The organism is Sphaerochaeta associata (assembly GCF_022869165.1).
GTDB classification, from domain to species: Bacteria; Spirochaetota; Spirochaetia; order Sphaerochaetales; family Sphaerochaetaceae; genus Sphaerochaeta; species Sphaerochaeta associata.
Map to the genome: position 1 here is coordinate 2304862 of NZ_CP094929.1, position 57671 is coordinate 2362532.

At 48.0% G+C, this 57671-nt stretch carries 48 protein-coding genes (1 of these 48 running past the window's edge); 19 read left to right on the top strand and 29 right to left on the bottom strand.

Features of this window, described 5'->3' with window-relative positions; genetic code table 11:
* Together MUG09_RS10695 and MUG09_RS10700 are read right to left on the bottom strand one after the other, a co-directional pair.
* Positions 1-231, bottom strand: the beginning of a protein-coding gene (locus MUG09_RS10695; protein ID WP_244771416.1) for a YkgJ family cysteine cluster protein. Its footprint begins 408 nt before the window's first position; 231 of the gene's 639 nt are visible here — the first part of the coding sequence; the start codon lies at positions 229-231; the stop codon falls past the left edge of the window.
* 55 nt (positions 232-286) lie between these two features.
* Positions 287-1312 carry a magnesium transporter CorA family protein gene (locus tag MUG09_RS10700; RefSeq protein ID WP_244771417.1) on the bottom strand — a complete coding sequence of 342 codons (1026 nt, stop codon included), beginning with the start codon at positions 1310-1312 and terminating at the stop codon, positions 287-289.
* Between the two features lie 293 nt (positions 1313-1605).
* Between MUG09_RS10700 and MUG09_RS10705 the strand changes: the two genes are divergently transcribed.
* A complete protein-coding gene (locus MUG09_RS10705; RefSeq protein WP_244771418.1) occupies positions 1606-2157 on the top strand; it encodes an HDIG domain-containing metalloprotein in 552 nt (183 codons plus the stop codon).
* On the opposite strand, the gene MUG09_RS10710 is transcribed toward MUG09_RS10705, so the two are convergent.
* The 8 genes from MUG09_RS10710 to MUG09_RS10745 all read right to left on the bottom strand — a co-directional run bounded on the left by MUG09_RS10710 (position 2154) and on the right by MUG09_RS10745 (position 13987).
* The gene (locus MUG09_RS10710) at positions 2154-3638 is read right to left on the bottom strand and encodes a hypothetical protein (protein WP_244771419.1); all 1485 of its coding nucleotides are present in this window, start codon (positions 3636-3638) and stop codon (positions 2154-2156) included. The genes MUG09_RS10705 and MUG09_RS10710 overlap by 4 nt on opposite strands.
* 40 nt (positions 3639-3678) lie before the next feature.
* Positions 3679-4725: a dihydroorotase gene (locus MUG09_RS10715; RefSeq protein WP_244771420.1), complete on the bottom strand. Its 1047-nt coding sequence runs from the start codon at positions 4723-4725 to the stop codon at positions 3679-3681.
* Positions 4718-6451: a dihydroorotate dehydrogenase gene (locus MUG09_RS10720; RefSeq protein ID WP_244771421.1), complete on the bottom strand. Its 1734-nt coding sequence runs from the start codon at positions 6449-6451 to the stop codon at positions 4718-4720. Before MUG09_RS10720 ends, MUG09_RS10715 begins: the two co-directional genes overlap by 8 nt.
* Complete coding sequence (pyrF, locus tag MUG09_RS10725) at positions 6448-7314, bottom strand: orotidine-5'-phosphate decarboxylase (protein WP_244771422.1); 867 nt, start codon at positions 7312-7314, stop codon at positions 6448-6450. The genes MUG09_RS10720 and pyrF overlap by 4 nt, the downstream gene beginning before the upstream one ends.
* 9 nt (positions 7315-7323) lie before the next feature.
* Positions 7324-8022 (bottom strand): orotate phosphoribosyltransferase, encoded by a 699-nt coding sequence (locus MUG09_RS10730; protein ID WP_244771423.1) that lies wholly within the window; start codon positions 8020-8022, stop codon positions 7324-7326.
* A 17-nt stretch (positions 8023-8039) separates the two neighbouring features.
* Positions 8040-9644: a bifunctional aspartate carbamoyltransferase catalytic subunit/aspartate carbamoyltransferase regulatory subunit gene (locus tag MUG09_RS10735; RefSeq protein WP_244771424.1), complete on the bottom strand. Its 1605-nt coding sequence runs from the start codon at positions 9642-9644 to the stop codon at positions 8040-8042.
* A gap of 171 nt (positions 9645-9815) precedes the next feature.
* On the bottom strand, positions 9816-12386 hold the full coding sequence (locus MUG09_RS10740; protein WP_244771425.1) for a GumC family protein: 2571 nt from the start codon (positions 12384-12386) through the stop codon (positions 9816-9818).
* Between the two features lie 11 nt (positions 12387-12397).
* The gene (locus MUG09_RS10745; protein ID WP_244771426.1) at positions 12398-13987 is read right to left on the bottom strand and encodes a polysaccharide biosynthesis/export family protein; all 1590 of its coding nucleotides are present in this window, start codon (positions 13985-13987) and stop codon (positions 12398-12400) included.
* Between the two features lie 489 nt (positions 13988-14476).
* Between MUG09_RS10745 and MUG09_RS10750 the strand changes: the two genes are divergently transcribed.
* The 6 genes from MUG09_RS10750 (at position 14477) to ybaK (ending at position 22102) form a co-directional block, all read left to right on the top strand.
* Positions 14477-15571, top strand: coding sequence for a BMP family ABC transporter substrate-binding protein (locus tag MUG09_RS10750; protein WP_244771427.1), 1095 nt, complete (start codon positions 14477-14479; stop codon positions 15569-15571).
* Positions 15572-15665: 94 nt separating this feature from the next.
* Positions 15666-17207, top strand: coding sequence for an ABC transporter ATP-binding protein (locus MUG09_RS10755; protein ID WP_244771428.1), 1542 nt, complete (start codon positions 15666-15668; stop codon positions 17205-17207).
* Positions 17204-18268, top strand: a complete 1065-nt coding sequence (locus tag MUG09_RS10760; RefSeq protein ID WP_244771429.1) for an ABC transporter permease — start codon at positions 17204-17206, stop codon at positions 18266-18268. The genes MUG09_RS10755 and MUG09_RS10760 overlap by 4 nt, the downstream gene beginning before the upstream one ends.
* A complete protein-coding gene (locus MUG09_RS10765; RefSeq protein WP_244771430.1) occupies positions 18265-19236 on the top strand; it encodes an ABC transporter permease in 972 nt (323 codons plus the stop codon). Before MUG09_RS10760 ends, MUG09_RS10765 begins: the two co-directional genes overlap by 4 nt.
* Before the next feature lie 577 nt (positions 19237-19813).
* Complete coding sequence (locus MUG09_RS10770; protein ID WP_244771431.1) at positions 19814-21496, top strand: ice-binding family protein; 1683 nt, start codon at positions 19814-19816, stop codon at positions 21494-21496.
* A gap of 138 nt (positions 21497-21634) precedes the next feature.
* Positions 21635-22102, top strand: a complete 468-nt coding sequence (gene ybaK, locus MUG09_RS10775; protein ID WP_244771432.1) for a Cys-tRNA(Pro) deacylase — start codon at positions 21635-21637, stop codon at positions 22100-22102.
* 1 nt (position 22103) lies between these two features.
* On the opposite strand, the gene MUG09_RS10780 is transcribed toward ybaK, so the two are convergent.
* From MUG09_RS10780 to MUG09_RS10795, 4 genes are all read right to left on the bottom strand, one after another.
* A complete protein-coding gene (locus MUG09_RS10780) occupies positions 22104-22991 on the bottom strand; it encodes an RING finger protein (RefSeq protein ID WP_244771433.1) in 888 nt (295 codons plus the stop codon).
* An 8-nt stretch (positions 22992-22999) separates the two neighbouring features.
* Entirely contained in the window at positions 23000-24223 is a 1224-nt protein-coding gene (locus MUG09_RS10785) for a hypothetical protein (protein WP_244771434.1), read from the bottom strand.
* 80 nt (positions 24224-24303) lie between these two features.
* On the bottom strand, positions 24304-25422 hold the full coding sequence (gene gcvT / locus MUG09_RS10790) for a glycine cleavage system aminomethyltransferase GcvT (RefSeq protein ID WP_244771435.1): 1119 nt from the start codon (positions 25420-25422) through the stop codon (positions 24304-24306).
* Positions 25423-25439: 17 nt separating this feature from the next.
* Positions 25440-25835, bottom strand: coding sequence for a RidA family protein (locus MUG09_RS10795; protein WP_280529364.1), 396 nt, complete (start codon positions 25833-25835; stop codon positions 25440-25442).
* An 86-nt stretch (positions 25836-25921) separates the two neighbouring features.
* Here MUG09_RS10795 and MUG09_RS10800 point away from each other — a divergent pair, with 86 nt between their 5' ends.
* Positions 25922-26452 carry a flavodoxin family protein gene (locus MUG09_RS10800; RefSeq protein WP_244771436.1) on the top strand — a complete coding sequence of 177 codons (531 nt, stop codon included), beginning with the start codon at positions 25922-25924 and terminating at the stop codon, positions 26450-26452.
* Here MUG09_RS10800 and MUG09_RS10805 read toward each other — a convergent pair.
* From MUG09_RS10805 to MUG09_RS10830, 6 genes are all read right to left on the bottom strand, one after another.
* The gene (locus tag MUG09_RS10805; protein WP_244771437.1) at positions 26439-27083 is read right to left on the bottom strand and encodes an HAD hydrolase-like protein; all 645 of its coding nucleotides are present in this window, start codon (positions 27081-27083) and stop codon (positions 26439-26441) included. The two genes, MUG09_RS10800 and MUG09_RS10805, sit on opposite strands and share 14 nt — an antisense overlap.
* The gene (locus MUG09_RS10810) at positions 27080-27877 is read right to left on the bottom strand and encodes an inositol monophosphatase family protein (RefSeq protein ID WP_244771438.1); all 798 of its coding nucleotides are present in this window, start codon (positions 27875-27877) and stop codon (positions 27080-27082) included. Before MUG09_RS10810 ends, MUG09_RS10805 begins: the two co-directional genes overlap by 4 nt.
* On the bottom strand, positions 27874-31506 hold the full coding sequence (locus MUG09_RS10815; RefSeq protein WP_244771439.1) for a hypothetical protein: 3633 nt from the start codon (positions 31504-31506) through the stop codon (positions 27874-27876). The genes MUG09_RS10810 and MUG09_RS10815 overlap by 4 nt, the downstream gene beginning before the upstream one ends.
* A 71-nt stretch (positions 31507-31577) precedes the next feature.
* Entirely contained in the window at positions 31578-32738 is a 1161-nt protein-coding gene (locus MUG09_RS10820; RefSeq protein WP_244771440.1) for an MFS transporter, read from the bottom strand.
* 46 nt (positions 32739-32784) lie between these two features.
* Positions 32785-33951 carry a radical SAM protein gene (locus tag MUG09_RS10825; RefSeq protein WP_244771441.1) on the bottom strand — a complete coding sequence of 389 codons (1167 nt, stop codon included), beginning with the start codon at positions 33949-33951 and terminating at the stop codon, positions 32785-32787.
* 52 nt (positions 33952-34003) lie between these two features.
* Positions 34004-34912 (bottom strand): DMT family transporter, encoded by a 909-nt coding sequence (locus MUG09_RS10830; protein WP_244771442.1) that lies wholly within the window; start codon positions 34910-34912, stop codon positions 34004-34006.
* Positions 34913-34989: 77 nt separating this feature from the next.
* Here MUG09_RS10830 and MUG09_RS10835 point away from each other — a divergent pair, with 77 nt between their 5' ends.
* Positions 34990-35409 carry a secondary thiamine-phosphate synthase enzyme YjbQ gene (locus MUG09_RS10835; RefSeq protein WP_244771443.1) on the top strand — a complete coding sequence of 140 codons (420 nt, stop codon included), beginning with the start codon at positions 34990-34992 and terminating at the stop codon, positions 35407-35409.
* Here the strand turns inward: MUG09_RS10835 and MUG09_RS10840 are convergent, their stop codons facing one another.
* Together MUG09_RS10840 and prs are read right to left on the bottom strand one after the other, a co-directional pair.
* Positions 35410-36618 carry a pyridoxal phosphate-dependent aminotransferase gene (locus MUG09_RS10840; protein WP_244771444.1) on the bottom strand — a complete coding sequence of 403 codons (1209 nt, stop codon included), beginning with the start codon at positions 36616-36618 and terminating at the stop codon, positions 35410-35412. It lies immediately after the preceding gene.
* A 100-nt stretch (positions 36619-36718) separates the two neighbouring features.
* Positions 36719-38011, bottom strand: a complete 1293-nt coding sequence (prs, locus tag MUG09_RS10845; RefSeq protein ID WP_244771445.1) for a ribose-phosphate diphosphokinase — start codon at positions 38009-38011, stop codon at positions 36719-36721.
* 140 nt (positions 38012-38151) lie between these two features.
* Between prs and MUG09_RS10850 the strand changes: the two genes are divergently transcribed.
* Entirely contained in the window at positions 38152-39891 is a 1740-nt protein-coding gene (locus MUG09_RS10850) for a Na/Pi cotransporter family protein (protein ID WP_244771446.1), read from the top strand.
* 55 nt (positions 39892-39946) lie between these two features.
* Here MUG09_RS10850 and argH read toward each other — a convergent pair whose 3' ends face one another.
* On the bottom strand, positions 39947-41320 hold the full coding sequence (argH, locus tag MUG09_RS10855; RefSeq protein WP_244771447.1) for an argininosuccinate lyase: 1374 nt from the start codon (positions 41318-41320) through the stop codon (positions 39947-39949).
* 92 nt (positions 41321-41412) lie between these two features.
* On the opposite strand from argH, the gene MUG09_RS10860 reads away from it, so the two are divergent.
* A complete protein-coding gene (locus MUG09_RS10860; RefSeq protein WP_244771448.1) occupies positions 41413-42366 on the top strand; it encodes a lipoprotein TP_1001-related protein in 954 nt (317 codons plus the stop codon).
* 37 nt (positions 42367-42403) lie between these two features.
* On the opposite strand, the gene trxA is transcribed toward MUG09_RS10860, so the two are convergent.
* The 3 genes from trxA to MUG09_RS10875 form a co-directional block, all read right to left on the bottom strand.
* Complete coding sequence (gene trxA / locus MUG09_RS10865; protein ID WP_244771449.1) at positions 42404-42724, bottom strand: thioredoxin; 321 nt, start codon at positions 42722-42724, stop codon at positions 42404-42406.
* A 62-nt stretch (positions 42725-42786) separates the two neighbouring features.
* Positions 42787-43197 (bottom strand): single-stranded DNA-binding protein, encoded by a 411-nt coding sequence (locus MUG09_RS10870; protein ID WP_244771450.1) that lies wholly within the window; start codon positions 43195-43197, stop codon positions 42787-42789.
* A gap of 144 nt (positions 43198-43341) precedes the next feature.
* Entirely contained in the window at positions 43342-44352 is a 1011-nt protein-coding gene (locus MUG09_RS10875; protein WP_244771451.1) for a recombinase family protein, read from the bottom strand.
* Positions 44353-44619: 267 nt separating this feature from the next.
* Here MUG09_RS10875 and MUG09_RS10880 point away from each other — a divergent pair, with 267 nt between their 5' ends.
* The 7 genes from MUG09_RS10880 to MUG09_RS10910 all read left to right on the top strand — a co-directional run bounded on the left by MUG09_RS10880 (position 44620) and on the right by MUG09_RS10910 (position 49865).
* A complete protein-coding gene (locus MUG09_RS10880) occupies positions 44620-45102 on the top strand; it encodes a nucleoside/nucleotide kinase family protein (RefSeq protein ID WP_244771452.1) in 483 nt (160 codons plus the stop codon).
* Positions 45103-45126: 24 nt separating this feature from the next.
* Complete coding sequence (locus MUG09_RS10885; RefSeq protein ID WP_244771453.1) at positions 45127-45792, top strand: hypothetical protein; 666 nt, start codon at positions 45127-45129, stop codon at positions 45790-45792.
* A gap of 42 nt (positions 45793-45834) precedes the next feature.
* Positions 45835-46494 (top strand): hypothetical protein, encoded by a 660-nt coding sequence (locus MUG09_RS10890; RefSeq protein ID WP_244771454.1) that lies wholly within the window; start codon positions 45835-45837, stop codon positions 46492-46494.
* A gap of 9 nt (positions 46495-46503) precedes the next feature.
* Entirely contained in the window at positions 46504-47196 is a 693-nt protein-coding gene (locus MUG09_RS10895) for an AbiTii domain-containing protein (RefSeq protein WP_244771455.1), read from the top strand.
* 219 nt (positions 47197-47415) lie between these two features.
* Positions 47416-48330 (top strand): DUF7662 domain-containing protein, encoded by a 915-nt coding sequence (locus MUG09_RS10900; RefSeq protein WP_244771456.1) that lies wholly within the window; start codon positions 47416-47418, stop codon positions 48328-48330.
* Positions 48320-48868, top strand: a complete 549-nt coding sequence (locus tag MUG09_RS10905) for a hypothetical protein (protein ID WP_244771457.1) — start codon at positions 48320-48322, stop codon at positions 48866-48868. The genes MUG09_RS10900 and MUG09_RS10905 overlap by 11 nt, the downstream gene beginning before the upstream one ends.
* A 52-nt stretch (positions 48869-48920) precedes the next feature.
* On the top strand, positions 48921-49865 hold the full coding sequence (locus MUG09_RS10910) for an HNH endonuclease signature motif containing protein (protein ID WP_244771458.1): 945 nt from the start codon (positions 48921-48923) through the stop codon (positions 49863-49865).
* Between the two features lie 374 nt (positions 49866-50239).
* Here MUG09_RS10910 and MUG09_RS10915 read toward each other — a convergent pair whose 3' ends face one another.
* Positions 50240-51250 (bottom strand): recombinase family protein, encoded by a 1011-nt coding sequence (locus tag MUG09_RS10915; RefSeq protein ID WP_244771459.1) that lies wholly within the window; start codon positions 51248-51250, stop codon positions 50240-50242.
* Positions 51251-51655: 405 nt separating this feature from the next.
* Between MUG09_RS10915 and MUG09_RS10920 the strand changes: the two genes are divergently transcribed.
* Positions 51656-52927, top strand: a complete 1272-nt coding sequence (locus MUG09_RS10920; RefSeq protein ID WP_244771460.1) for a hypothetical protein — start codon at positions 51656-51658, stop codon at positions 52925-52927.
* 206 nt (positions 52928-53133) lie between these two features.
* Here the strand turns inward: MUG09_RS10920 and MUG09_RS10925 are convergent, their stop codons facing one another.
* Both MUG09_RS10925 and MUG09_RS10930 read right to left on the bottom strand, forming a co-directional pair.
* The gene (locus tag MUG09_RS10925; protein WP_244771461.1) at positions 53134-53820 is read right to left on the bottom strand and encodes a S1 family peptidase; all 687 of its coding nucleotides are present in this window, start codon (positions 53818-53820) and stop codon (positions 53134-53136) included.
* Between the two features lie 797 nt (positions 53821-54617).
* Positions 54618-57629 carry a DEAD/DEAH box helicase gene (locus MUG09_RS10930; protein ID WP_244771462.1) on the bottom strand — a complete coding sequence of 1004 codons (3012 nt, stop codon included), beginning with the start codon at positions 57627-57629 and terminating at the stop codon, positions 54618-54620.
* Between the last annotated feature and the right edge of the window lie 42 nt (positions 57630-57671).

Genomic DNA, 57671 nt, shown 5'->3' on the forward strand with positions numbered 1-57671 from the left:
CTTCTTGATGAAAAGCAGGTATGCAGCAACCAGCCGGGCTTCGCTGGCGGTGATGTCCGGCATGAAGTGCTCACAGCAGGTGCCGCACCCTTGGGCGCAGGCAATAGCATGCTCACGGCAAAAAGAGGCTGTCTTTTGCTCTATTTCTGTATATAAGGAAAACAAGTCGGTCATGGATTGACCGGCATACGTTCCGCCAAATGCGGAACAGAGTTGTGCAATGCTGTCCATCTTTGAAGAACTCTCCCGAGAACTGAGAGATAGTAGCATTACAAAATTAAGCGAATCAATCGGGCAAAGACCGCTTTTTTCGTTTTTTTCTCCTAATTTCCTTGCCTGTCTCCCTCGCACCAAGCAAGGAGCGCTGGACCAATCGTGCATTACGTCGGTCGGAAAGCATCCAGCCGCCTATCAAGGCGCTCACTCCACAAAAGGAGAGGATGCCGATCCAGGCAAATGGATTGGTCATAAAAGGCAAATCAACATTCATTCCGTAGAATCCGGTTACGAACGTCGGGAACATCAAGCTGATGGAGATAATGGTCAGCCGTTTCATGATTACGTTCATGTTATTGCTGATGACCGAAGCAAATGCATCCATCGTTCCTGTGAGGATTGATGAGTAGATGTTCGCCATCTCGATGGCCTGCTTGTTATCGGTGATTACGTCGTCCAGGAAGTCACGCTCCTCTTCGCCGGCAAGCTTGAAGTAGGGGGTTCGCTGCAGGCGTTCGAGCAGGGCCTCGTTGGTGGTAAGGCTGGTTGAGAAGTAGACCAAGGACTTCTGGATCTGCAGCAGCTGAATCAGTTCATAATTCATGATGCTCTTCTGAAGCTGCTCCTCCACCTGGCTCTTCTGGCGGTTGATATACTTGAGCAGGCGGATGTAGACCATCACCGCCCGGCCAAGGATGCTGATCACAAATCCTTCCATTGTCTGTACAGGATACTGGCGGTAACGGTTCTTCGCAAAATCCTCAAGTACGATGCTATCGCTTTGGCAGATGGTGATAACGGTATCGCGGACCAGGACAATTCCCAAAGGAACGGCATACTGGTTGATTCCCTTGCAATCATCGGCCATGGCGGGCAGACGCACGATGAGAGCAACGTAATCGTCCTCTTTCTCAATGCGCGCCTGTTCGTCCTGGTCCATGATATCTGCAAGCAATTCACTGGAAATCGAATACTGCTCCTCAAGCTGGGAGATATCGTCACGGTTGATGTCGCGTGCATCAACCCAAGTGTAGGGAGCCTCCTGGATGGGATCTCCTGGATTCAGGCTCATCAGATTCTTTCTGATTGTGATCATACTTCCTCCGTGGATGGTTGGGGCGTTCTCCCGATTCCACAGGGGATGGACCTGGTAGGTTTAGCAGCAGTACCAGGAGGACGCCATAAGCGGGTTTCTAGGCAGGGGTGTTATACTACCACCGTCGTCTAACGTAGACATTGGCTCCTCCTTGCATGTGATGGCTTGCCTGTCTGGCGAGCACCGCACTCAGTCTACCATAGACCTAGAAGAAGAATAAAGGGGGCTTGGAAGAAAAAACGCCCTTTTCCAAATCATTCAAACCTCCTATACTCGGCGATAGGAGGAAGATAATGGTTAGTAGAGATGAAGCTGAAAAACTGTTGCGTAAGTATAATCCCAACGAGGCGTTGGTTTACCACGCATTCTGTGTTGAACAGACCATGGCTCGTTTCGCAACCGAGTACGGCCACGATGCCGAGTATTGGGCCCTCGTTGGCTTGTTGCACGACATCGACTGGGGGATGTTTCCCGAAGAGCACTGCAAGAAAGCCCCCGAGCTGTTAAAGGAAATCGACGTGGACGATGCATTCATCCATGCTGTCTGCAGTCATGGATGGGGACTGTGCAGTGACATTGAGCCCCGGCTATTCATGGAGAAGGTCCTCTACACCATTGATGAACTGACCGGCCTCGTATACGCAACAGCGCTCATGAGGCCTGAGCGGATGCAGGGCATGAGCGTAAAGTCGGTCAAGAAGAAATGGTCTTCCAAAGGCTTTGCAGCCGGGGTGAATCGTGATGTAATCGCCCAAGGCGCCCAAATGCTCGATATACCGTTGGAACACATCATCACCCTCACCATCGAGGCCATGGAGAAAGCAAGCGACAAAATCGGTCTTTAGGCAAGTGGCATCTGTTCGATTCGAACGATGCCGCTCTTATTAAGCACCACGGTGTAATGGCTGTAGTTGTCCAGATCCTCTTTCTTGGAGTACTCACGGATGATGAGATGCAAATGATAGACCCGTTCGCTGCTGAGTTGGTCGAGTTCATCTGCATTGGGATCCATCCGGAATACTACATCATTGGGATCATCCATCTCCTTGAGAAAGTCATCGAGCCTGATACGGGTAACGAGGGTGAAGTTGTTCTCCCTTGGAAAGCTGTCCCGTTGCAATGTGTGCTTGGTCAGCGGATGCATGGTCAAGTCACGGATGTAGTGAATCACATCCTCTTTGGGGAGCATATCCCTGAAGGGATTGTTTTTGTCTTTGCGGATTTCCTTGACGTAGGCGCTCAGGTCGTCGACATCCTCGAATGTAAGGCGTATGCGGCTCGAGCAGATTTTCTTGTTCGTCTTCGGTGAAAGGAAGGATGAAATTTCATCGGCCATCATTCGCGGAAGCACCGCCTTAAAGAAGAGGCGAAGCCACTCCTTGATTCTATCCTTGAAAACATAGCCGATGATTACGATGAACGCCCACTGAAAACTGTTTCGTATGAAGGTGGTCTCGGCAAAGATCGTCGTCAAGGTGGCAAACGCCATAGCAACACCTGCTGCGGTGCCGGCCAGTATCTCAGAAACACGCTTGGGCCAACGGGAGACTTCAGGAACCAGATAGAGCGAGGACTGCGTCCACTTCTTTAAAATGGCCTTTCGATACTGCACGGTCTCGGAATTCGTGCTTCCGCTGGGATAGTCATGCTCGCTGCGATACTCCATCTCCTCGCGGGAGAAACTCAGAAGGTTTGTCAGCGTCTTCTGCATCTGCTGCTGGAAGGTGCTTGATGCCATATACAAGTCGATGGCGTGCTTCTCACACAACAGGCTGATAGCTTCATCAGCCCAGAGGAAGGCCAACAACAATCGGTTGTCCGGACTGAATTTTGCCTGAATGGCTTCCAATAAGTCACGAATGGTCGAACAGAGCATTGTCGCATTGGTGTGCCAGGCATCCAAGGTCGCCTCAAGATCGTTGACCATTCCCAGTTTCACCATGTCCTTGCAATCCTGCAGGCAGGCTTTATTCTCATGACGTGCGGAATTGACCACAGTCTGCAACTCATGAATCACGTTTCGTTCGGGAACGCTGGTAACATCCTTAACCAAGTCGTCGGTGTACCGCTTGAGAATGGTCAGGGGGCTGAGATTGTTGCGTGCATCAAGAAGCTCTTCCAAAGTGATCTCGGGAGAGGAATATCTGCCGTGGCTCTGAAACTTATGCAAGAGCCGTTCCTCGGAATATGTGTTTTTATTCACATAGAGCTGTGGCGGCGAGAACAGGTAGTAATGTATTTCCCGTTCATACCGTTTAGTCTCAGGAATCGGCAGAATGAGTTTGGTTTCCAGATGCCTGCTCGAGTGTTTACGAAGATCTATCAAGTCGCCCTCCCGACTGCACTAGTATACAGGAGGGTCGGAGCTAACGCAATCGGAACTTGGCAAAGCTATCGTACGGATAGGCCCCCGCAGCAGCAAGGGAAAGAGCAGAAAGCTGATCATAGGAAGGAATGCATATTTCCCGCTCAGGCAGCCCTGCAACCTGTAAAACCCGCTCACCCAGCAGCCGGGCCAGCAGCTTGGCTGAAGCGCCCTGCTCGATCAACTGCTTGACCAGCAGAAGCAGGCCGCTGAACCCCGGGATGCCGCTTGCCCCCAGTTCCTTATCTTGAAGTGTGTGTGGGGCATGATCGGTCTCTACCCAATCAAACCTCCCCGCCAACAAGGCAGCGAAGAGCGAGCTTCGTTCAGTCTCACTTCGAAGCGGCGGGTTCATTTTCGCATATAGGTCATGATCGCAGGCATCCTTGCTGGACAGTAGTGCATGATGCGGAGTGACGGCACAACTGATGCGCCGACCCAAGCGTTTCGCCTCCTCGACAATACCCAAGGCTTCGACACTGCTGAGGTGGCAGATGTGCAGATGGCCTTTGAATCCAACCTCGCCCGAGAGCCTGATCTGGTCTCGCACAGAAGCCGTTTCAGCCTCAACTGGCCTGGCCATGCTATGGCTGGAGAAATCCCGACCATCCTCCAAGGAGGGTCTGAGAAGGGACTCCTTCTCACAGTGCAAGGCAACCATCCCCTCATATCCTGCAGAGGCCAGGGTTTGGTAGACAGATCGTTGCGTCTGCTCCTCGACAAGCCCCATATGACCTGTCGAGTGCCCGGCGAATAATTTCAGTCCGATGACGGAGGGAAAAAGCGATGTTGCCAGCTTGGCAATCGATTCAACCTGCCTTGGATCGGAGGTTACGCCGGCCCAGAGATGATAGCGAACTCCCACATTGCAGCGCCAGGCATCCTCAAGTCGTGTAAGAACAGCTTCCTCGGTAGTGAGCGGAGGACTCGTATTGGGCATGTCGAACAGCTCGTCGATGCCGCATTGAAGGGCAACCTGCATTCCATGCTGCAAGGTTTCCTTCTCTGCCTGACCCCAATCCCTGAGATGTACATGCGGATCAATCATAGGCCAACAACTCACTTGCTTCCCGTTTGAGGAAATCATACCGCATGAAGGTGCCCCAGCGGCAGGTAAGCCGGTCGCCGCAGGCACACTCCCCGCACATCCCGATCCCACACAAGGTCATCCTTTCCATAGAAAGATAGAGGTTCTCCTCCGTGATTCCTCGTCCCAGCAGTTTTCGGCTGGCGATGGCCATGAAGATTTCCGGACCTACAAGGTAGCAGGCCATCCCAGGGTCCAATGCAATGGTATCGAGCAGATCGAGCACCCTGCCCGGCCGTCCTCTATCGGCGATGCAGGTAAACGAGCCGAATGCACCCAGTTCGTCCTCAAGCAGGGCCTTTCCACTCACCTCTTCACTGGTTCCGATGAGGATGGTCATCTGCGTTCCCTGTTCTTTCAGTTGGGAAGCAAGGGATGGCAGCACTGCTACTCCGGTGCCTCCTGCTATCAAAAGGGCTTGCTTGGTCGGTTTGTTCTCCAGCTGCGCCCCATACAAGCCTCTCACAAACAGTTCAGAACCAACTGAAAGGTTGCACAGAGCTTCAGAGAAGGGGCCGCGTTTTTTAATGATGAATGTCAAGGGATCATTGTGAGCCACCGAGAACGGTTTCTCTCCTATCATGGGCAGCCACAGGAAGGCAAACTGACCGGCTTTGCAGTCAAGCTTTCCATCGAGGGTGATGAGCACCGTATCCTTGCCGTACTGCTTGAAGGCAGTCACTACATGTTTCTCGTAGGCCATCTGCCGCTCTGCGCTGAGAAAAGAGGAAGATGACGGGACGACGATCTTTCCAGTGGACAGCAACAGTGCTTGTGCCTCAGCCTTCACCGATGCAAGGTAGGCAGGCCAGGTGCGCTGGTCCACTGTTCCTAAAGCCGAACCGATGCCAACGGCGTCGGCTCCGGCTTCAATGAGAAGGGCTGCTTCCCAACCCTCGCTTACCCCACCCATCCCGATCAGAGGGATATCATCGCCACAGGCCAAGCGAATGGCCTTGACGGCCTCCAGAGCGTTCGGGAAGACCTGCCTGCCGCTGCAACCGCCTTTTCCTCCCAGCTTGTTCTGAAGAATAGGAGTCCCGCTGACAGGATCGATGTGCACGATGGGCCCGACTGTATTGATGGCGACCAATCCGTCGGCTCCGCTTTCGACCACCGCTTTGGCAATCAATCCGATGTCCTGGACGTTGGGAGTGAGTTTGACGAACAATGGAGCCTTGCAGGAGGTTGTTGCCTCCTTGATCGAGCGTACGTACTGGGCGGCAATCGACTGGTCGCATCCGATGGAAGAGCCATACCCGACTGAGGCGTGCGGACAGGAGAAGTTCAACTCAACCATATCAGCAACCTCATCAAAAGCCTTCACCAAGGTGATGAAATCCTCGATGCTGTTCGCAGAAAGCGAGACATTCAACAATGCGTTGAAGTCATGCTCGCTTCTGAGCTTTCTCAGTTCATACAACGCTTGCTCCAACCCAGGGTTGCGCAGCCCGACCGAGTTACCAAAGTTGCCTCGTTCGGTCTCACAGATGACCGGTTCTCGGTTGCCGGGATTAACCTCGACTTGGAAACTCTTGGTCGTTATGATGCCGATGCTCGGCACCTTGGTGTCGAAATACGTTAGCAAAGCGGGTTTTGTGGAGGCTACACCGCTGACGGTAGTCAGCAGGACATCCTTACGGCGATCAAGGTGACGGCGGCTCAGAACCTTCAGAACATCCTTCATAAGGCGGTCTCCATGATAAGTTGACGCAGGTTGGCCTCACAGATTTCCAGCCAATCCTCAGGCACGGGTCCCTGCTTCCAGGGATGTGTCAGTGCACTTGAACTGTTGATTCTTGCCAAGACCAAGGGATAACCGGTTGTTCGAAGAATCTCCATCACCTCAGTGGCAGAACCACCCTGACTTCCAACACCGGGGATCAGCATGGGTACTCGCTGGGCCTGATAGAAGGCTGCAATCGACCTTAACTCATCAAGATTGGTAGCTCCCACAACGGCTCCGACGCATCCACGCCTGTCATTGTAGGCGGCAATTTGGGAAGCAACCTCGAGATACAGCGGTCTTTGGTCAGAAAGCAGCAGGTTCTGCAAGTCCCTTCCCCCCGGATTGCTGGTACGGTTGAGGATGTACACACCCTTGTCCTCAAAGTCAGTGAAAGGCTTGACCGAGTCACTTCCCATGTACGGGGCAACAGTCACAGCATCGCAGGCCCAGGCATCGAACGCTTCCTGTGCATAATTGAGACTGCTTCGGGCGATATCACCGCGCTTGCTGTCCAGGATCACCGGGATGCCGGGGAAAAAGTTTTCCACCAAGTCTAGGACATCGACAAGAGCGAGACTTCCCGAGAAGTCCTCCTCTCGGGGCTTATCCAGACTCTGGTAGTATCCGATGTTGGGCTTGAACGCTGCAGGGATCAGTCCCGAGAGAACCATTCTTCGAAACAATTGCTGGAAAAATGCATTCACATCCGTTCGAAGATCTCCACTGCCCAGCGGCAACGACTCCCTCTGAGGGTCCAGCCCCATGCAGGCGATATTGCCTACCTGTTTCGCGCTTGCTTCAAGTAATGCTCCGTACTGCATGCTGTCTCCTTATTTCACTACCGGCTTGAATCCGTGCTTCTCCCCCCATCCGAAGGGATCCTCTCTCCACTGCGACAGAAGCCTGGCTTCCCCGTCGTTCACATACCCTGTTTTCAAAGCGCTGTCCACCATCACGTCATAGTCAAGGATGGTATGGAATGCGGCTGCAGGGTCCAACGCCTCAAAAGCCTTGACTGCGGCGTCGAAGCCGTAGGTGAAGATGGCCAGAGTATAAGGACAGACTCCCCCCGCCTTGACAATGGCCTCGACGGCTTTGATCGAAGAGCCTCCGGTGGAAATCAAGTCTTCAATCAGAAGAACCTTCGCTCCTTCGTAGCTGCCGCTCTGGCCCAAGCCTTCAATCTGCTGCCCCAACCCGTGATCCTTGCCTGAACTGCGCACATAGCTCAAGGGCTTGCCCAGCCGATCGGCAAGTGTTGTTGCATGGGGGATGCCGGCTGTAGCCGTTCCTGCAATATTGTCTGCGTCGAACGCAAGGCAATCCAGCATTTCAGCGAAGGCATCGCAGACCAGGCTTCTAGCCTTCGCTGACGCGAGCAGCCTTCGGTTGTCGTTGTAAATCGGCATGCGGTATCCGCTCGCCCAGGTGAACGGCTGTTGAACCTGGAGCTTGATGGCGCCCAAGTCCAAAGCCATGCTTGCCAAGAGTGGCCCGTAGTGATTGGTTACTTCAGTAATGATTTTCATGGTGTCTCCAGTCTACCCTATTTGTTCCGGCTCTTCCAGATTTCCTTGAACGTGTGGTTTTTACCGCAGTAGGCGCAGGCAAACCGATTGTCACGGGTCCTATAGAAGCGGGCAGGAACCCCTTCGCTCTGGTCGGGATGAGATATGCAGGCCTCATTTGTACATCCGAGGTCCTCGAAATTGTAGATGCGCGGGGGAAGGTGAAGACGGAATTTATTCACGACTTTTCCGCCCTGTATGAGGTTGAGCGTACTCCCCGGGGCAACCGCGCTCAGGCGCTTCAGATGTTTTCGGCTCAGCTCGTAGGAACCTGGGCGGAAGATGATTCCCTTGTAGGCAGTGCCATCCTTGTGTCCGGTACTCACCCACTCCCCGCCCTTGGCCTCATCCAGACCCAGAACACTGCTGATCAGACGCATATGGTCACGAATTTCACTCGGACTATCCCCTTTGCAGATATGATCAATGACCAGTCCGTCGTGAATCGGTTGTACCCCTTCGCTGATTACCTTCTCCCTGATCGGCAGCGCCGCCAGATTCACTTCCTGGATGTAATCCTCCTCTTCGGGCTCCTGTACAAGCCCGGCGGGTCGGAAGTCGCTCCCGATTCTCCCTGCTATCAGGGACAGCAGGACTATACGGACATACATGCCGTTGATCGACTGGCGCTCCCAACCATTGAATGGGGTCTCATCCAGAAAGGTCGGGATGGTCGGGGTGACTTTGTGTCGGGGAAGCGGGTGGTAGAATTTTGTTCCCGCCTTGATATGTTCCAAGAACTCCTTGCGGAAGGTGATGGAGCGCCTGAGCTCGGCCTGACGTTGGAGGATGCGATCTCCCATTCGTTCCAGCTGGGGTCTGGTGAAGTACCACTTGTCAGCAACTTCGTCCTGCTGAAGATAGGATTCGATGGATTCGAACATTCTCACTTCATACCCGTTCTCCCGCATCCTCTGTATGTAGGTTTCAGGCATGGCCAGCTCGACAGGGGCTATCAGATCCACCTTCACCTGCTTGAAGATCTTCAGGCCGTCGGCCTTGGAGTGCACAGTCCTGCCATGAAAGAGGTCCCCGACCAAAGCCAGGTGCAAAGAGTCGTTGCTCCAATTGTTGTCCTCGAGAAAGGTGAACTCATCCAGCAGCTCCTGCGTCGGGTGCTCGTGCTTGCCGTCTCCTGCATTGATGAAGGCGGGTTTGCGGTAGAGCTTGTTGCGCTTGGCGTAGGAGGCACATGTGTCCTCAAGCCAGCGGCAGACCCCTTCTAGCTTGCTTCGCACGATGAAGATGGTATTTGCATAGCCGCTGAGCGTATAGAACGTATCAGCATAGCTCTCACCCTTGTTGAACGAGGAGGAGTCGCTGTTCAGCTCGCTGACTTTTGCATGATGGAAATTGGCAGCGTTGCGGAAGGATTCCTTTGTCCTGGTGCTGTCCTCCAGGAAAACCTCATAGATACCGAAATCCTTGTCATCGATCCGATACTTCTCAAGTGTGGCTGCATCCTGGTTTTCCATCGCTTTCTTGAGGCTTCTCACTTGCTCAAAGAGATACTGCCTCTCCTCGATGGAGAAGTCCTCTATGACACACAACGACCGTGAGGTAAACACATTTTGTTGTTCCATCTTTGCTCCTTCAAAAAAAAAGCCGGCCCTACGACCGACTTTCTCATGCAATATACTGTGGGATATACCCTGTGCAGGACTGGCACACTGTTCTGTATCGTTTCCTACTCATTGGCTCCCCCCGAATTTTCTTCTCAGAACCTTAGCAGAGAGAAGCGATTCTGTCTAGTATCACTCCTCTTGTTTCTTCCCGACGGCATCAGGATCCTTTTCAATGGCTCCAAGTCCATCCAGTTCCACAACAGGTAAATCAGCCTTCGGCTTCTGCTGTGGCGATGCCGGCTTAGATTCCACCTTGGAGGGGGGAAGATCAGCAAACACACTGGTTCGGGCTTCGGTGAAGGCCGTACTGTGCGTTGTGGCATGCTCCTGGGCCCACGCCTCCAGCGTCCTGTACTCTGCATGCTCGCCAAAGGCTAGGATCGGATCAAACTGTTCACTGGAAATCTTACCACGGTTCCTGAGGTCTTGTTTATACCGCTTGCGGTACCATGAGGTGGAACGTCTGCGGCTATGGCTCTTGCTCTTCTTCCTGCTCCCGCTCTGGCCTTGGGCATACCCGTAACGGTAGGCTGAATAGCCATAGCCTCTGCCATACCCATACCCATAGCTTGAAGTAGTGCCGGGAATGACACCGTTGAATACAAACCCGATCAACGGGGCATTGGCGGTTCTCAGGTTGGAGACCAAATCGTAAAGAGAACCCTTGCTGGTAATACCTGCACGGACTGTAATAATGAGACCATCGACATGCTTACTGATGGAGAGCAACTCACTCGCTGACTCCAGCGGCGGAGCATCGATGATGATGAAATCATACAGATTCTCAAGATAGGACAATCCCTGGATGTACCGTGGATTTGAAAAGATGGCGGCAGGAACCAACGGGGCATTGCCCGGCGGCAGGAGATGCAGCGTGGGTGTATTCTCAAACGGCTGGATCAGACAATCCTCCAGTCTGGTCTTTTTGGTGACGAAGTCGACCAGACCGATCTCCCGATGCTTGAGACGGAAGTACCTCTCCATGCTGGGAAGGCGCAAGTCGCCGTCGATGACCAGGACCTTACTGCCCATCTGGGCGAGGGCGAGGGCCACATTGCCGATGATGGTGCTCTTGCCTTCAGCCATTGCACAAGAAGTAATGGAGAATACTTTCTTATCGGTTTTGTTGTACAGCATGTTCGCGACCAGCTTGAATCGTTCAGACTCGAAGGAGAGCGGATCGTTGTACACTGAAAGTGTAGGGTACTTGTCATTGTCAGAGACCTTCATCATCGGAATCCAACCAAGAATGGGAACATCCTTGCCGACAATTTTCTGGATTTGCTGTTCGCTTTGGATCGAAACATCAAGCGTTTCAATGCCCAAGGTAAGCAGGAGTCCTATCGCAGCACCGAGTAACATTGCTACGGCAATAATGAGAAGCTTGTTGGGACTGACCGGGTTGAGCGGGAGGTTGGCGGCATCGACCACCGTCACATTGCCGGTCACCGCGGCTTCGGTAAGCTTCACCTCCTCAAGCATCTCCCTGAGCTTGAGTCCGATGGCTTCATAAATCTGGACATCCCGCTGCAGCTCACTGAGTCTGCGCTCAAGTACGGGAAGCTGGGAGAGCTCCTCGACAAAAACGGCTCCACGCTTCTGCAGTACCTGGATGCCCACCTCGGTAGTGAGCGCCTGGACTATGGCCTGGGTGTTCGCCTCGTTCGCATACTTTTTGGTCAGGGAGGCCACACGGTTGAGCAGCTCCTTGGTGACCTGACTGATGGCGCTGCTAATCACATAAGTGCGAGAAGAGGAGTCCAATGTGGTGGAGGGTGCCAATGTAGCGGTATTGCGTGCCGGATTGGAAAGGGATTCATACATCGTAAGTTCCGTCTTCCAAGCGCTCAAATCGGCAAGCTTGGAGATGATCACACTGTCGTTCTTGATCTGTTCAAGAGTCAGCACCCCGTCGATGCCGGCCTGCTTGAGGGAAGCGTTATAAGAGTCGATGAAAACCTCTGACTCCTTGAGCTGTAGCTTAAGTGGCTCCAGACGCAGGGTGTAGTAAGAGATCTGCTCGACGAGCAAGGAGCTCTTGTCCGTGAGTTGGATGATGTCACTGTTCTCCCTGAAATCGCCCAGGGCATCACCGGCTTTGGAAAGTTCACGGTCATTGATGGGAATCTGCGACTCGATGAATTCTCGCTGGGCGGTCTTCGAGTTCTTCGCAATACCGGTGAGCAACGAGTCGTAGCTTGCAGCCAAGGCATTGGCAAAATCACGGGCAAAGGCGGGATTGGCATCCGTTACCGCAATACGGACGATGTTGGTATCCTTCACCGTCGAAACAACGATGCGTTCCTTCACATTACCCAGGACTTCCTTGCTTCTATAGTCAATCCCATCACTGCTGTGGTAGGAGGACAAGTCCAGGGTCCCAAGCGCATACTCAATGTTTTTACGGCTGGTGATCAATTCGACTTCAGTAGCAATCTTTGTAGTCGAGGCGGAAACATCCAGCAATGATTCAAAAGAAGACGAACGTTGAATCGGCTCTACCAGAACCGAAACCTGACTCTCATACTGAGGTACTGCTATCTGCAGATATCCCACTGCAAGGCCGACAACCAGCACCAGGCCGATGACGAACCAGCGAAAACGCTTACGGAATATATGCAGCAACTCAGCTATCGAGATGCCTTCCTCCCCCGAATCATAGGGTGCTAGAGTATTCTGCAACTCTTCTTGTTGACTCATCTACGCTCCTCCTACAGGGTCCTGGCATCGAGAATGATGTTGACGACTGTGGCAACGATGCCAAGAATGGAACTGACCAAGCCGATTACGGCTACAGTCGGGGCAATATCCCGTACAAATGAATTTTTTGCAACCGTGATGGTCGACTCGGGCTGGATCGGCAATCCAGAATCCACCTTCCTGCCGTCGGGACCATATACACTGATTGAAGTAGGATAGGTTGCGTCGTCACTCAGGCCGCCGGCAAGCGCAATATAGTAATTGATACCCTTGTCGGGAACATAGGCAAACACTCCCGAGCGCACAACCGCGCCGCTGACTGTCACAAGCCGCTGGTTGAAGGGAATGAGGAAGGTATCTCCGCTTTGCAGGCGCATCGAAGCCTGGTCGTTCGTTCCATAGAGTATCTGTTGGGCCTTGATCGGAATTTTCTCTCCGCTTCTGAGCAGGTAGGCGCCATCGAGATCACTTACGGTCATCAGTCGCGGGGATATGGTTGACAGCATATGCCTGAGGGTTTCCCCTGGATAGAACTGGTAGAAAATCCTGCCTGACGTGTACCCGACTAACGCAGTGGAACTGAGTGTGTCGAACGCTTCAGTGGTGGCAACCGCACCCTCGATCGTCACACTCTGCATACTGGGTACCAGCGTATCGACGATCACTTGGTCCAAGTGCTGCAGTGCAAACGACGGCTCCTTCACCAGATCGACGTAGTGAACATCCCAAATCCCCGTTGTGCTGTTGTATCGTTGCAAGCGGATGTTTTGAACATCAGAGCCACCGAGAACCCCTCCGCCATAGGAGGATACAAGAGAGGAGAGTGTATCTTGTTCGAGCAGCTGATAGGTCCCTCTTTGGTAGACGTTTCCACCAAGGCTTATCATCTTACGGGCACGCGTAAGCCTCACGATATCACCGCTCTTAAGCAGCGGGTCTTCAGACAGTTCACCTTTTTTCAACGCTCTGTACAAATCATATTTCTTGGTCGTTCCATCAACCGAGGTTATTTCCACTTCACGCGTGGAGGCATAGGAGCTGGCGCTCTGAACCACTTCGGAAAGTCTGGAAAGGCCCCAGGCAGGAACAACCCTCGTTCCTACAACCTCCCCCACTACGGAAACGGTGAACGATCCGGTACCGGTGAACACCACCTGGGGGTTGGAGAAACTGTGGTAGGTCTGCACCATCGAGAGAATGTTTTTTCTGAGCTCCTGGAAGGTAAGCCCCTTGCCGTCGATGATACCCAACCCGGGGATTGCAACCGAGGCCTGATCGTCTGCCTGCAAATCCAGGGTGACCGTCTTCATCCCATCCAAATAGACAAGTCGGAAGGTGTCACCGGGTGTTACCGGATAATTGGAGTTGCTGATGGCACTGAGAACACGCTGGGTCGCATCCAACTGATCGCTCGTTTCAACAAGCCCAAGCTGCTGGGCATAGCTTTGTATTTGAAGCGTTTCCTGCTCGGTTGCCTCTTTCTGCACAGGACCAAAAAGAGGAGAGCGTATGACCAGCCCGGCATCTTGTGCCTGAAGACCGGCGATACACACGAATAGCAACAGTACGAGAATCAAAACCGGCGTTCTACTTTTCTTCATGCTATGAAATCCTTCACTTCTGAAGTATCTGTGGAATTTAGTACAATAGGATGCGTACCATCCTAACATTTGTCATAAGCTGAAACAAGCATCAATGCGATATATATACAAGAAAACACACTTCAACAAAAACTATTACAGAACTGAATGAATGTTGCAACGAACTTGCTATATGTTCCATTTTTACCCACATATTCCAATTCTTCTTGGTATATGTAACAACATAAACCCCTAATTGCAACAGTTTTCTTCCCAAACCGCACCTATCTGCACACTTTTTTTAATTTTGTTGCATTTTGAGGGAAATAGTACAATTACTAATTTCTTTTTCAATTTCCCACTTTTTTTTTACCGAACTCTGAGTTTTACCTCTTTTAATGTTTCTAAAGATTGTTTTGACAGCAGGAAAATCGTCACGTATAATTTGAAACAGTTGAGGTTCTTCAAGTACTATCAACGCCATCACGCAATCTTTTTAAGGAGAGAATCATGAAAAAAGGTATTGTTCTTCTGTTGATCGTGCTGTTGGTTTCTTCCTTCGCCTTCGCGCAAGGAACAAAAGAAGCTGCCGGTTCGGCAGATGCCCCGCTGAAAGTGGGCGTCATCTACATCAGTCCTCCTGGAGACATGGGCTATTCCTACATGCATGACCAAGGCACCATCGCCATGGAAAAGCATTTTGGAGACAAAGTTCAGGTCATTCGCATGGAGGGAATTCCCGAGAACGAGAGTAGCGAACGGGTTATGGAGAACCTCATCGACGAAGGCTGCAAGGTTATCTTCGCCAATTCCTACAACTATCAGCAGTACATGCTCAACGTTGCAAAGAGATACCCCAATGTCTATTTCGAGCACTGCTCGGGTTATCTCGCAAATGACAACATGTCCAACTACTTCGGCAGGATGTATCAGATGCGCTATCTCTCCGGAATGATTGCCGCCAAGATGTCCCCCTCCGGCAAGCTCGGCTATGTCGGTGCCTACAACACTCCCGAAGTTGTTCGCGGCATCAACGCATTCGCCCTGGGCGCCCGCGCCATCAACCCCAAGGCTACCGTTACTGTTGTTTGGACAAACACTTGGTTCGATCCTTCCCTGGAGAGACAAGGTGCCATCGCCCTGCTCGATCAGGGTTGCGACGTCATCGCACAGCATCAGGATACCACCGAGCCTGCCAAGGCCGCCATCGAGAGAGGCAAGTACGCCATCGGTTACAATGCCGACTTCCGCGGCATGATCGGCGACGACCGCATTCTCGTATCCCCGATGTGGAACTGGGGCAACTACATGATTCCTGCTGTCCAGAGCGTGTTGGATGGAACCTGGAAGAGCCAGAGCTATTGGGGTGGACTTGAGGACGAGATGATTCATCTCTCCCCGATTTCCCCGCTCGTACCCGCTGACTTCGTCAAGCAGGTTGAAGCCAAGCAGACTGAAATTCACGACGGCAAGTGGGATGTATTCTGGGGAGCCTTGAAGGACAACACCGGTGCTGTCCGCCAGAATGCCGGCCAGAAGATGAGCGATGAAGCCATGCTGACCATGGATTGGTTCGTAGAAGGCGTCGTCGGAAGAGTCAACTAATCATTGATCCTCAATTGAGAGGGGCGGGCAAACGCCCGCCTCTCCTTGATTAACCCTATACCGCCCATTTTCGGGCACTTCAAACGGACAGAACATGAGTGAATTCAACACCGACGAAACGCCCGTCGTGCGTATGGTCAACATTACCAAACACTTTCCCGGGGTCCTTGCGAACGACCAGGTGAGTCTGACCTTGCACAAGGGAGAAGTTCTTGCCTTGCTTGGTGAGAACGGAGCCGGCAAAAGCACCCTGATGAACATGCTGGTCGGCTTGTATCGGCCGGACAGTGGAGAAATCTACGTCAAGGAAAACCTGGTCGAGATCAACTCCCCCCAAGACTCCATGGCTTTGGGTATCGGCATGATCCACCAGGAGTTCATGCTGGTGGGCAACATGAGTGTTGCCGAGAACATCATCCTGGGAATGAAGGATCTTCCATTCATTCCTCCAATGGCAGAGATAAAAGCGAAAATAACCGAATTGAGCAAACGTTACGGTTTGCAGGTTTATCCCGATAAAATCATCCAGGATCTCTCGGTGGGAGAACAGCAGCGCGTTGAAATTCTCAAGCTGTTGTATCGCGGAGCCGATATTCTCATTCTCGACGAACCGACGGCTGTCCTCACCCCCGGCGAATCCCGGGATTTGAACGAGATTCTGAAGAAGATGTTGGCTGAAGGCAAGAGTGCCATTTTCATCACCCACAAGATGGATGAGGTCATGGAGTTCAGCCACACTGTACAAGTCCTGAGAAGGGGTAAATGTGTTTCAACCTGCCCCACCAAATCGATCAAGCGGGTACAAGACCTTGCCAACATGATGGTAGGCCGCGATATCCTTTTCTCTTTGGATCGCGGTCCCTATAAGCCCGGCGATGTCATGGTGGAAGCCAAGAACGTGGTTGTACTACCGGTCGGCGGAGGGAAACCCGTGCTCGACCATGTCAGTTTCTCCATCCGGGGTGGAGAGATTTTCGGCATTGCCGGTGTTGCAGGCAACGGCCAGCAGCAGCTGACCGAAGCCATCACAGGGCTGTTGAGGGTAAATGAGGGTTCCATTTACCTCAATGGGAAGGATATGACCAACAAGACCCCGCTGCAGGTCATTAAAAGCGGTGTCAGTCACATTCCAGCCGACCGCGGACGTATGGGTGTGGTCGGTGATATGAGTGTCGGTGACAACCTCTCCATGAAGAAATACCGCACCGACGAGCTGTCCAGCCATAGTGTGATAAAGCGGAATTGGGTCCGCAAGTTTGCAGACCACCTCATCGAGGTATTCACCATCAAGACACCGAACCAGGATACCTCGGTCAAGTTCCTCAGCGGAGGCAACATCCAAAAGACCATCCTCGCCCGTGAGATTGATTCCTGCGGTGGAATTTTAATCGCAGTGTATCCATCGCGGGGGCTCGATGTCGGGGCCACCGAGGCGGTTAGGCAGAATATCATCAAGCAGAGAGACAAGGGAAACGCTGTGCTGCTGGTCAGCGAGGAGCTCGAGGAACTCTTGATGGTGGCAGACAGAATTGCAGTCATGTTTGAAGGAAGAATTATGGACATTGTGAATGCAGCGGATGCAACAACTGAGGAGCTTGGCATGTTGATGGCTGGCGTTGACAGGAGGGATATATGAGATTCAGCCTTGAAAAGCGGGATAACCGCTCCAAGAAAATGACCATCCTCGTGCCTATTGTCAGCCTGCTCGTCTCCTTTATACTCGGGGCGATCGTCCTGTCCATCTCCAATGCAAATCCGGCGAGAACCTACGTAGCCATGCTCAAGGGAGCTTTCGGCAGCCAGACAAAAATACAGTACACGATCGCAAAATCGATTCCGTTGCTGCTGTGCGGCCTTGCAGTGGGTATTGCATTCCGTCTCAAATTCTGGAACATCGGAGCTGAAGGCCAATACATCAGCGGTGTAATCGGCATCACGTGGGTCATGCAATTCTGGACCTTCCTTCCCACCTATCTCCTGTTGCCCGTAGGCATGGTTGTAGGTATTCTCTTTGGCGCTATGTGGGGAGGCATTCCAGGGGTCTTGAAAGCACAGTGGAGCGTCGACGAGACACTTACTACGCTGATGATGAACTACATCATCATCGGATATGCCGAGTACCTGTATATCAATGCTTGGAAAGCACCCCGTGGAAACATGGGAACGGTCCTGTATCCCGAAGCGGCTTGGTTGCCGAGAATCTGGGGAAGAGTGCACGCCGGGGTCTACTTCGCCTTGATTCTTGTCGTCATTCTCTGGTTCGTGCTGTATAAGACACGATGGGGTTTTGAACTCAATATGATCGGCAAGAACCAACGGGCCGCCCGTTGTCAGGGTGTTTCCATCAAACGGAACATCATCCTGGCCATGCTGGTCAGCGGAGGCATTGCAGGCCTTGCCGGGGTCATCGACAGCGCTGCGGTGACACACCAGCTTACCAAGGGTGTCAACAGCGGGTATGGCTTCACCGGCATCATCATTGCATGGATGAGCGGACTCAATCCCTTTGTCTCCATCCTCGTAGCCGTCATCATGGCGGCCCTTGAAACGGGATCGGATGCACTTCAGATTATGAAGCTGCCCTCTGCGATGGGTGAAGTGATGCAGGGTTTGATTCTCATTCCATTGCTCGCCGGCAGTATTTTTGCAGAATATCGACTGGTGATCCATGCAAAGCACAAGGAGGCTGTCGTATGAACTTCCTGGACTTTTTTACCCGACTGCTGGCAGCAACGCTCGCTATGGGTACTTCGCTCACCTATGCAACCTTGGGTGAGGTATACACCGAAAAAACCGGTATTCTCAACCTGGGTATGGAAGGTACCATGCTCATGGGAGCTTTGGCCGGTTTTGCTACAGCTTACAATACAGGCAACCTCTACATTGCGTTGGTGGTCGCCATGGTCGTAGGAGCCATGCTCTCCCTGATTCACGCATTTTTGTGCATCACCATGCGTGCAAACCAGGTAGTAGCAGGCTTGGCCATCACCATGTTCGGTACCGGTCTGGCAAACTTCCTTGGGCAAAGACTGGGACCGGCAACGAACAATTTCAACCTCACCGGTATGAATCTTGCCTCCAAATTCGACAATATTGCCATTCCGGGCCTCAGCCAGATTCCGATCATCGGGGCTCTCTTCGATGTTTCCATCCTTACCTATGCTCTGTACTTCCTCTTGCCGTTCGCCTGGTTCTTCCTCTATAAGACCAAGCACGGCATGGTTGTTCGTGCAGTAGGAGAGAATCCGAGAACAGCTGCCGCCATGGGTATTTCGGTATCGAAGATCCGTTACCTCTATACTACCATCGGCGGTATGTTCGCCGGCTTGGGCGGGGCATGCCTGTCGCTCAGTTTCATCCCCAGCTGGAATGAGGGCATGACAGGCGGAAAGGGCTGGATCGTCATCGCACTAGTGATTTTCTCGGCATGGAATCCCGGTCGTGTGGTAATCGGAACCTTGGTGTTCGGTGGTATCACCAGCTTGCAGTTCAGCCTCCAGGCGGCTGGATTCAAGATGGTTATTCCCGCCCAATTCCTTGGTTTCTCACCCTATCTGATCACCCTTTTGGTACTCACCGCCATGACCATCATCAACCAAAAGAAACGAGGCTCCTTCGCATCCCCTACTGCGTTGGGCACTTCTTTTGCAATCGATGACAAATAAGGGATAGAAGCTTCCCTATTCAACAATCACGTCTTTACACCACCTTGCCTTCAATTTACGGCAAGGTGGTTTTCTTTTGGTGTACCATTGCAATACAACCATTGCATTCTATATGATTATTACTGTTGGATTTTATCCATTATGTACTTATTTCGATAGTTTACACTAACTATTAATTTTTATTGACAATAATTGTTTATAATTGTTATATTTTAATTGACAATACACCTATTTTCTGATATTCTTAGAATCGAGAAGAAGTCTTACCGTAGGTATTCTCCTATGCAGAAGACGCAAGATCTGATCACAAGCAGGCAATTATTGCCAACCTAAGAACAGCTTCCTTACATTCTTTAGCGAAAGGACCTTGAGAGCGTAAGAAAAACCGTTTTTGTGAGGGGTTTGGAAGCTTGTAAACACACAAGCCAGTTTGCGGTGCGATAAGACGTTTTACGTCATTCAAGATTTTCAGCTTCAACGAGTATCCCCTCAAGGTGAGAAAGGCAGCAACACGCCTTCAACAAATCCAGCAGGGTACTTTTTGATTGATCCTTGAGGACAACAAAAAGGAAAAGCTATGAAAAAAAAAGTAACCGGTACTGTAGTAAGTTTACTACTCGTACTCCTGGTTGCACTGGTCTTCACCAATTGCAACATGAACAACGCCCCAATTCCAAATTCGAGTCTGACAATCAAGTTCACACCGGATGCACAAGCCCGAACAATAACACCCGACACCCTGAATCTTACTGTCAATACATATGATATCAGCGGAACAGGGCCAAATGGTGCGGTTTTCTCAAAACTAGGAATCACTACAAGTTCCTATGAAGTGTTGGATCTCGTCCCAGGGGAATGGTCTGTCACGGCAAAGGGAAAAAATGCTGACGGAATTGTGATTGTCCAATCCAGCGCAACTTCAGTTACATTGAACAGCGAGACAAGCACCCTTTCGCTCACCCTGTTGCCCCTGCTTGGAACAGGAACCTTCAATCTCGACCTTTCATGGCCGGCGGATTTGATAGATACACCTGTAATCAGTGCAACGCTAACTCCAGATGTCGGAGAGGCCATTCCTCTTACGTTTGTCATCTCGGGAACTACAGCCTCGCTTGCTCCCTTGACCCTCGAACGCGGGTATTATGAACTCAGTGTAAAACTCATCGATTCCTCGTTCGATCAGTATCTTGTATGGTCAAAGGTTGAAGAAGTTCTCATATTTGCGGATGCAACAAGCAGTAAAAACTGGACTCTCGTTGAAGCGGATATGAATACTCCTACTCCAATTGATTTGGGATTAGTTCTTATAGTAGATACCAAGTCTCCCATCCAAATGGCGCTCTCTGGGGTACTCGCTCTCCTAGCCTACGACACATCGATGACGGTAACCGCATCAGGAACTCCTGTTCCAACCTCGTGGAAATGGTTTCTGGATGGAGATGTGCTAGTTGGAGAAACAGCTTCTTCGGTGACAATAGGCATCGGTCTGGCTGAGAATACACTCCACACCTTGACGGTCATCGGAAGGAATGGTGATATCGCCGGTTCAACTGATGCGACATTTCGCATAGGGGAAGCGCCTGTCATGATCGATCCTATCGATTTGTTGTCGGCAGGCTCGTATGTCATTCTGGCACAGTCAGCTATCTCAGGTAATGCGGGAACCAATGTTGTCGGTGATATCGGCGTAAGCCCGGTGACTTCGGCAGCAATAACCGGATTCGACCTCGTACTCGATTCGTTGGGAACTTTCTCGACCTCGGGTCTCGTAACGGGTTCAGTCTATGCTTCCGATTATGCTGAGCCGACTACAGCGAACCTTTCCCAGGCGGTTCTGGATGCAAATGCAGCCTACGAGGCAGCCAATTCCAGAGTCGATGCCAATGTGGTTGCTGATCTGCCTATAGAAATTGGTGGTATGACCTTGGTCCCCGGCCTCTATGCATGGACTTCGGCAGTATCCATCAGTACCACACTGACGCTTGATGGCTCAGCTTCTGCGGTTTGGATATTCCAGATTGATGGATCGCTGACACAAGCTGCAAGCATTGAGGTGCTTCTATCCGGTGGTGCATTGCCACAGAACATTTTCTGGCAGGTTGGTGGTGGCGTCGGCTTGGGAGCCAATGCCCACATGGAAGGTGTAATCCTATCGGGAACCGGTATTGCCCTTGGTGCAGGAGCCTCTGTTGATGGCCGCCTGTTCGCCAAGACAGCGGTAACCTTGGATGGCTCAACGGTGACACAGCCTTTGTTGTAGACTGAATTGCGTACCTAATCCATACGGTGCGCAGTTTTTCCTCTCACAGAATTTTACTCTCACTTTTTATGCAGAAGGGACCGCAAGGTCCCTTTTTCAACACTTGTCCTCCATCCTGCATTTAGTTAGGATACAGGCATGAAGAAGACCAATGCCATGAGAATCCTGGAAAGCCTGGGAATTGAGTATGAGGTGCTCTCCTATGAGTGGGATGAGGAGCACTTGGATGCTGTACATGCCAGCCAGACGGCCGGATTGCTCCCCCAGCAGGTTTTCAAGACCATTGTCATGCAGGATACGGACAAGGCTGTCTTTGTATTTTGCCTGCCCGCCGACTTCAGTGTCAGCTTGAAAAAAGCTCGCGCCCTTACCGGCAGCAGGGACCTGGACTTGATCAAACTCAGTCAGCTGCAGGATCTCACCGGTTATATCAGGGGTGGCTGTTCACCGCTTGGGATGAAGAAGCACTACCCTACCTACATTGAGGAGCTCGCACAGCTGGAAGAGCATATATATGTCAGTGCAGGCCAACGAGGCCTGCAACTGAAGATCAAACCTGCAGATTTAGTGCATGCGGCGAACGCTGCATTTGCCGACTTCACCTGACTCAGTCATGACGATTATGACTGGTAAAGAAGCGCCTTAGCCGCCTCGAGACTGATACACTGATCAAGAAAAGCAATACCACAACAGCCGTACCCAACAAGCCTGTCGACCACCTGAGGGTAAACACTCCCAATTGATAACCGGACAGGAAGAAGTCGAGCGATGTCATTGTCCCGAACAGTACTACCAAGGTAGCCAGAACAACATCGGCAAGAGGGACCCGCTTATTTTTTCGATTGGTGAACCAGAGGGAGAAGAGGGCTAGCAAAAGCAACAAGGTTGCGATTACGGGAAGCGTAACGGGGACAAACCAAGTCAAGCCCTGCTCCAGCACCAAATTGATAAACGCCAGATAGGCAAGCGATCCCAGCAGACATATTCCTGCCACCTTTTTTGGTTTTTGTACAGCCCTGCGGGTGAACGGATAGACAAAGTAGAGCCATCCAACACCAAGTGCGGGGCTTGCAATAAGTGACCAGAAAAGCCTGAGGTCGGAAGCATCCAGACCAACGAGATAAACTGCGACCAGAACGCATTGGATGGAGGCCTGCATCGTATAGGTAGGTTTTGCACTGAAAGCAAGGATGAGGGAAAGGGCCGCCATCGCGATACTGAACAGCGGGATGAAGCTCTGGTTTCCGTTGCCGCTGAGCCACATGGAGAGGAATACCGTCAATTCACTGATAACAAAAAGAGAAATAATGAGCTCAATAATACCTTTGCGTGTCTTATTGACTCCACCCAAGCCTCTGGAAGGTAGTTTTTGAGCAAACAGCGGTTGCTGCTTGCTTTCTTCCATTCCGGGTGGAAGCTGTACCGGTGTTTTACATAAGGGACAGGCTTTGCTTCCCTCTTCAAGTTTTACGCCACATCGAATGCAATAGGCCATAGTTGCTCCTACCTGTCAGTTTCTCTATTGGTCGACAGGGTAACTTCAATGCCATCCTCAACCATAAAGGTGCAAAACAACCGTTCCAATTCTGTGTCGGTGTTGAGGAAGCTGGTGAAGTTAACCACAATGGTATCGAGATATCCTATCACAGCCAGGGCCACCCTATTCAGCAGTCCTGGGCTCAGATGAAAATCAGCTCTACGAATCGCGCCTTCCAAGGCCGGAGGCAGCTCAAGCTGGCCGAGGTTGGAGATGACTCCTGAGTACTGGTCATCCCCCAAAAAGTCGGAAAGCAGTTTGAACAAAGGATTCTTCAGTATATTGGGAGCAAAACGAATCAACGGCGTCCGCTCTCCACCGACATTCCTTCGTATCTGGCTCAGCAGGCGTTTGCGGTCCTGGCTGACAGCCATCTGCAAATGCACCTCCTTTGCAATCTCCTCAAACGTATAGTATCCGAGGGCCGGCTCAATTCCGATAACGGCAAACAACGTGAAGTTGCGCATCGTCTCATACCCGAAAATCTTGCGCAGATTCATGGGCACTGAAAGCCGTATGGGTTTGCGCTGCTTTTGCAACGGTACTTCCTGCTGCTGCAGCTGCTGCAGTGCATACAAGTATGTTGATGACAAGTACTCACCGATGGTAATACCGCGGGCTTTCGCCCGTTCCTTGATCTGTTTGGTCGGAATGCTCGCACTGATGACTTTGACTCTATCATCAATGCTTCCCGTTCCTTTTCGGTGATACGCTTTGCTGATTTTCGGATACGAGGGAAGGTTTTTATCATACAGATGCTGGAAGGGATCGCTGAACTCCTGGATGGAAGGCCTAGCCTTGTAATTCAGAGCCCCGGGAAATTGAAAATCAGCAATATTGGCATAGTGGCAATACCGTTCCACCAGCAGCTTCAAGTACGCCATGGCTCCCGATCCATCGGTAAGGGCATGGAAGCACTCCAAGGCGATACGATGTTCGCTATACAAGACCTTGAACAGGTATCCATTGTTCTCCTTGAAGGAAAAGCGGCCGCTTGGGTACGATTCTTCCGGATGCACAAGGGGCTGTTTCGTATTGGGACTGAGATAATACCAAAAAAAACCCGCATGAAGACTGACCTTCGCATAGGAACAGCGTTCCAGCACATCGTGTAGAGCCTGCTCAAGAATCTCTTGCTTGATCGTGTAACACAAATCCAAGGAGACCCTGAACGTATTTGCGTTGTACACAGCCTCGGTGGGAGGGTATATCAATGCTGAATTATCTAGTGCAATAAACCCCTCAGGGGTGTAGTTTTGTACTCGTATCTTCAAGGTTGTTCGTTCTTCATCCCTCGTTTATAAAACGGGGTCCGTACCAACTTCGCCCGTTTGCGCTGTCCATGAATCTCAACTTCCACGACATCGCCAAACTTCAGGCTGGTTGCCCGGTCGATGAGCACATAGGCACAAAAAATGCCCAAGCTGGGGCTCTTGTTTCCGCTGGTGACATATCCGATATCATGCCCTTCGAGAAGTACCCGATACCCGCTGCGGGGGACTGCCTTGTCGAGCATCTCAATACCACGAAGCGTTCGGGGTATACCCTCTTCCTGCTGTTTGGCCAAAGCCTCTTTCCCGCAGAAATCCATCTTATCAAGCTTAACAAAGACACCGAGGTTCGCTTCAAGGGGTGTGATGGTATCACTGATCTCATGCCCATACAGGGGAAGCTTTGCTTCCATGCGCAACGTGTCCCGGCTGCCCAGTCCGCAAGGAATAAGTCCGAAGTCTCTTCCAGCTTCAAGCAGGATGTCCCAAAGCAGCGGTCCATCATCGGCTGCACAATAGAGCTCAAAACCATCCTCACCGGTATATCCGGTTCGACTGATGAGAGCCATCACCTCACCGACTTCACACTGACTTCTGAAGGTAAAGCTCTTGATCGTGGTGCAATCAGGCACCAAGGTGCTGAGAATCCGCTCAGCCGATGGCCCCTGCAGCGCCAGCTGAACCGTGGATGCAGAGAGGTCGACCACCTGAGGGCAGAAATGGGCATGGGGGTTGTCATGGGTAATCCACGACAAGTCCTTTTCCGTATTGGAGGCATTCATCACTACCAGAAAGGAGGTATCGGTACGGCGATAGATGAGCAGGTCGTCAACCACCGTCCCGTTGGGATAGCACATCAACGTATAGCGGCACTGTCCTACGGTCATGTCACTGATCGAATTGGTGCACAAGTAGTCGAGGTAAGAGTCGGCGTCATCGCCACTGACCAGACACTCTCCCATGTGCGAGACATCAAAGAGACCTGCTTTGGTACGAACAGCTTCGTGTTCTGCAAGAATGCCGGTTGCAAATTGTACCGGCAGTTCCCATCCTCCGAAGTCAATCAGCTTGACATCCGAATAGGTACTGTATCGCTCATACAAGGGTGTGCGTTTCATGATAATTCCTCTTTATTTCAGGCTAGGGCTATCATCTCAATCTCAACTGCAACATCCTTGGGCAGCTTTGCTACCTGAACGGCAGATCGAGCTGGGAGTATTCCTTCACCAAAATAAGAAGCATAGACTTGGTTGACGGCGGCAAAATCATCCATGTTTTTCAGGAACACGGTAGCTTTAACCACCTTGGACAGGTCGGTTCCCGCCGCAGCAAGTACTGCCTTGAGGTTCTCGAATACCTGCCTGGCCTGATTGGCCGCATCCCCGCCGACAAGCTCGTTGGTCGTGGGATCGACAGGCAGCTGACCGCTGGTGAAAACAAACGGGCCGGCTATGACCGCCTGACTGTACGGGCCGATTGCTGCAGGTGCCTTATCAGTATTGACTTGCGTCTTTTTCAGTTGAAACATCATATCATACATCTCCTTTTCTTACCTTTGTAGAATACCCTTTGCAAGTTAGTCTTGCAAGGTGCAATTGAGCATTGTATGGTTATGGCATGCAGATGATGATGGTCTATTCCAGCCCTAGAACCCAGGGAAACAGTACTACATTGGCGAAGGCCTTCGCCCAAGCAGGCCAAAGTACATACACCATCAATGAGGTGTACCTTCAGAATGAAGAGCTCCAATCCTGTCGGGCGTGCAAATGGTGCAAGACCCATTTTCGATGCTTGCTCGAGGATGGTATGAATGCATTGTGCGCTTCTTTCAAGGAGAGTGAAGCAATATGCTTTGCAACACCGGTATATTGGTGGGGGGTCTCAGCACAGCTGAAACTATTCATCGATAGGCTGTACCAACTGAGAATGGAGGATTTCAAGGGTAAAGAACTCTATGTCATAGCCTGTGGTGAAGACACCCTCGACGGAGTACAATATCGACTGATCAGGGAGCAATTTGAACAAATCTGCGAATATACGGGCATGAAATTTGCCGGATATCTGCCGGTTTGCGCCGGCGACGACAATCCAGTAAGTGAGAATGAAAATGCTTTACACCAAGCACGAACTCTCATTACAAAAGCGTAACCAGGTCCTCCACCTCACGAGCCATCGCATACATGGAAGGTTCTCTCTCCATTCCCTTGGGAAATCCGAAGCCCCAGTCTACTGCAATGAAGGCAATGCCTGCCTCGATTGCTCCTTTTTGGTCGTGCGTTGTATCTCCGATTAGCACAGCATCGGATTGTGCAACACCCAGGTCATCCAGAACCTTGCGGACGATATCGGCTTTGGATAATGTGGAGGAAGCATCAGCTCCCCGTATGGAATCAAAGTACGGAGCAAGACCAAAGTGTTCCATCATTTGCTGTGCAAGCTTTTCATACTTCAGTGTTCCCACAGCAAGCAAATACCCGCGCTTCTTCAGCTCTTCCAAGGTTTCCACAATGTGTTCGTACGGCTCTGCATTGAATCTCCCATGCTCGTCGTACTCCTTGCGATAGAGAATCACAGCCTGCTCGATCAATGCAGGATCGAGGTCGTATACTTTCACAAAACACTGTGTAATGGGTGGACCGATGAACTTGCTCAGTTGCCTGGGATCATGCTCCGGCTCCAATCCAAGTTGCACAACAGTAGCATTAGCAGATGCGAATATTCCTGGTGATGTGTTCATCAGGGTTCCGTCCAAATCGAATATGGCAAGTTTGAAATTCATGCATGCACCTTATGTAAAATCTGAGAGTGAATCAAGCCGTTTGAGGCAATCAGATCACATCGGGCATCCGTAAACGGCTGCCCGGGGTCGGCACTCTCAACCAATCCTCCTGCTTCGCGGACCAGCAGCATGCCTGCTGCCATGTCATAGTACCCGAGGCAAAGCTCATAGTACCCATCCAATCTGCCTGCTGCGATGTAGGCAAGTTCCAGTGCACACGAACCAAAGGAGCGGAAATCACTGGTTGCAAGAAACAACTTCTTTGCAGTTTCAAAATAGCCGTCGACCAGCTGATGTTGCCGATGAGGAGGGACACAGACCATCAATGCTTTTGAAAAATCCGTTACAGAAGACACGGTAATCCGCTGCCCATTCAGATACACTCCCTCGCCTTCGCTTCCCCAAAAGAGTTCCTGCTGCCTTGGATTGTAAACCACTCCCACCAAGGGGTGATAGGGCTCGAGCTCCCATGCGATGCTGATCGTGTAGTTGGGCAGCGAGCGAAAGAAATTAGTGGTGCCGTCAATTGGGTCCAATATCCAACGCCCATGACCTCCACAACCACTTGTTCCCGTCTCTTCTCCAAAAATTCTATCATCGGGAAATGTCTGTCTGATAGTCGAAATAATGAGTTGCTCACAGGCACGATCTGCGTCGGTGACAAAATCGTTTTGATGTTTATCGTGTACTTGGATATTGGGATTCTTCCCTGCCTCCAAGACATAAGAACCTGCAAGCCTAGCTGCCTGCAAGGCTACCTCCAAATGGCGGGCAATGAGATCTTTGTTGTTCATCGTATTCTTTTCTTCTCCAGGATGCGTTCACCCAAGTTAACTACATATTTCCAGTCGGATTGCGAGAAATCTTCCTGCTTGATGATTTTCTCTTCAGCGTGATAGAGCGTCCCAGTATGACTGTATCCAAGATACAGGACATTCCAAGAAAGCTTGCCTTGGGCATACATGATAGCGGCAACGTTGTTTCTTCGATCCCAAGCACGCAGCATATCACCCTTTCCAGCCATCAAAACTACGGTCAGGTTGATACCGGGAATTGTGAACATCTTGTCCTTGGAGTCGGCATTTTGGGCTTGTCGTGCCTGCTCGATCAATGAAGAGGTTCCCATCAAGAGCTGAGGTTCGGCACTCTTGCAGAATTCAAAGAACGTATTCTGCGAATTCTCTTTCAACTTACCCAATATTTCTCTGATTGTGAAAGGCAGATTTCCATCGAATGAGCTCTCTACTTCCTCAAGCTGTACCATTGCAGTCGGTACATTTTTCTCCACATCAGTGGCGACAACACTCTCTTTACTCCCTGATTTTGCTATGGTATCGGCAAGTATGAATCGAGGGATTGAAGGTACCGAAGTATCAGTCTTTTCCTTTTCTATGGTTTCCTCAGCCTTTTCCTGCTTCTTCTGCTCCCTGAACTCGGGTGGCATCGCAAGTCGATTATCAGGATGGAAAGGCTCCACCACAGCAGGCTCCTCCACCACAGCGGGTTCTTCCACCACAGCAGGCTCCTCCACCACAGCGGGTTCTTCCACCACAGCAGGCTCCTCCACCACAGCAGGCTCCTCCACCACAGCGGGTTCTTCCACCACAGCGGGTTCCTCCACCACAGCGGGTTCTTCCTCTACAGCGGGTTCCTCCACCACAGCGGGTTCCTCCACCACAGCGGGTTCTTCCTCTACAGCGGGTTCTTCCTCTACAGCGGGTTCTTCCTCTACAGCGGGTTCTTCCTCTACAGCGGGTTCTTCGTCTTGAAGAAGCAAATCTCCAATTGGAGTATCTTCATCAAAAACCATCTCCTCTCTTCTATCACCTGCAGTTTTCGCAGGTTCAAGCGGCATTGGTTCCTTCTTCTCGACTGCAGCTTCAGGAACGCCTTTGGCTATATTGGAAAGATGGGAGAAGAAGGAAAACGGCGAGGATGGCTTGCTCACAGGAGGTGCATCTTCTTTCTTATCCGGTTGCAACATGGATAAGAAATCATCTTCATCATCGGCATCTGAGTCTCCGGTATGGAACATTTCTGAAAACTCCTCAGTTCCATCTTCCATATCCTCATCAGCAGAATTCAAATAATCCTCTACTTCATCGTCATCATCATGAACTACAGTAGGTTCGAGTATGCAATATGCTTCCAACTCATACTCATCCCCTTCTCCATCGTGGTCCTCATATTGTTCAAGGTCATCATCGTCAAAATCGAATAAGCTCGGCTGCACATCAAGACCGACTAATTCGTCAGCTGTCTCTATCTCATCCTGCTCGTCGTCATCATGAAATTCATTATCGTCAGCTTCATCTGAAGCAGTAAAATATGAGGATCCTGCAAAAGGTACTTGAACGGCAAGCTCCTCATCAACGGCAAGCTCCTCATCAACGGCAAGCTCCTCATCAACGGCAAGCTCCTCATCAACGGCAAGCTCCTCATCAACGGCAAGCTCCTCATCAACGGCAAGCTCCTCATCAACGGCAAGCTCCTCATCAACGGCAAGCTCCTCATCAACGGCAAGCTCCTCATCAACGGCAAGCTCTTCATCAACGGCAAGCTCTTCATCAACGGCAAGCTCTTCATCAACAGCAAGCTCTTCCTCTGCAGCAAGCTCTTCCTCTGCAGCAAGCTCTTCCTCTGCAGCAAGATCCTCCTCTGCAGCAAGCTCTTCCTCTGCAGCAAGCTCTTCCTCTGCAGCAAGCTCTTCCTCTGCAGCAAGCTCTTCCTCTGCAGCAAGCTCTTCCTCTGCAGCAAGCTCTTCCTCTGCAGCAAGCTCTTCCTCTGCAGCAAGCTCTTCCTCTGCAGCAAGCTCTTCCTCTGCAGCAAGATCCTCCTCTGCAGCAAGATCCTCCTCTGCAGCAAGATCCTCCTCTACAGCCAGTTCATTCTCAACAGGGAGTTCCAGCTCATCAGTAGGCTCTTTCGTGGGTGAAGAATCATCGTGATGTACATCAGAGAAAGGAGAAAGCCCAAGAAGATCCTTCAAGGCAGCAACACCCTCCCAATTGGAGGCAAGATTGGCTAGCTGTATGAATGAGATGTTTAGAACGTCTTGATTCATCGCAAGCGGATAAAGAATTGGATGCTTGGTATCGACAAACACCGTCCGCTTCTTTTGCTTCAATGCAACCTCTCGTCTTTCTTGTTCGGTCTTGAGGAAAGCGCAATAAGCTTGTGCATCCTTGAATGGATTGATGGATGCATATGCATGCTCCGTGTACGGAATCTGGACTATGAGCTCTTTCTTTCCATCGTCAAAGAGAGCATTTAAAGAGCCTCCAGGAACCTCAACATTGCGAGTGTAGTTCATAGTCCCCAGCATTGCAGTGAAGAATGTCACAGGAACAAGGGAATGCTTCTCTTTTTCAATACCATCCCACTGCTGTGCAAGGTTTGTATCCTCATCGCATACAGCACGCTTTATACTTTCGTACGCTTTATCTAGCAACGATTCTGCATCATAACAGTAATACAAGGCTCCGAAACGAAGAAATGGACGAGTATTTTGCAGTGAGTCATCAGTCAAGAGAAAAGGAGCCTCCTCTGTCGGTTTGCTGGCAAACGTGCGTGAGAGCAGGTAGGCATCCCGCTCGGAAAGCTTGGTATCTTGAAGGACATTGAACAGAGCATACCCATCACGTCGTTCAACGATGCTCTCTATCCAAGACTCCCACCCCTGCTCCTTGATGATACGGTCCATTACAGCATCAAGATCATCAACATTCTCTCCCCGGCTCTTGAGCATCTCCAACTGAAGCATACTTGCCTGCTTGAAGGTGGCGCTGTCCTCACGCAGTTGGTCGATTCCTTCGACCGCACGCTTTGCAAGCGTAAGAAATGAGGAGAGCAGACCATCGAGCTTGGCAGGGAATACTTCACCGACGAGAGCATTGAAAGGCTGCAAGCGATAGCGCAACGCGGTATAGGTTTGCTCGAGCAAGGCAGCATCTACTGGTTGGGGAAGACAAAAGTCGGTTGCTTCCTCTTGGTAAGTCAAGAGAAGTTCATCCGAATCGATAATCTGCTGGGATCGTAAAAGTAATGCAGTATTATCTACATATCTGATTGTCTTTCTGCACAGATCCTCGAAGACTTGCGTAAGTCGCTTCCAATCCTTGCTTGCAATTTCTCGATTCTGGGATGGGGAAGCCTTCCAGTATGGCAGGAGAGCTGCAAGGTAGGAGACCAGGCGCTGAGAAACCTGTTGGGCAAATGCGTCCTGCTTCCTTACCGTTGCGATGCGCCGGCGCTCCCAACATGCATATTTCAGCAGCTCAAAGGGATGGTATGAGAAAACAATGCTCTGTATAATTCTCACATCATTTGCAAGAAACACAGAGGCTTCCTTCAGATTCTTCTGGATTTTATCCGGAGAAATCTCTCCAATGGAAAGTAAATCCCAACCCTCACTACTTTTCACTGCAACTTCTCCTTAGCACAGAGCATACCACACCTTGCAAAGGCAATCAAACTCGCCCTTCACTACTTCTTTTAAACCTCTTCCAAAGGAGATGTCGTCATCGTTCGATAGAAGACAAAACACAACAAGGCCGAGGCAAGAGCGAAGAATGAATACGACAAGAAAAGGGTTCTATACCCAAAAGATTCAACGATCAAGCCGCCTAAACTCGACCCCAGGACAGCAGGAAGCCCGGTACCCAACGAGATGTAAATGGACATCCCCAAGGTACGATGAGAGCGCCTGACCCTTCGGGCAACAAAGAAAATGGCAGCTGGGTGAAAGAATCCATACCCGATGCTGTGAAGCAGCTGACCAGCCAACACCCCTGTAATGGAGGGCACCATGGCATACAGTATCAAACGAAGCATCATCGCCACGCCACTGGCTATGAACATATGCACTGGAAGGACTTTCTTCCGTTGGATGAGAATTCCCGCAATGATCATTGCGCCAAACTCGCTGCCTGCAGCGAGGGCATTCAGTAAACTGATTGCGTTGATCTTCAGCTCCTCAACCAGGTACAACGAGAAGAAACTTGAGACCGACGACATGCTTATTCTATTCAGGGCAATAATGAAAATTCCAACCACAAACGCCCGGTCGAACCAATGGCCTGCTTGGGGTGTCTCAATCTGAATGGAGGCACCTCGTTGTTTCGGTTCGCGCTTCCACCCGAGTACCACCAGGATAAAAATTCCGCTGATCGCCAAGGCAAAGGTACCGATGCTCAAATTACTGGAAAGATCAGGTTGCTTGGTCGCTGCGAAAAGCAACGAAAAGAAAACAAAGCCAACTGTACCGAAGGAGCGAATCAAGGTGTACTTCTGGGAATCACCGTTGAACAAGTTATTTGCATAGCTATCGAGAAGCGGCATCAATGAGCGCAAAAAGAACGCAAGCAGCGAAAGCCCGACGATGGTGATCAGAAGCGATGTGGACAGCATCAAGACAGTCATACCCATGCAGGCAATCACGGTACAGAAAAGCACGACAGCCTTCATGTTCCCTCGTTTATCAACATGCCTGGCTACAAGCAGAGGACCTGCGATACCAGCTATCTCGAACAAGGAAAGGAGAACGCCGACAATTTCATAGGAGTACCCTTTGTTTCGCAGCATCACTTGCAGAAAAGGGTTTACGATTGCATAAATGGAATACATGAAAAAGAAGGAGGAATATAGGATGACCATAACCCGCATTGTAGGCAATTGCAGGCACAGCAACAAGAGGAAATGACTAGATTGTCAGGAAAGGGCGAGCCTTTTCGAGCACGGAAAACGGCAACTTCAAATCCTCAAGACAAGACAAGGGAGCCATCCTTCTATGACTTACAATCCTGCCGACATAGGTGGGGCCGAGGCCGGGCACTCTCAGCAGTGCCTCCTTGGGAGATCGTTTGACCGAAAGCGGGAAGTATTGAGGATTGGCCTGCGCCCAAACAAGCTTTGGGTCCTTCGTAAGGCTGAGATTTCCTTCTTCGGTAAATATCATCTCCTCATACGAGAAGCCATATTTTCGAAGCAGCCAGTCGGCTTGGTACAGACGATGCTCTCGGGTAAGGGAAGCATGGTCTGTCTCATCGACCTGACCGAGATCGAACAACTCGAGCTGTGAATGCTGATATTGTTTCTGCTCTCCGGGAAGACTCTGGTCTCCCAATCCCTTCTGATAGGCACTGAAATACAGCCTGCCCATGTGAAGCTCCTGATACAATCGGCTGGTATAGAGCAGAATTTCCTTATCCAGCTCATCGCTGGCCCCGACGATGAATTGGCTGGAAGTATGCACCCTCTCATAGCGTGAACCTTTCGCAGTTTGACTGGCGATATACGTCAACGGCTGGAGGATATCCTGAACATAATTCTTAGATTCCGAAAGCTTGGAAAAATGCTGCTCGCCAGGAGCCTCGATGTTCAGTGAGAGCGCTGAAGCGTACTTGAGCGCCTCGTCTATGCTCTCCTTGCTGGAGCCTGGAATGACCTTCAGGTGGATGTACCCCCTGTATCGGTACGAATTTCTCAGGATTCTTGCTGTGTCGGTGAGCATTTCCATGGTTTTTTCAGCACAACCGAGTACAGCGCTGGAAAGAAAGAGACCGATGAGTGGACGCTTGCTCTGAAACTCATGGAAAAATGAGGCCATCTCCTTCGGGGCAAGGGCTACAGGCCTGAAATCCTGGTCATTTCTCAGGGGACAATACTTGCAGTCATTGGCACAGCGGTTGCCCATGAGCGTTTTCAGCATTATGCCCGGCCCGCCGCTGACTGTCGTTGTAGGATACAGCCACCCCGATCCGGCAGTATTACGCTTTCGGTGCTCCTGGGGGTTCTTGGTGCCACAGGCACAACTGAGGTCGTATTGTGCATCACGACTTAAGATATCAAGCTTGCTTTGTGTATCCATATCCTACCTCATCGTAGGAACAGGGTAACATCAGTAAAGTAGTTTTGACAAGCTAGATACCCCGTCTTCTGTACTCGCTTATCAATAAACCTGCAAGGGTGAAGGCCGTACCTATCGCATCGAGCTGTCCGAACGGTTCAGAAAGGAAGGCAACCGCCACCACAATGGTGATGATGGGACTAAGATAAAGGTAGAAGGAGCTCTTGATAGGGCCGATGGTTCTCAACCCAAAATTCCAAGAAAGGAAGCAGAAGGCTGAGGCAACAAGACCCAGGAAGAGAAAATGATACAGGTACGGGGTCTGAATCACCTGATGGACCGGAAGACCATCACCGTTGATGAGCAACACAAGGGTATGGCCGAGCAAGCCATAGAAAAACATGGTTCTGGTCACCAAAAGATTCGGATACCCCTTCTTTCCGATCACCCTGGTGAGTACGGTATAGATTGCCCAAACCATGATTGCAAGGAGTGCAAGCACATCACCCTTTGGATTGAAGGCGACCTCTTCAGTGCTGGAGAAAGTCAAGAGAACAATGCCGGCCATCGAAAGAGCCAAACCAATGAAGTAGTTTTTCTTCAGGGGTTCTTCCTTTAAGAAGATGTGGGAAGCGAGCAAAGTGAAGAAAGGAGCAGCAGCCACAATGACTCCTACGTTGCTTGCACTGGTGAACAACAAAGCAGTATTTTCCAAAAAGTAATACAGAAAAATACCGCAAAACCCCGCAAGAGCAACAAAAAGTCGGTCGATGGGCTGTTTGTACACCAACGGTTTATGGTTTATCACACTCAAAACCAATAGTCCGAGCAAAGAACGCACCACAAGAATCTGAGAGGGGGAAAAGGCTGTAAGCAATAGTTTTGAAGAGACATAGGTGGTCGCCCACACAGTCATGGTCAACAGCACCGCCAGATGTCCGAGCAAGCGGGTTTTCTTCAGCACAACAACTTCTTCCTGCATAATGGCCGGCAGTGTACTCCGATTTCTTCTGTGATGCAAGAAGCCGTGCTATACTATGAATATCCGAGGAGGCGCCTATGATGACTTATCGCAAGGAACTATGGTTTCACCTCAACAAACGACGCGGTCTGATCAACATTACCGACGCCGTGCAGGAAGCAGTCAACGAGTGCGGAATCAAGGAAGGGTTGGTTCTCGTCAACGCAATGAACATCACCAGCAGTGTTTTCATCAACGCAGTGGAGAAAGGCCTTCATGAGGACTTCGAGCTCTGGCTTGAGAAACTTGCTCCCGAGCTTCCGTATGAACAGTACAATCACAATACGGAAAAGGAGCATAATGCAGACGGCCACCTCAAACGGTCCATCATGGGCCGTGAGGCGGTCATTGCAATCACAGGAGGAAAGCTCGATTTCGGCTCTTGGGAGCAGATTTTCTACTATGAGTTTGACGGCATGCGCGACAAGCACGTGCTCATCAAAGTCATCGGGGAGTGATCAGAGCTCCTGGCCCATCACCTCTGTCCTGTACGCTTTCAAGCCTGCATCAATGCAGGCTACAGCCCGCTCGAGATCGTGGGTGTTCAGTACGTAGGCAATTCTAACCTGCCTGCGTCCGACACCCTTGGTCACGTAGAAGTCCTCGCACGGGGCGACCATGACCGTCTCCCCGTTCAGATTGAAATCCTCCAGCATGAACCTGGCAAAATTCTCTGCATTATCGACAGGAAGCTCGGCCACCATATAGAAAGCTCCCTTGGGCATGCTGCACTTCACACCATCGATCTTCTTCAGACCATCGACGATGAAGTTCCTTCTTCTCTCATACTCCTCGCGCACCTCGAACAGATAGGTATCATCGGTCTTCAAGGCAGCACAGGCAGCCACCTGCTCGATGTCAGGAGGACACAGGCGAGCCTGGGCCAGCTTGAGAGCGTTGTCCAGGACATCCTTGTTGCGGCTGATCAAAGCCCCGATGCGCGAACCGCACATGCTGTAGCGCTTGGAGAAACTGTCAACACAAATGACCCGGTCGGAAAACTCAGGAAAAGCAAGTACACTGGTAAACTGCTTGCCGTCATAACAGAACTCACGATACACCTCGTCGACGATCAAAAAGATGTCATGCTTCTTGCATAGGTTCAAAAGTTGCAGCATCTCCTCCTGCGTATACACATGCCCGGTTGGATTGTTCGGACTGCAAATAAGGATTGCCCCAGTCTTTCGGGTGATCTTCTTCTCAAACTCTGAGATATCGGGAAGGGCGAAGCCATCCTCCATATTGCTGGTGATCGGCACCAAGTCTACCATGGCAGAATGAGCGAAGGAGGAAACATTCGTGTAATACGGTTCAGGGATAATCACCTCATCGTACGGGTCGCAGAGCGTCATGAATGCAAATTGCAACGCTTCGCTGCCACCGGTGGTGATGAGAATATCCTCAGCCTTCACATCCAGACCGTACTTTGCATAATAGGCGGGAAGTGCTTCACGCAGTTCCTGCCTTCCTTCACTGTTTCCATAGGCGATGATGGTCTCGTCATATTGACGAACCGCTTCGATGACCTGCACCGGCGTCTTGATATCCGGCTGCCCGATATTGAGGTGGTAGACCTTGATTCCGCGTTTGACAGCATCGCGGGCATAGGGTGAAAGACGTCTGATGGGACTGCATTGGAAAGCGGAAATTCTGTGTGACATTTGCATAAGGGACACTCCAAGAACTCAGTTTGGATTTGTCGACACCATCCCTGCTACGACGTAGGAGGGACAATGAAGTGGAAAGAGCCCGGAGCCGCAACAGGAATCAGTCGCGGTCCGGGTCACTAGCACTGGCCCCTGGGAGAGGCGCTTGTGGATTTGCCTGACTATTATCTATCAGGATTTGGATGAACTTTCGGTTATCAAGCAACGGGCTGATCGAGCGCCCGTGATGGAGACGGCTGATGACTCGAGCGAACAGCTCGGTGATGTCAGCCTGGATATACCACTCCTTATCCAACAGGTCATGCCCGTGGAACACGGCATTCGTGCCGATGATCCGATAGAAAATGCCTTCCTTGTATGCAGCATCGAAATCCTCGACCGCATTTGCGTTGAAGAGAGGAAGACTGACCATGCAGATGATCTTCTTTGCACCGAGATTGGTCAATTCGCGCATGGCGATGATCATGGTACCGCCGGTGGCGAGCATGTCGTCGGCAATCAGAACCGTCTTGCCGTTGACATCACCCAGAAGGTTGATGCTCTTGATATTTGAATGCTTGGCATCCTTGCTGACGATCGAGTAGTCACGTTCCTTATAGAGCATGGCCAACGGCCTGTGCAGGGCCTGGGCATAGAACTTGTTTCTGCTGATAGCCCCGGTATCGGGGGCGACGACCACCAGCTCGGGGTCGCTGAAGTCGATGAGCTTGTGAAGAGCGATTAAAGTTTGGTAGGAAGCATGCAGGTTCTCCAAATGCAGGTTGGAGAAGCTGTTCTCTATTTCGCGGCTGTGAATATCGAGGGTGATGATCCGCTCGACACCAAGCATCTCGCAGATACGGCCGAACATGGCTGCGGTGAGGGCCTCGCGTCCGCCTTTCTTGTGCTGCCGTGAGTACGGATAGGTGGGCAAAACCAGTGTCACACTCTCTGCACCGGCAAGCTGGAGGGCGTTGATCGTAGTGAAGAGGAACATCAGGTGGTCGTTCACTGACAGCCTGACCGGCTCGTCCGACCCTGCAACCTTTACCGGCTCGCTGTTGGACAAGTCATAGACAATAAAAATCCTCAAACCCCTGACTGCATCGAGTATTTCTGCTTTCTCTTCCCCATTGGCAAACCTGGTATACTTCACCTTGATGGTAAAATCAGGGCACTGGAACGTTGTGGGGCACTTGGTCCTGGGAATACGCTTGTTGTTCAAGTCATCCATCAGGGTAACGGTTCTCAGGATCTCATCCTCGCTCATACCGTGGCGCTTTGCCAAGGCGGTGGAGAGTTTTTCGTAGCGCTCCAAATAAAGACGGCGCAGGTGTTTTACGACTTTGCCGGTGAAATATTCTGAACCAGGACCTGAGATAATCCCAAGCTTATGGGGTTTGATGATGCTCATGGCTGAACCATACAACAACAAAGCCTAAAGTTCAATCCGTTTCATCCGACAGAATACAGTTGCTCTGCTTAAGTTTGGTGAAAAACTATTCGCCCAACTACTTTACCAACTAACCTCAAACTTGGTACGTTTGTATTGATATGAAAACCATTGTGATCTTTTTCCAGATTGTAGGCAGCCTGGGCCTCTTTCTCTTCGGAATAAAACTCCTCAGCGAGGGCTTGCAGAAGTCTGCCGGCGACAAGATGAAGGCCATCCTCAAGCTTATGACGAAGAACCGGTTCATATCCATTATGACCGGTCTTCTTATAACCATCATCATACAAAGCTCATCGGCAACCACCGTCATGGTGGTCAGTTTTGTCAACGCAGGTTTGATGGGCCTCACCCAGGCGATCGGGGTCATCCTGGGAGCCAACATAGGTACCACCTTCACCGGATGGTTGGTTGCCCTCCTGGGCTTTAAGGTCGACATCACCTCCCTTGCCTTGGTTTCCATCGCCTTCGCAGCCCCGATGATGTTCAGCAAGAAGAACAAAACCCGCGATGCCGCCGACATCCTGCTCGGCTTTGGTGTCTTGTTTCTGGGGCTCAATTTCATGTCGCACTCAATTCCGGATATTACCGGAAACATCGAAGTGCTGGAGTTTTTGGCAACCTTCAACAGCGACACACTATGGATGAACATGCTGTGCATCCTGTTGGGCACACTGGTAACCATCGTTGTGCAATCCTCTTCGGCTGCGATGGCAATGGTCCTTACCATGGCATACAACGGATGGATCGGCGTCACTGCTTCTGCTGCATTGATTCTCGGCTCCAACATCGGCACCACGATTACCGCCTATCTTGCGTCAATCGGAACCAGCACCACGGCAAAACGTGCAGCCTGGGCTCATATTTTCTTCAACGTGGTCGGTAGTGTCATTGCCCTGATTCTCTTCCATCCCTTGTTGAGGTTGGTCAATTTCATCACTCCCGGCGACATCTATACCTTGGAGGGAGCAACACTCTCAACCCAGCTTCCTCTTTTTCTTGCCATGTTCCACTCCGCGTTCAACATTATGAATACCATCATTTTCTTTCCCTTCGTCCGCCAATACGCCCATTTCATCGAGCGCCTGGTTCCTGCCAAAGCTGAATACGATGAGGGAACCTACCACTTCAAGTACATCGGCGGTGTATTCATCGACAGCCCGGAAATCTACATGTTGGCTATCCGCGATGAGATCAAGAAGATGGCAAATCTTGCGTGTAATATGCTTACCCGATACCGGGGTATGTTCAACAACCGCGGTGCGGATATTGAAAGCGATGCCTTGGCCATGAAGAAGGATGAGGACTACGCCGACCAGATGCAGGAACAACTTTCGGACTTCTGCGTCCACTTGCTGCAGGACTCGCAAACACCCACAAACGCCTCCTCGCTCAACTGTCTGATCCGTGTCATGGATGAGCTTGAGTCGGTCACCGACAGCTGCTACAACCTCACCATTCTCAGCCAGAGAAGGTACAACCAAGGATGGACGTTCGATGAAGCGACGGACAAGGACCTCAGGGAGTACCAGAGCCTTGTCCAAGAATTCCTCGATTACGTTCGGGACCGTATGGACAGGACCCTGACCAAGGCAGAGATGCAGAAGGCCAATGAGTTTGAGGAACAGATCAACAACCAACGCAACCGCCTCAGCCTGATGGTTCAAGAAAGGCTCTCAGACGGCAAGGCCGATGTAAGAGTCGAGTTGCTCATCCTGGAGAAAATCCGTCACCTCGAGCATATCGGCGACTACTGCACCAACATCGCAGAAGCCTATCACCAGGCAGTCAAGCACACCCCGATGTTGCAAAAGCGTTCAGGCAAGAGTATGGAACTCGCTTGAGATGTATTCAGCCTCCCGAACGGGAGGCTGAATTGTCTGTACTCATCAACACTTCTCAGTAGAGAACCGTCTGGACATCCTCAATGCCGCACAGATGGTAATACGCATCAGAGAAGCTCTTCAGAATGTCTTCACAGCCGTTCTGCATCAAGGAGATGAACAGCTGGTCCTCATCCAGCCCAAGGTTGCCCGTGGTGCCGATACTCGTCCGCTCCTCAAGCGCCTTGTCAGGGTCGAGTGTTGTCAGCTCATCCAAATGCAAGCCTACTTCCTTGTAGGTGTCACGGAAGTTCCTGCCCTCCAACACCTGCTTGAGCACTACATCGGTTGCATAGAGCTCGGCCGTACATGCCTTCCTCAATGCTTGAGGATGCACTTCAAGCCCATCGAGCATTGTAAGGAAAATGTGTACCAGCTGCCAGGTCGCCTTGGTGCCTGCAAGCAATGGCTCCTTGGTATCCTGGAAATCGCGGTTGTAGCCTGAGGGGAGACTGCGAATGATTGACTTGACCCTCATGGCACAGCTGCTGACCAAAGCCGAGCGGCTTCGCGCAAGTTCCAAACCGTCTGGATTCTTCTTCTGCGGCATAATGGAACTGCCTGTACAAAGGTGCTTGGGCAGGGAGAAATAGCCGAATTCAGGAAGGGTGAAGAGAATCAAATCCTGGGCGAGCTTGCTCAATGTCAGGGCGATGTAATCGCAACTGTCCAAGAGCATGGCTTCGAACTTGCCGCGGCTGTTGTTCGCATACAATACATTGTTTTGTACTCTGGTAAAGCCCATCTGCTCGGCTGTGAACTGCCTGTCCAGCGGAAGAGGAACTCCATAGCTTGCAGCCGAACCAAGAGGACTCTGATCAAGTGTCCAGGAGAGTTGCATCAGATGCTGCGCCTCGTCGTACAACTCCTCTGCAAAGCTTGCCGCCCAAAGACCGACCGAAGACGGCATGGCAAGCTGCATATGAGTTCTTCCCGGCATGGGGATTGAAGCGTGAAGTTGGGCAAAGTCTACCAACCGCTGGGCGAGCCGGCCGGTCTGGTTGCACAGCTTGACCGAGTACTCCCGCATCCAAAGGCGCAGCGCCGTCTGGACCTGGTCGTTTCGGCTCCTTCCTGTATGGATTTTCTTGCCTGCCTCGCCCACCTGTTCGGTCAAATAGGCTTCGATGGCGGTGTGACAATCCTCGTTCTCCTTGGTAATCGGGAAAGCATCCTCACCGCGGAGTTTGATGACCTGGGCCAAGGCCTGTTCCAGGCCGGCGAGTTCTTCATCGTTGAGTAAGCCGATTTGATGGAGCCCTCGTGCGTGAGCGATGGAAGCCAAGGCGTCGGCGATCACCAACTGCTGATCGAGTATGTAGTCATTGCTGACGGTAAAATCTTCCATCAAGGAATCGAGAGTGTAGTCTTTCTGCCAAAGTTTGCCCATTATTGTCCTCCGGGATGTGCAAAACCAGTCTATTGGCTCCGCCCATGCCTGTCAATTGAAGCAAAGAACGCTACTTCGAATCTCTATCCGGTATGATGAAACAGATACTTCTTCCCCTCTTGGTTTTCCTGCTTCTCTCTAGCGGCTGTGGTTGCAGCCAACCCGAGCTCTCGCTGCACAATCTTTTTGAGCAAGCAGACAGCTCTCCTCCGGTTTTCTTGTCGGCGAGCATGCAGAGCCAACATACGGCAACCCTTAGTTTCAATGAAAGCATTGCTGAAAATTCGGTTGCCCTCTGGTGTGAGCAGAACTCGGTGGCGTCCTTCACGGTCATAGACAAGACGCTCACCTTGAACCTGGCAAAGCCCATGCAGATGGGCACATCGCTTCCCTTGGAGGGAAGAGTCGAAGACATACGGGGAAACAGCCTGCAATTTTCCATCGAGCTGTGGGCGAAGAACACCCATCCTGCAACGGTGTTGATCAATGAGTTTACAACCAAGGGCAGCGAAACCAACCCGGACCGGGTTGAATTGGTGGTTACCAGCAGAGGTAATCTGGCAGGGCTCACCCTCTATGCTGGAGTTGCTGACGATTGGTCGGACCGCTTCGTCTTCCCTGATCGATGGGTTGAACGGGGGACGTATGTGGTTGTCGCATTCAGCAAAGGAGAGCATGAAGCTGCGTGGTACACATCGGCTTTGCAGGCGGGGCTCGGTTCCAATAATGGCTGTTTGTCTGTAGCAATGAGCCCTGAATGGGCAAGTCCTTTGCTCGATGCTGTCATGTGGGGTAACATGAGCACATCCACTTTTGAAGGATTCGGCTCTGCCTCCCTGCTGTCCCAAGCACAAATTCTGTTTCAAAATGGACAATGGAACAGTGCTTCAAGCGAGAAATCAATCGACTCGAATACGGGCACCGCCACCCGGTCCTTTTGCAGGGATCGGCTTATTGACACCAACAGCAGCGATGATTGGTATGTGTGTGCAACCAGACAGGCGACATTCGGATCGAAAAATTCAGAGCTACGATACACCCCGTAAATGAGAAAGGAGGGAAAATCCCCCCTCTCTGGAAGTATTACAGGTACGCTGCGATAAAGCCTTCAATGACAGACAGTGAGGCCGCTCCCATACGCTGGTCAACCACCTCCCCGCCCTTGAATACCATCAAGGTAGGAATGGAGTTCACGCTATACATTGTTGCAAGCGAACCTGCTTCATCGACATTGATTTTTGCAACTTTGAGCTTGTCGGCAAACTTTTCTGCCACCTGGGCGATCGCCGGGGCGATCATTTTACAGGGACCGCACCAGGGAGCCCAAAAATCCACCAGCACCGGTTTGTCAGCCTTCAAGACTTCCTGTTCGAAATTTGCTTCAGTAACTATGATTTCACTCATGAATTCTGCTCCTCGTCTAGAAAGCATGGTAGCGGCAAACCGGCGAAAAGGGAAGAGTAAACCTACATGGCGATCTCTTGATCAAAAGGGATTTCTTCCGGCAGGGCCTCCTGTTTGTTCCTGCCGTTGCCGTCACTCTTGAACTCCACATGCTCGGCTACCACGACAATGCGTTCCCGGCTGCCCCCATCCTTGTCAGTCCATCGTTCCTGCCTCAGGCGGCCGACAACCCTTACCCCCCTTCCCTTCTGCAGATACTGCAAGCAACTTTTTGCAAGCGATCCCCAAGCCGTGATGGTAATGAACATCACCTCCTCGGCCGGCTCGGCCTGGGCGTTCTTGAAATAGCGGTTGACCGCAATGCTGAACTTCGCCATCTGAGCTGCATTATCACCGATGACCACTTCCTCGGGATCCCGAACCAAATTTCCTTCAATGACAACTTGCCCATGATACAAGATTACCCTATGCAAGTATTTGTTTTGTAAACACTTATTTTTTCGTTATTTTACCAGTTTTTCAGGATTTTCTATTTATTTAGACTACTCAATTTCGTAAATTGTTATCCCACCTACGCACACTCGTATCTTCACCAATACCGTTGATTCTTATGCCTATTAGTTTTGGGGTTCAGGGGTTTTCTTTGCCCTGGCCACAACCTTCTTGGAGCTGTAATGGGTGCTCTTTCGGACTTTGTTCCCGTGCTCATCGATCTCGATGTTGGAGCGCTTTGCCTTCAGTTTCTGTACGCGCTTGAACCGTCGCTCATGGATGATTGGGAGGTGATGGTTGCGTGACCGATGGACCTCGAAGGGGTCACGAACGGTTCTCTTGGTTGAAGGAAAATCTGCCGACTCGGTTTCTCCATAGACTGAGGTCCCGGTATATTTCTCATTGGTGAGGATGTTCTCGATCGTCTTTACCGGCCATTTCTTCTTTCCGGTGGGAGTAGGAACTTTAAGAGTTTCCAGTTCCTTCTTGATCCTCACGATACTCCAGCCTTGCTCGTACCAATCAAAGATCTTCAGGACTATTCTGGCTTCAGCAATGTTGAGGATGAGGCCTTCCTCCTCATTACGATCATAACCATAGCACCTTCGTGAGAATGCAGGAGAATCAGGATCCATGGTACTTCTTCGAAGACCCCACTTGATGTTCTCACTCTTGTTCTCACTCTCAGCCTGGGCTATGCCCGCATGGAGTGTGAGCAGCAACTCCCCTGCCTGGCTGAGGAGGTGGATCTGCTCATTGTAGAAAAAGACATCAACCTTCAGTTCCTTGAGACGTCTGAGAGTTACCAGGAAATCCACACAGTTGCGTCCGAACCGGCTGATGGACTTGGTGTAGATCATGTCGATCTTGCCCGCCTCACAGTCGGCCAGCAGGCTCTGGAAGCCCGGTCTGGAGCTTATGGTCCGTCCCGACTTGATATCGGTATAGGTACCGACATATTCCCAAGCGGGATTCTCCAGGATGTCCTCCTTCTCGAAGTCCATCTGGGCTGAAAGGCTGTGCAGCTGTCGCTCCATTTGTGTGCTCACACGACAGTACAGGGCGACACGGAGACGCTTGAAATGCCGCCTGGCTGGTATGACATGTATGATGGGCTTTCTCTTCTCGTCGGGCATAACCTGTTCTGTATAACACGGATTGAGGGATATGGATAGATTTGAGAAAACAATCTTGAGAGGACCTCGAATTGATACTTTTATTGCCCAAACATTTACAGCTGGGATTTCTTGGCTTATAGTTATTCTGATCATAATGGCCAAATCCACTGCACACCTTAGCACCTTCTAGATATTGATTCGGACATAAAATCTTCAATCACCCGTTCTACTGACTTGCTGATCATCGAGTTGAGTAGCTGCTATATAATTGGAGGGCAAAAAGAAGTGGATAAAAATCAGAAGAAACTAATCATCCTTCAAGGTAATTCAGGAGTCGGTAAAACCACTACACTGCAAAATGCGATTCGTGAACTTGTGTTCAATCACGATTTTATGATTACCGAAGAGGAAGCTGGAAGAAAAGATCGAAGAGTGGTACTAAAGCACAAAACAGACCTCCTGGTTTCAATTTGTACTAGTGGAGATACTCTTGAGATTATCGAGGGAAATTACCGATTCTTCATTTCCCACTGTTGTGATGTCATGATATCTGCTTGTAGGATTAACACCGAAACTCACCTCAACAATTCTAGAACCAACTTGATGAAGACTGCATTAATCAGCTTTGCTTCCGGATATTGGGAATCGGATGAAGTTCATTTCAATGCAGATAGTGCTAATGTCAAACAACTCACACTTCTCTCACACGAGGAAGAAGACATTATGATGGGTAAAATCATTCAAGAAATATCCATTATCAAGAATTAAATTTAATTTCACGGAGATGAAGATATGTCAGCATTAGTTTATATTCTACAAGAAACCCAAGTTGTATTAGCGATGGACACCTTGAGTTCGAAATACACAGAAGCTGGACTAAAACCGTTTAAATTTTTATCGAAGATTTTCCCTCTCATGCATATGAATTCTATACTATGCGGAACTGGAAACTTCCAACCCATACTCAAGTGGTTTGAATACATTGAATCAAGCATTGTTGCATACGGAATTGTTCAACTAAACCGGCTTACCGAGTTGTCAATAAAAGCCTTTATGGAAATTGAGAATGCAACCGATGAGCCTACTACACTTTATCAATTTGGGTTAAGCGAGATTGATGGCAAATTCTATGGATATGCCTATAGGTCTACCAACAATTTCGCTAGTGAAGAGCTGCAATATTCCATTGGGGTAAAACCTCAAGACGCTTTTAATTCGATTAAGGAACTTTCCAAATTTATTGAAGGAAATATTGATCAGGACGTCCTTGCTTCTCTCCTGTTAAAGCTAAAAGAGTATGATGACAATCTTGGCGATATGCATCCGGATAAAGTTGGCATTGGAGGACAAATGGAAATCTGCATTTTGCAAAAAAATTCATTACAAATCGTGAGGCAAGATATTTTCCCCGATTGTGAATCTGTCTATCAGGAAATTCTCGCTGGTTGTTCTTCTTGACATGAGTAGGCTGTAAAATCAGGTGAATCGAATTTTCACGAGATGATCCAAGATCAGAAGAGGATAAAAATGCTTTCAAACTTTCCAAAATCAAATATTTCAATAACCAATAGAGACGGTGAAGTACTGTACCAAAATATTAAGGCTGTTTTTGCTGACAATATGTTCTTGATTGAGGACATAAAACTGATTTTTGAGGAAGGGGATATCATCGAGAAAATGCTTCCTAATGGCAGATCTGAGCGATACGAGATTCTTAAAACTGGATTTACTGAAGGCTTGAGCACAATCCCCGCCCACTTCCAAACCAAAGTCAGGAAAATCATCAAACACAAGGCTGAAAATATTCAAGGCTACACTCCGAGCATCATCAACAACACTTATTCTGGGGTTGCAAATTTACAGGTTCAACAAAACACTCATAATTCATCACAAGTTATGAACATCAAGAACGGCTTGGACTATGAGCAGATTGAACTTATCCTCGAACTTCTTAAGTGCGATAAGTTAAAAAATGAGATTCCAGCTGAACGATTGAGCGAGTTTGAAAAGGCCAAGGATGACCTTGAATCTGCTATACAAAGAAAAGATCCTAAAGAAAAAATCAAACCTGTCCTTTCCTTCATTAAAAATCTTATTTTTACATGCGGAACTTCTGCATTGTCTGCAATGGTAGTAGATCAGATTTCAAAGATAATTTAGGAGAAACAAATGGATAACAAAGGAATAGTGCTGGAGCTTCAGAGGGAAGCATTGGACAATTCCTCTGACATCGTAGGCCTATTGAGAAAGGCAAAAATTATTGCTTATAAATTAGGCCTTGAAGATCTCACTGAATGGGCGACAAAGGAGGTAGGAGGATACACTTCAACTGACCTAGCAGAAACCATTCCGAGATATCGACACATATCTGGTGGAACTATCGAGTTTTTTAATCCATATCGTGGTTATTGTCCGACATATATAGATGATGCAGAACTATTAAAAAGACTTGATAGTTGTATCATCTATTTAGGAATTCCCAAGATAACCTCCTATCTTAAAACTGAGAAATCCAGCATATTCCGCTACACATTTACGCCAGATGCACAGAAGATACTTAACAGTATTAGCACCACTCCATGTGATTTTAGCTATTCAGTCAAATATCCGGTGAATTGTCTATTTCAGATTCTCGAAGACGCCCGGAACGTAATCATCGATTGGACATTGTTGCTGGAATCTAACGGGATTCTCGGTATCGACTTTTCATTTTCGGATAAGGAAATTGGAATTGCAGCATCTAAAAAGAGTATTGTAAACTATTACACGACTAACGTTTTCCTCAATTCTTCAAATTTTCAAATCCAACAGAATTCTACAGAAGCCAAACAAGTATTATCCATCTCGGATTTATCTAAATAGACTATTACATTCTAATAGATAGTTTAAATTAGATTATTCATCACTAAAATAAATTAGCAAAAACACACATGATATCATCTTATAGATCTCATAATCAAAAACATCTCATTTGAAATATTAGATAAAGTTTATTTGAAATTTTCAAAATTAAATGTTATTCATAAAATTTGAATTGAAACTTACTACAAGTATAAATATTCTTCAAATAAGGAGTTTGAGATGGATATCAAGGATTTCAAGAAAAGAATTTCAAGCAATATTAGAATTTTAACTAAATGGTATGACTATAAGATTGGTGCTCTGGAAAATGATGCAGGAGTCTCTCCTGGATATGTTTCTCGCCTGTCCAAAGAAGATTCTTTATCCTCCATGCCATTAATTGACTTGCTCGTCGAGACTTCAACAAAGTTCAAAGTATCTATTGATTCATTAATCTATTCGGATTTTACCAAGTTCGCTAATGAAGATAAGAAGAGACTGTATTTATTTAGTGAAACACTATTGTATTTAACCGATACTAGCCAACTTTTATGGAAGAGGAATGATGAGAAGCTGGTCTCGGAAGATGAGGTCGTTGGCAGCTACCTTGTTCAGTATAACAACGAAATTTCCTTCTATATTTTTGAATTGGAGTCAGTTAATGAGGAATGTCCTGGTTATTCATTATGGGTGGAAAACAGAGAGAAGAAAACAAATGTTGTTATAGTCAATTCCCCTGGTCCTGCGCTCTACGAAATCCTTGCCAGACTATATGAATCCGCCGGAGCAAGTGCAGATACAGTCTTTATTGATGAATCCGCAGACAGTGCAATCAGGTGTTTTATGGCTGAAAATGGAAATGTATTAAAGAATTCATCCGAACTTAAAAAGTACAAGCCTTTATTTGATAGATTGAACGGTAGAAAAGAAGAAGAGATAACATTAACCTTCTTTGATATTGAGCAATGCTTAGGGTTTTCTCTTCCTGCAAGTGCTTATAAATATACATCATTTTGGGCAAACAACACCAATGGACAACATCAGCATTGTAAATCTTGGCAGGATGCTGGGTACAAAACAATAGATGTTCCGAAAAGCATTATCAATCAATACATTACATTCAAAAGTATTAAGGAGCCGAATCATGAGATTTAAGAAAGCGGTTACAGTCATTATTGCTCTCTTGTTGGCGAATTTTGTGTTTGCCCAGGAATATACTACCTATGCAGCCTCGTCAAATATCAATTCACAAGGATATAGAAAAACAGACCCTGTTTGGATTTTGAGTAATGCGAATAACTTTCTATGGAATAGGATTGTTGAAGAATCCGTGAAGAATGAATTTGAGAAACGGAATATCAATGTATTTTTAACCACAGATCAATTCGATTTGGTTGATGCTGCAGAGAATGAGTATGAGGCCTTTTATAATGCCGTTTTACAGTCCCAAGCAACATTTATTCTAGAAATCGGTATAGAAAATTTTAACACATATGAATATGGTGGAGGAGTTGCTAAGTTCGATGCGGTTGGAAATTTGGTGCGACTTGATGCCAACATAACCACATTGAAGATTGGACTCTCCACAGAGGCTGATAAGAATGACATGTTGTCGTTCAATGCCACTCGTAAACCAAGTATAGAAAGTATGGCAAAGGCATTGGTAGACGAATATATGCGTTATGCCAGATAACTAAACAACGACATCACAGATAAAAAATTCCTAAACGATTGGAGGTAATTAAATGATTACTGTGGATACCTATGTCAACGAACGTGAATGTGAATTTAAAGGTGAGAAGTATATTGTCCGAGACAATGGCGCTGTTATGCGTCTTTCGAAGAAAAACTATCGGAAAAGAAAGTTAGACAATAAGTGGACATTTGGAGTTGGAGATAAAACAACTGGTTATCTCAAATTTAGCAGCATCCCAATTCATAGAATTATTGCTACTGCTTTTCTTGGAAGTCCCAAAGATAGTAATTACGTTGTGGATCACATCAATACAAATCGGCAAGATAATACTCCGGGAAATCTGCGATGGGTTACGAGATTTGAGAATGTCTTTCTAAACCCAATAACTTGTAGAAATCTGGAGATGCTAACAGGACTTACCATTGACGAGATAATTCAAAATCCCAAAATACTGGAAAACTATAAGGTGTCGAAAAATATAGCTTGGATGAGAAAGGTGAACTCTGAGGAAAGCCGGAACTGCTATCAAAATCTTATGAATTGGGCTTTGAATTCAAAGATTGGGCCTTCAAAAAAACGAGGCATAATTGGAGAATGGGTTTATCAAACAAGATATCTTCCTCCTAAAGAAGATACCATGGAACATAGAAAGGTGGATAAAGTCTATCCATGCTGTCCTTCCGACAACGAAGAGAGATCCTTGGAAAACTATCAAAAAAAGCTCCAGTACGGAACTGTCTTTTTAGAAACATCAATCACGAAGTATATTACTGTTGAATCTACCATTTTTAATAGAAAACTTATTATTAGAACAAGAGATGTGAATGATCAGGCTCTTAAACCGTGGTTTGTGTCCTGTGTGACTCTAGAAAATGGCAGATTTCAACATGAGTTGGTTAAATCTTGCTTTGTAGAAGAAGGGTCAAAGGAGTTCTTTGACATCATGCAAGATAAACCCTGGGAGTCTAATCACTCTTTTGACTATATGTGCTGAGTCAAATGAACACACGGTCTTAACATTGAAAACTATGGCATTCCCATGAACTGTTAGGTTGTCTTCTATGCCCTGTTTATGGTATTAAACTGGTTTATAATAAACACTACAATAGCACAGCCAATCCTCTATAAAACATATAACGGAATATTTCATTGCATTGGATAAAGATATTTAACCTATAAATCATCAATGACAACTTGCCCATGATACAAGATTACCCTATGCAAGTATTTGTTTTGTAAACACTTATTTTTTCGTTATTTTACCAGTTTTTCAGGATTTTTTATTAATTTAGACTACTCAATTTCGTCAATTTTTACCAAAGATACGTACACTCGTATTTTCAACAATACCGTTGATTAATATGCCATTTAGTTTTGGGGTTCAGGGGTTTTGTTTGCTTTTTTCACAGCTTTCTTCGAGCTGTAATGGGTGCTCTTTCTGACCTTGTTCCCGTGCTCATCAACCTCGATGTTGGAGCGCTTTGCCTTCAGTTTCTGCACGCGTTTGAACTGTCGTTCATGGATGATGGGGATGTGATGGTTGCGTGACCGATGGACCTCGAAGGGGTCACGAACGCTTCTCTTGGTTGAAGGAAAATCAGCGGACTCGGTTTCCCCGTAGACTGAGGTACCGGTATATTTCTCATTGGTGAGGATATTCTCGATTGTCTTCACCGGCCATTTCTTCTTGCCCGTTGGTGTAGGAACCTTCAAGGATTCCAGTTCCTTCTTGATCCTCACGATACTCCAGCCTTGCTCGTACCAGTCAAAGATCTTCAGGACTATTCTGGCTTCAGCAATGTTGAGGATGAGTCCTTCCTCCTCATTACGATCATACCCATAACACCTGCGGGAGAATGCCGGGGAGTCAGGATCCATGGTACTTCTTCGAAGCCCCCATTTGATGTTCTCGCTCTTGTTCTCACTCTCGGCCTGGGCTATGCCTGCATGGAGTGTGAGCAGCAACTCCCCTGCCTGGCTGAGGAGGTGGATCTGCTCATTGTAGAAAAAGACATCCACCTTCAGTTCCTTGAGCCTCCGAAGCGTCACCAGAAAATCCACACAGTTGCGTCCGAACCGGCTGATGGACTTGGTGTAGATCATATCAATCTTCCCCGCCTCACAGTCGGCCAGCAGGCTCTGGAAGCCAGGACGCGTGCTGATGGTCCTACCAGACTTGATATCGATATAGGTACCGACATATTCCCAAGCGGGATTATCCAGGATGTCCTCCTTCTCGAAGTCCATCTGGGCTGAAAGACTATGAAGCTGTCGCTCCTTCTGCGTGCTAACACGACAGTACAAGGCAACCCGGAGACGCTTGAAATGTCGCTTGGCTGGTATGACATGTATGATGGGTTTTCTTTTCTCGTCGGGCATGATCTGTTCTGTATATCATGGATCGAGGGAGAAGGATAGTTTTTTGCTGTCTACAAGAAAAATTAAGATAGATTTGATTTCTGCATATTGTGGTGATAAACAGCCACTAACAATCTTCATCCCTCATCTTGTAGAAGTTTGTCACAATCAATCGCGAATAATCCATTGAAAAGAACTAGGGCTGTGGATTGCCTACCTGTTACCCTATTTCGGGAAATCGCTCTGGACGTATCATTCAGCGATTTCTGTGGAAAAGTGAGAAGCCTACGGAACTCCCGGTCAGTATTTTACATCAATATTATGCAAGCGTTTCTGAATAAAAATCACATTTTCTGAAAGTACTCATTTGCGATATTGTTCATCAGAGTCTATACTTTTCATTAAGACTTTAGACGGAGCCGTAAAATGCCCTATGAAACCGAAGATAGGCTAAGAAGTTATCTTGATACTTATCAGCAAGGAAGAGAGCAATTGTGTCTTGCTGTATTACAAACTGATAGGTCCTACTCAGACATAAGACCGAGACAACCAAAAGGTGGACGCGATGGCAATCGTGACATCCAAGCAATTTACAAAGGAGAACAAGTTGCATTTGGGGCTGTTGGATTTGTAAATGGAGCGAATGATTCAAGAAGTCAAAAAACAAAAATTCAAAATAAATTCAAATCGGACCTTACAGGTGCAAAAGAAGAATGCAAGGACCTGAAAATATTTGTTTTCTTCACCAATATTATATTCACCGTTGGCGAGAAAGAGAAACTTGAAAAACATGCAAAGGATGCAGGAATTACTCATTGCGATATTTATGACAGAGAGAGAATTCGGATTGCCTTGGACAGTCCTGATGGTCTTGCTGCTCGTTATCAATATCTTGGACTTAAATTATCCGACACAGAACAACAAGCCTTTTTTAATCGATGGGGTGATGATATTCAAACAATGATTTCCAATAGATTCAGTGAAATGGATACGAAACTCAATAGAATCCTGTTCTTAGAAGAATCCAAGACACCCCTTATTTATTTTTCAATCGGGTTTGAATTGAAACGGAAGTATGCAGCAGAGGAATTTGGGAATTATAGGGTGTTCTGCAGTTTAATGATGATTGAACCGAAGTTGAAGATTGCTGGGTTAAAATTTGGTTCATCAGATGCTTCATTGGATTCCAGCAATAGTGCTTGCTTGAAAAAAGGGAGAGGAATAAAAGATTCCATCAATACTTGGCAATGGATAGAAACCACCAATGAAGAAAATCTTAATCTTGAATTAGAGAGAAATGGTTCTGGTATAGGTGTAGCTGAATTAGGTGGATTGTTTATAACTTACGAAACTGGAAGCTTTATCAGGTTGCGCCCTACAATCTCAATGATTGACTTGAATGATGCCACTTTTGTAATTTTTTGTAATAAAAAATTTGCAGAGAAAATAAAAACAATCAGAATCTATTCTAATGATTATTTTTTACATGAGATAGATAACTTGAAAATTGACGAGTCCGAATTTGAACCAAATTTGCCAATTAGTTTTATTGAAGAGGATTTGTCAGACAAATGGGTACGAATAAGACGAGCAGATGGTTTGGGAGCTACTTTTCATTTGGATTTTATTAGATTCACTCCAAAACGCTTGTATGCACCTAACGTAGTTTACGAAACCACAACAGAAAGGGAAAAATAGTGTTTTTCAAATCTCTGCAAGAAATTTAAAATTATATTTTTTTTGTCAGTAGTATTTCGAGTATGTGAAAGCCCCTCTTAGGTATCGAAAGACATTTGGGGTAGCATCTCAGAAAAGCCTAACTTTTCGTCCGCACCTCCAGTAGTCTCCATTCATTCCTACCATGCAGTAATGGCTTATTAGAGAAAATACAATTTCAAGAAAACTTAGTTCTTGTTTGTAATATCCTCAAGCACTTTCATGTACACTTGAATTTTCATTGCTTCAATTGTACTAGTTCCATCAAAATAATTATTTATTCCAATTAATTTTAGTCGATTATTATCAGTAAGCCACACTCCTGAACCGCTCATTCCACTTGGATGTGGAATATTACTATCGCTCCAATCTTCAGGGTATCTAATAAATATCTTGATTTGATTAATGCGTCTAGCATCATACTTCATTGTATTGTTCAATTTTGCTTTGCCATATAATAAGGTATATTTTACTTCACTACTTTTAGGAACAAAATGGGATCTGGAAGAAGGGTACCCCAAAAGGAAAACTTCCTCTATTTCTTTGAGGTTTGGAAACGCAATCATGTTCCTGGTAATAAACTTATAGTTTTTAAATTTGCACACATCTGATTCATCGATCTTAAAAATTGCAATGTCCAAATTTTTATTATACGTAAGGTTTCCATTGATATTAATCATTTCTTCGCCAGATGGTATATGAAATCCCCACTCAGTCCCAAATTCCTCTAGAACATGGTAAGCAGTGAGAATATAGGACTGCCCCTCATGAGTGTATAACACACCAGAACCTTCGTATTGCGCTTGATCTTGACCATCCTCGTTCTCAATTTCTTTCAAAATCGGCAAGGTATATGTTTCTATACGTTCTTTCATGTATGGCTCTTTACCAGTATTGGGTTGGTTTACTTTCAGGATAGTATATCACTGTTTTCCATGAACCCAAAACGGTATAGTGATCGTCGCTCATTTAGAATTAGTGTGAGATATTCAATATCATCACTGAAGAAATCTTTTGTGGTCGGTAGGCTAATAGCATGACTAGGATCTTACAGGATGGGTGACTGTATTCTAAGGGGAAGACAGGGGTGAAAAGCCTCCTGCAGGACTTGCCCCCATACCGCAAACTCATTAGTTGTGATTTTAGTCAATGACATAATAATTTCAACTTCGATGATATTGAATCAGAAAACCCCTGCAATATTCAATGGCAGCAATTGTGTAAAATACCCAATCCTTTACATTGTATAATTTTATTTAGACTATACTTCATCAATGACAACCTGCCCATAATACAAGATTACCCTATGCAAGTGTTTATTTTGTAAACACTTAATATTCTGGATTTTTTCCAGATTTTCAGCTTTTTTTAATAATTTAGACTACTCAATTTCGTCAATTTATACCCCACGTACGCACACTCGTATCCTCAACAATACCGTTGATTCTTATGCCAATTAGTTTTCGGGTTTGGTGGTTTTCTTCGCCCTACTCACGGCCTTCTTGGAGCTGTAGTGGGTGCTCTTACGGATCTTGTTCCCGTGCAGTGCTCATCGATCTCAATGTTGGAGCGTTTTGCCTTCAGTTTCTGAATGCGCTTGAAACGGCGCTCATGGATGATTGGGAGGTGATGGTTGAGTGATCGGTGGACCTCAAACGGGTCGCGAGCCTATTCATAACGAACAGATGAGTCTTGATTCAATACTATTTGTGTCCATCAAATAAGATTGGGTTGCTATAAGCATATTTTTCATCTGGATAGATATTTTCGTCTTACTCACACCTGGCTGGACGAGAATAATTGACAAATCAAGGCTCTTATCAATGAGCGACCTCTTCATGGTTCTAAAGTCATTACTTGACCCCTTTATAAACCTATTCTCTTTTCCCTTACTCCTCCTCAATAATTGTTTTAGTAAATTCGTTGATGCATTCTTCCACTTAGCAGAAAGTCGGGCTTGACCACATAATTCGTATAAATCTTTTTTCCTAGCCCCTGGCATATCCTCACTACTGTATTTGCAATGATAAAAGCATGCTCTAATGGAGTCATCAGTATCTTTCAAAGCAACAATATCTGCAATTTCTCCGCATCCATCATCAAGGTACAAGACATCCCATAAGTCTTTTTCTATTTCGAGAACTTTATATTGAACAGAATCAATATTATTCTTTTCTGGAATATATGATTCACTTCTAATATTCACTCCATCCCAATTCCAGACTTCTAGATAATCTTCATCAAGTTCTATCTCACTAGAGATTTCTTCAATCGGCACATAATATGCCCCAATCAGAAAGCTAAAATCAGCAAAAATGATTGATGGTGGGTTATCATTCAATAAAGCCTCAATACTCGAAATATAATTTCCTTTCTTTATTTTAATATCAGTTAATAATTCTAACCTTTCAAATCTGAAACCTGAATTGTCTAGAGTCATTTTAAGAGGTACCTTTGCTCTGTTTCTCCCGATAAGCATTGAAATAATAAGATGATATTGATTATACCCATCCTCCAGTTCAGGCTTAAGTTCTGTGTCAAAGATATCAATCTCTTGATTGTCAAGAATCACACTGTATTGAGATTCTCCCTTCTCAGAAATCAAATCAGAGTTTTGTTCAACACAAATTATACCAATCGGAGGGAGTTCTTCAATTTTCTTTGGTTTCAAAACACCCTTCAGTATTGATTCAACCGAGATACTTGAATCTGTTAATTTTTCACCACATTGCTCAGCCCATCTTAAAAAATTATCCAGATTATCTTGTTTAAAAGACCAAATCCTTCCTTTTGCGGCGGCTCCTATTGTTTCTGGACCGCAACCCTCATAACCGGTTCCAAATAGGTTGGACTTTTGACTTGAATGTCTCAATATGTATGAGAGGCCATCTTCCACATTACTTCCAATAAAAGATTGATAAGTAATGCTTCTATTCCCCATCATCTTCTTCAAACCAACATTCGATAATAACAAGCGCTTCATTCCACCAAATACTCTAAAATTGAATTCAGGGTCTATGGTATACCTTGATGGTACTATAGCTTTTGCAAGGTCAAATTCATTTATTCCATGTTCTGAAGAGTTAACATAACACAACTTACGTGTACGATCGATATATACCAAGCTATAGCCCCATCGAATATCTGTACACTCTGGCCCCGACATCCAATTTATTCGCATGGACTCTTTGGAAAACGAGATTAGCAGATTCTCATCATTTGTAACGTAAACCGCTGGATCGCCTTTTAGAACAACTCCCCAATTATTAATATTAATTGTGGAATCATCCGAATATCCAAATACTCGCATGCTTACAGTTGGTTTAAATATGGATAGTAGATGCGTTAATTCTAACTCCTCATCTTCGTTTTTCACGAACCGTTCAACTAGTTCCTGAAAAGAGGTTCTCCTCAGAACAGCATATCTAGATAATTCTGGAAGAACTTTATTCCAATCTGCATTCTCAATATATAATTTTTGCAAAGCAGGAATGAACGTTTCGTCTCCTAAATTTGCTACAAATTTAGCTTCTCCTAAATTTGCCTCACTTCTTGTGATTCTACCTATAAACTGCAGGGTAATTGGCAATGACTTGTACTGATCATGTAATGCAGCAATTTTTAAATTTGGTAAATCTATACCTTCCCCGAACATGTCAACAGATACAATTATTTTTGCTTGCTTTTGAGCAATCAACTCCATCGCATGTTTGGGTTTCAATTTTTTTCGATCTGAAGTGACAAGTACAGGAAATAAATCGGAGTCTTCAGTAATGTTATAGAATTGATCATATAGAAAATTCGCTCTATCAATTGTGTTTGCTCGAACTAGCAGCATATGATCTTTTCCAGCTTCACGGTCAGAGCGTAGCAATGAAAGGGCTTTTTTTGCTATTTTCTTATCAGCACTGTTTCGATCATATTCATCTATTGGATGAAAATGAATCTTTGTGAATATGCCATCCCTCATTGCGTGTGATAGCGGGTAATTATAGATAATTTTCCCAAGAATAAGTTTTTCATCTCGTCTGAATGGGGTTGCTGTGAATTGGAGGATTCTTTTCCCAGCGAAGGCATTCCTGATCTTTGTCCATGTCGGAGCTGTGGTATGATGTGCTTCATCAAAAAAGACTGCGTCATACTCACTAATCAAATCATGGAATTCCTCCTGCTTTTTTTTCGAGATCATCGCAACTGTAGTTACAACCACATTGTTGTTCCTAAATATTTCAAAACATTTCTGGTGTGAAACTGGCCAATTTTTCAGCTCGAATACGTTGGGTTTTATTACACCTCCTTTTAGTAATCCGTATCGGCTTAAGATTCCTAAATCCTCAAATTTACTCGCTATTTGAGATCGTAATAACGCAGTTGGTACAACAACTAGAACATGTTCTAAGGATTCCCAAATCATGCAGGCAATCATTGTATCGGTTTTTCCTGAGCCTGTGGGCATTACAATTATTGCTGGCTTATTGTCATTGATAGACCAATGAGCTTTTATTGCACAGATAGCACCTATCTGTGGTGTCCTTAGCCCCTTAATTGGATGTTCACTATCACTCAGACTCTCCTCACGCAAAACCAAGCCTTCATTCCATGACTTAACAATAGATGATGTTGAGGAAACATTTTCAAATAACTCTGGTTGCTGACTTGTTAGGAACGAATTTACTTTTCCCATTCTATTGACTCCTGATGAAAACGAATAGGTAAATCGGGGTCT

What these genes read in the sequence shown, in the direction of transcription:
- MUG09_RS10805 (WP_244771437.1), bottom strand. Translation starts at nt 27,083, where the DNA reads ATGAATTTCAAACTTGCCATATTCGATTTGGACGGAACCCTGATGAAC.
- prs (WP_244771445.1), bottom strand. Translation starts at nt 38,011, where the DNA reads ATGAGCATCATCAAACCCCATAAGCTTGGGATTATCTCAGGTCCTGGT.
- MUG09_RS10820 (WP_244771440.1), bottom strand. Translation starts at nt 32,738, where the DNA reads ATGGTCATCCTATATTCCTCCTTCTTTTTCATGTATTCCATTTATGCA.
- MUG09_RS10885 (WP_244771453.1), top strand. Translation starts at nt 45,127, where the DNA reads ATGTCAGCATTAGTTTATATTCTACAAGAAACCCAAGTTGTATTAGCG.
- MUG09_RS10920 (WP_244771460.1), top strand. Translation starts at nt 51,656, where the DNA reads ATGCCCTATGAAACCGAAGATAGGCTAAGAAGTTATCTTGATACTTAT.
- MUG09_RS10840 (WP_244771444.1), bottom strand. Translation starts at nt 36,618, where the DNA reads ATGCAAATGTCACACAGAATTTCCGCTTTCCAATGCAGTCCCATCAGA.
- MUG09_RS10750 (WP_244771427.1), top strand. Translation starts at nt 14,477, where the DNA reads ATGAAAAAAGGTATTGTTCTTCTGTTGATCGTGCTGTTGGTTTCTTCC.
- MUG09_RS10705 (WP_244771418.1), top strand. Translation starts at nt 1,606, where the DNA reads ATGGTTAGTAGAGATGAAGCTGAAAAACTGTTGCGTAAGTATAATCCC.
- MUG09_RS10930 (WP_244771462.1), bottom strand. Translation starts at nt 57,629, where the DNA reads ATGGGAAAAGTAAATTCGTTCCTAACAAGTCAGCAACCAGAGTTATTT.
- ybaK (WP_244771432.1), top strand. Translation starts at nt 21,635, where the DNA reads ATGAAGAAGACCAATGCCATGAGAATCCTGGAAAGCCTGGGAATTGAG.
- MUG09_RS10735 (WP_244771424.1), bottom strand. Translation starts at nt 9,644, where the DNA reads ATGGAACAACAAAATGTGTTTACCTCACGGTCGTTGTGTGTCATAGAG.
- MUG09_RS10850 (WP_244771446.1), top strand. Translation starts at nt 38,152, where the DNA reads ATGAAAACCATTGTGATCTTTTTCCAGATTGTAGGCAGCCTGGGCCTC.
- MUG09_RS10770 (WP_244771431.1), top strand. Translation starts at nt 19,814, where the DNA reads ATGAAAAAAAAAGTAACCGGTACTGTAGTAAGTTTACTACTCGTACTC.
- MUG09_RS10795 (WP_280529364.1), bottom strand. Translation starts at nt 25,835, where the DNA reads ATGATGTTTCAACTGAAAAAGACGCAAGTCAATACTGATAAGGCACCT.
- argH (WP_244771447.1), bottom strand. Translation starts at nt 41,320, where the DNA reads ATGGGCAAACTTTGGCAGAAAGACTACACTCTCGATTCCTTGATGGAA.
- MUG09_RS10760 (WP_244771429.1), top strand. Translation starts at nt 17,204, where the DNA reads ATGAGATTCAGCCTTGAAAAGCGGGATAACCGCTCCAAGAAAATGACC.
- MUG09_RS10835 (WP_244771443.1), top strand. Translation starts at nt 34,990, where the DNA reads ATGATGACTTATCGCAAGGAACTATGGTTTCACCTCAACAAACGACGC.
- MUG09_RS10715 (WP_244771420.1), bottom strand. Translation starts at nt 4,725, where the DNA reads ATGATTGATCCGCATGTACATCTCAGGGATTGGGGTCAGGCAGAGAAG.
- MUG09_RS10755 (WP_244771428.1), top strand. Translation starts at nt 15,666, where the DNA reads ATGAGTGAATTCAACACCGACGAAACGCCCGTCGTGCGTATGGTCAAC.
- MUG09_RS10730 (WP_244771423.1), bottom strand. Translation starts at nt 8,022, where the DNA reads ATGAAAATCATTACTGAAGTAACCAATCACTACGGGCCACTCTTGGCA.
- MUG09_RS10720 (WP_244771421.1), bottom strand. Translation starts at nt 6,451, where the DNA reads ATGAAGGATGTTCTGAAGGTTCTGAGCCGCCGTCACCTTGATCGCCGT.
- MUG09_RS10700 (WP_244771417.1), bottom strand. Translation starts at nt 1,312, where the DNA reads ATGATCACAATCAGAAAGAATCTGATGAGCCTGAATCCAGGAGATCCC.
- MUG09_RS10765 (WP_244771430.1), top strand. Translation starts at nt 18,265, where the DNA reads ATGAACTTCCTGGACTTTTTTACCCGACTGCTGGCAGCAACGCTCGCT.
- MUG09_RS10890 (WP_244771454.1), top strand. Translation starts at nt 45,835, where the DNA reads ATGATCCAAGATCAGAAGAGGATAAAAATGCTTTCAAACTTTCCAAAA.
- gcvT (WP_244771435.1), bottom strand. Translation starts at nt 25,422, where the DNA reads ATGAAACGCACACCCTTGTATGAGCGATACAGTACCTATTCGGATGTC.
- MUG09_RS10825 (WP_244771441.1), bottom strand. Translation starts at nt 33,951, where the DNA reads ATGGATACACAAAGCAAGCTTGATATCTTAAGTCGTGATGCACAATAC.
- MUG09_RS10915 (WP_244771459.1), bottom strand. Translation starts at nt 51,250, where the DNA reads ATGCCCGACGAGAAAAGAAAACCCATCATACATGTCATACCAGCCAAG.
- MUG09_RS10925 (WP_244771461.1), bottom strand. Translation starts at nt 53,820, where the DNA reads ATGAAAGAACGTATAGAAACATATACCTTGCCGATTTTGAAAGAAATT.
- MUG09_RS10830 (WP_244771442.1), bottom strand. Translation starts at nt 34,912, where the DNA reads ATGCAGGAAGAAGTTGTTGTGCTGAAGAAAACCCGCTTGCTCGGACAT.
- MUG09_RS10900 (WP_244771456.1), top strand. Translation starts at nt 47,416, where the DNA reads ATGGATATCAAGGATTTCAAGAAAAGAATTTCAAGCAATATTAGAATT.
- MUG09_RS10800 (WP_244771436.1), top strand. Translation starts at nt 25,922, where the DNA reads ATGCAGATGATGATGGTCTATTCCAGCCCTAGAACCCAGGGAAACAGT.
- MUG09_RS10895 (WP_244771455.1), top strand. Translation starts at nt 46,504, where the DNA reads ATGGATAACAAAGGAATAGTGCTGGAGCTTCAGAGGGAAGCATTGGAC.
- MUG09_RS10745 (WP_244771426.1), bottom strand. Translation starts at nt 13,987, where the DNA reads ATGAAGAAAAGTAGAACGCCGGTTTTGATTCTCGTACTGTTGCTATTC.
- MUG09_RS10740 (WP_244771425.1), bottom strand. Translation starts at nt 12,386, where the DNA reads ATGAGTCAACAAGAAGAGTTGCAGAATACTCTAGCACCCTATGATTCG.
- MUG09_RS10910 (WP_244771458.1), top strand. Translation starts at nt 48,921, where the DNA reads ATGATTACTGTGGATACCTATGTCAACGAACGTGAATGTGAATTTAAA.
- MUG09_RS10780 (WP_244771433.1), bottom strand. Translation starts at nt 22,991, where the DNA reads ATGGCCTATTGCATTCGATGTGGCGTAAAACTTGAAGAGGGAAGCAAA.
- MUG09_RS10875 (WP_244771451.1), bottom strand. Translation starts at nt 44,352, where the DNA reads ATGCCCGACGAGAAGAGAAAGCCCATCATACATGTCATACCAGCCAGG.
- MUG09_RS10905 (WP_244771457.1), top strand. Translation starts at nt 48,320, where the DNA reads ATGAGATTTAAGAAAGCGGTTACAGTCATTATTGCTCTCTTGTTGGCG.
- trxA (WP_244771449.1), bottom strand. Translation starts at nt 42,724, where the DNA reads ATGAGTGAAATCATAGTTACTGAAGCAAATTTCGAACAGGAAGTCTTG.
- MUG09_RS10860 (WP_244771448.1), top strand. Translation starts at nt 41,413, where the DNA reads ATGATGAAACAGATACTTCTTCCCCTCTTGGTTTTCCTGCTTCTCTCT.
- MUG09_RS10810 (WP_244771438.1), bottom strand. Translation starts at nt 27,877, where the DNA reads ATGAACAACAAAGATCTCATTGCCCGCCATTTGGAGGTAGCCTTGCAG.
- pyrF (WP_244771422.1), bottom strand. Translation starts at nt 7,314, where the DNA reads ATGCAGTACGGAGCATTACTTGAAGCAAGCGCGAAACAGGTAGGCAAT.